The following is a 55759-nucleotide window of genomic DNA, read 5'->3' on the forward strand; positions in this document are numbered from 1 at the left end:
GACCTGCGGCAGCATGGCCTCATGGTTCGCGCGCAGCATCGGATCGGCGTGCAGGGTCGCAAGCCCGTCGTCATCGTCGAAGCCGGCCTGCGAGAACTCGGCCTGGAGCGCGTTGGCCCGCACGGCGATCGCCGGCGGATCGCCTTCCTCCGGCGTCAGCAAGAGCCCGCGCCGCTTCAGCCAGAGGCCGAGCGCGAGGTTGCCCGAGGCCCAGGAGAGCGGGATCGCCAGCAGCAGGCCGACGATCGTCGGCGACATCCAGGCGAAGAGCGAGGTCGCGATCATGAAGGCCGACAGGCCGGCGACGAGTCCGAGCAGGGTATGGGCGCGGTGCCTGCGAATGATGTCGTTGAGCGGGATCGAGCCGTCGTCGCGGCGCTGCGGATTCCAGCCGGTGTCGCGGCCGACCAGGATCTGGAAGACCGAGCCGGACTGGATCACCATCATGATCGGCGCGAAGAAGGCCGAGAACAGGATCTCCAGCAGGGCCGAAAGGACGAGCCGGATACCGCCGCCGCAGGCGCGCCTGAGCCTGCCGTCGAACAGCGTCAGCAGGAGGCCGAACAGCTTCGGCGCCAGGAGGATCGCCATGGTCAGCCCGAACAGGTTGAGCGCGCGTTCAGGGTCGAAGCGCGGCCAGACCGGGAAGAGCCGGAACTCCTCGGTGAAATATTCCGGCCTGGCGTAATTGACCTGCAGCACGATCAAAATGCCGACCACCAGCTGCATCAGCCAGAAGGGCGAGGCGAGATAGGCCATCATGCCGGTGGCGAAATGCTGGCGGGTCGAGAGCTTAAGGCCCTTGGCGCCGATGATGCGCGAATGTTGCAGATTGCCCTGGCACCAGCGCCGGTCGCGGGTGGCGATGTCGATCAGCGAAGGCGGGCTCTCCTCATAGGAGCCCGTCAGGTCGGGCAGCATGTAGACCGACCAGCCGGCGCGCCGGATCAGCGCTGCCTCGACGAAATCGTGGCTGAGGACGTGGCCGCCGAAGGGCGGCTTGCCCTTGAGATCGGGAAGACCGCAATGATCGGCGAAGGCCTTCGTCCTGATGATCGCGTTGTGGCCCCAGTAGTTGCCGTCGCGACCGGACCAGATCGCCAGGCCCGTCGCGATGACCGGGCCGTAGACCCGCGCCGCGAACTGCTGCAGGCGCGCGAAGAAGGTGTTGCGGTTGATGATCAACGGCAGCGACTGGATGATGCCCGCGTCGGGGTCGGCCTCCATCGCCGCGGCGAGGCGCACGATGCAGGTGCCGGTCATCAGGCTGTCGGCGTCGAGCACGACCATGTGGGGGTAGTGTCCGCCCCAGCGCGTGACGAAGTCGGCGATGTTGCCGGCCTTGCGGTGATGGTTCTTCGGCCGGTGGCGATAATAGATGCGCGCATCCGGTCCAAGCCGCTGGCGCAGGGCCAGGAAGGCGCGTTCCTCCGCCACCCAGATGTCGGGGTTGGTGGTGTCGGAGACGATGAAATAGTCGAAATGGGCGCCCAGTCCCGTCGCCTCGATCGACTCGCGGATTGCCGCCACGGCCGCAAAGGTCCGTGCCGTCGACTCGTTGTAGATCGGCATGACCACGACGGTCTTCTGTGTCAGCGTCTCGGCGCGGGGACTCTTCACCAGCCGGAAGAGCAGGGCGCAGAAGCCGAGGATCGCGCTGGTGAAGGCGAGCGCGATCCAGGAGAAGTTCACGGTGAAGAGGACGAGCAGCACATACTGCAGGAAGGTCGTGCGGCTGACCGACACGACATGATACATCTCCCAGGCGCCGTAGGCGGTCAGCGCCCAGGCGCCGCCGAAGACGAAAATCCGGGCGAGCCAGGGCGTCTGCCAGGCCTGCGGTACAGCCGGCTTGCGCCCCTCGGAGGCATTCCAGCTGCGGAAGGACTGCACCGGCATCTCCAGCCGGTTCTCGGGCGGCGTCGCCTCGACCGGGGCGGGATAGCCGGTCGCGACCTCGATCTCGGCCGGGCGGGCAGCTACGTCCACAGTCACCAGGTCCACCGATTGAGCAGGGTTTCCGAAACCGGCTGGCCGCCGGCGTCGAGCACGAGGCGCAGTTCCGAGAGCGTCTCGCTGCCGGGATCGACCTCGAAGGCGACGCGCATGGTGCGTCGTTCCGGATAAGGCCAGAGCCGCAGGTTCTGGATCGAGCCCGGCGTTGCCGTCACATTGGCGCGGATGGCGGCGACGAGGGCAGCATCGCCAAGCCTGTCGCCGGTGAAGTCGACGAGGAAGCGGCGTCGGCGCGCCTGCGAGCCCCGGCCTTGCCGGATGCGCGTCGCGGTGGCGAGCGGCGGACGCTCGGGCGGCTGCCAGCACCAGGCCTGCCGATAGGCGATCGTCGTCTCGCTGCCGGCGGCGATCGGCTGGCGTGGGCGCCAGTAGCTGATGATGTTGTCGTTGAGCTCGGATTCGCTGGGGATTTCGATCAACTGGACCGAGCCCGGTCCCCATTCGCCAAGCGGCTCCATCCAGACGCTCGGCCTCAGCTCGAAGCGCTGGTCGTCGTCGACGAAGGCATTGGGATCGCGCTCGCGCTGGACCAGGCCGAAGCCGCGCGGATTGGAATCCTGGAAGGACGAGACCTGCAGATTGGCCGGGTTGCTGACCGGCCGGTAGATCCATTCGCCGTTGCCGGTGAGCATCTGCACGCCGGAGACCTCGTGGACCGCCGGGCGCAGATCATCGAAGCCGCGCCGGCTCTGCGGCCCGGAGAGATAGGTGCCCATCACGCAGCCGAAGCCGACATGGTCGAGATTGGCACGGGCGAACAGGGTCATCTCGACATCGATGAAGGTCACGTCGCCCGGGCGCAGCGTCATGCGGACTGCGCCGGTGACGCTCTCGGAATCGAGCAGCGCGTGGATGATCAGCATACCGGCGGCGGCGCTCGGCCGCTCGATCCAGTAGGCGCGGAAGAAAGGGATTTCCTCGCCGCGCGTCTCGCCGGGTCGCAGGATCAGGGCGCGAGCTACGGCCCCGAAATTCTGGCCGCGCGCCAGCGAGCGGAAGAAGGTCGCGCCCTGGAACAGCGCCAGCTCATAGGGACGCTCCAGCCCTGCCGAAACGCGGAAGCCCGAGAATTGGAGGTCTGCGCCCGCAGGCGGGGGCGCCACGCGGCCATAGTTGAACTTGCTGGGATCGAAGGCGACGCGCCGGACGATCTCGTCCTCGACCGTGAACAGGCTGACCGGCGACGAGAAGACATAGCCGCGGTGCAGCGGCTCGACGGTGAAGCCGCGATTCTCGCCGGCCCAGATCATGCCCGAAGACTGCGCCCTGATGCCGACATACTGGTCGTAGGGCAGGGTGGCGTAGCCCTCCGGCAGGTCGGTGGCGACCAATGGCACCATCGGCCGGCGCGAGAGCACGCGCGCCGCTTCGACGACGAGTGCGGGATCGAAGCGTTGTCCTTCGGCGATAACCGATTGCACCAGCCCGGCCCATGCCGTCGGGGCCTGCGCCGCCGCAGTGCCGACGGCAAACCGCTGCGCGATGGCGCCGGTCGCTGCGAGGCTCAAAAATCGACGGCGATTCAAGGATTTCGACATGATATCCAACTTGGGCCGGCAAAGCTCTGCCGACTTGCGCTTCTAGAGCATTTCGCGCGGGGCTGAAAAGCGCAGTGCGAGGCCAAAGGCGAAAAAAGGAGCGCCTTGCATGCAGGAATGCCATGCTGAAAACGAAGCCGTGCCGAATGGCTCGTCAGAGGCCGGCATCTGGGCGCTTCGTCCGCTGGGCTTTGCCAAATCCGCTCGCTATCGGCTATCCACCGCCGGGCGGCATTCGCCTGCGCCCGCGACGACGGCCGGTCGTGGCCGCGCTTCCTCGTTAACGAGCATGTGACAGGACGATCATGACGGAAATGCAGCCCGCCCGGACCTGTCTTGCCATCGTGCTGGCCGCGGGCGAGGGGACCCGGATGAAATCGGCACGGCCGAAGGTGCTGCACGAGGTGGCTGGCCGCTCGCTGCTCGGCCATGTCCTGGCAGCAGTGACGACCGCCGGCGCCGATGCGCTCGCGGTGGTTATCGGGCCCGATCGTCCCGATGTGGCGGCCGAGGTCAGGAAGCATGCTCCGCACGCCGCGGTCTTCATTCAGAGCGAGCGCAAGGGCACAGCGCATGCGGTGCTGGCGGCCCGTGAGAGCCTGGCGGGCAAGCACGACGATGTGCTGGTGGCGTTTGCGGATACGCCGCTGGTGCGTCCCGAGACCTTCGCCGACCTGCGCAAGGCGTTGCATGGCGGTGTCGGCGTTGCGGCGCTGGGCTTCGAGGCGAAAGATCCAGCCGGCTATGGTCGTTTCGTCACCCAGGACGGTGCGCTGCACGCCATCGTCGAACACAAGGATGCCGACGAGGCGACGCGCAGGATCACCCTGTGCAATGCCGGGCTGATGGCGCTCAATGGCCACAAGGCGCTCGCCATCCTCGACGCGATCGGCTGCGCCAATGCGCAGAACGAATATTACCTGACCGACGCCGTTGCAGTGGCGCGAGCGCAAGGCTTGAAGACGGTCGCAAGGGTTGCGCCCGAGGCCGAGGTGCAGGGGGTCAACGATCGGGTCCAGCTCGCGGCCGTCGAGGCCGATTTCCAGCGCCGCAAGCGGCTTGAGGCGATGCTGGCCGGCGCCACGCTGATCGCGCCCGAAACCGTGTTCTTCAGCCATGACACTGTGATCGGCCGCGATGTCCTGATCGAGCCCAACGTCGTCTTCGGCCCCGGCGTCAAGGTCGCGGACAATGCCGTCATCCACGCCTTCTCGCATCTCGAGGGGGCGAGCGTCGGCTCAAGCGCCTCGATCGGCCCCTATGCGCGCCTGCGCCCGGGTGCCGAACTGGCGAAGGGCGCCAGGGTCGGCAACTTCGTCGAGATCAAGGCGGCAGCGATCGGCGAGGGCGCCAAGGTCAACCACCTGACCTATATCGGCGATGCCGAGATCGGCGCGAACGCCAATATCGGCGCCGGCACGATCACCTGCAATTATGACGGCTTCGTCAAGTCTAGGACGATCATCGGCGAGGGCGCCTTCGTCGGTTCCAACTCCGCGCTGGTCGCGCCGGTGACGATCGGGGCGGGTGCCTATGTCGGCTCGGGCTCGGTCATCACCCGCGACGTCAAGCCGGATGCGCTCGCCGTCGCGCGCGGCCGGCAGATGGAGCGCGAGGGCTGGGCTTCGGCCTTCAGGGCTGCAGCACAGGCCCGAAAGGCCCGACAATAAGCGATTTGCAAGGCATTTCGTTCACAGTTCGATATTCAACGTGATTTCGCATTTGCCGGCTCGCGGCTTATTGCGATGCGCATCGATATCAACGGATGAGGCACATCCATGTGCGGGATCGTGGGCATTCTCGGCAAACAGGCCGTCGCCGGCCAGGTCGTCGAGGCGTTGCGGCGGCTCGAATATCGCGGCTATGATTCAGCCGGCGTCGCGACCCTCGAAGGCGGCCGGCTCAGCCGCCGCCGCGCCGAGGGCAAGCTCAAGAATCTCGAAGTGCGCCTCTCCAACGAGCCGCTCGATGGCTTGATCGGCATCGGCCATACCCGCTGGGCGACGCATGGCAAGCCGACCGAGAGCAATGCCCATCCGCACGCCACGGAGAAGCTCGCGGTCGTCCACAACGGCATCATCGAGAACTTCCGCGAGCTCAAGGCCGAGCTTGAGGCCGACGGCCACGTCTTCGCCAGCGAAACCGATACAGAGGTCATCGCCCATCTCGTCACCCGCGAGCTCGATCGCGGCAAGGACCCGATCGCGGCGGTCGGAGCGTCGCTGCCGCATCTGCGTGGCGCTTTCGCGCTCGCCTTCCTGTTCGAGGGACAGGAAGACCTGCTGATCGGCGCCCGCAAGGGCTCGCCGCTCGCAGTCGGCATCGGTGACGGCGAGATGTATCTCGGCTCGGACGCGCTGGCCTTGGCGCCTTTCACCAATCTGATCGCCTATCTCGACGAGGGCGACTGGGTGGTGCTGAACCGCAAGGGCGCGACCTTCTACGACGCCGACGGCAGCCAGGTCGAGCGCCGCGCCCAGCGCGTCGCGGCCGGCGCCTTCCTAGTGGAGAAGGGCAATCACCACCACTTCATGGCCAAGGAGATCTACGAGCAGCCGGAAGTGGTCGGCCATACGCTGACGCATTATGTCGACATGGCGAATGGCGTGGCGCGGCTGCCGTTCGAGACGCCGTTCGACTGGAAGGACCTGTCGCGCCTCTCCGTCTCGGCCTGCGGCACAGCTTACTACGCCGGTCTCACCGCCAAATACTGGTTCGAGAAGCTCGCCCGCCTGCCGGTCGAGATCGATGTCGCCTCGGAGTTCCGCTATCGCGAGGCGCCGCTGCCGGCGAACGGGCTCGCGCTCTTCGTCTCGCAATCGGGCGAGACCGCCGACACGCTCGCCTGCCTGCGCTATGCCCGCCAGGAAGGCCAGCACATCATGTCGGTGGTCAACGTGCCGACCTCGACGATCGCGCGCGAGAGCGATGTCGTCGCCCCGACGCTGGCCGGCCCCGAGATCGGTGTCGCCTCGACCAAGGCCTTCACCTGCCAGCTGACGGCGCTCGCTGGCCTCGCCATCGCCGCCGCCCGCGCCCGCGGCACGCTCACGGCCGAGCAGGAAGCGGCTTACGTCCAGGAACTGATCGCGCTGCCCGGCCTGATGGCGCAGGCGCTGACGCTGGAGTCCGAGATCGAGAAGCTCGCCCGCAAGCTCTCCAGGGCGCGCGACGTGCTCTATCTCGGCCGCGGCACCGCCTTCCCGCTGGCGCTGGAAGGCGCGCTGAAGCTCAAGGAAATCAGCTATATCCACGCCGAAGGTTATCCGGCCGGCGAGCTCAAGCACGGCCCGATCGCGCTGATCGACGAGGACATGCCGGTCATCGTCATCGCCCCGCACGATGCGCTCTTCGAGAAGACGGCCTCGAACATGCAGGAGGTCGCGGCACGCGGCGGCCGGATCATCCTGATCACCGACGCCAAGGGAGCGGCCGAAGCCGGGGTCGTGCCGGAGGCGACGATCATCATGCCGGAGATGGATCCGCTGTTCGCGCCGATCGTCTATGCGGTGCCGATCCAGATGATCGCCTATCAGACGGCCGTCTTCATGGGCAAGGACGTCGACCAGCCGCGCAATCTGGCGAAGTCGGTCACCGTCGAGTGATCTCTACCCGGTTCTAGTCCGGCTCCGGCCGGCTTGCGACATAGGTGCCGGCGGCGATCAGGCCGGCGCCGCTCAGCCAGAGCGCGATCGGCGGCGCATCGGTCGCCGCCACGATGACGAAGCTCAGCAGCATCGAGCCGCAGGCGAGATATTTCGTCCTGCGGGCAATCGCGCCGGTTTCGCGCCAGCGCACGACCTGCGGGCCGAGCCGGGGGTGATTGACCAGCCAGGTTTCGAACCGCGGCGAGGAGCGCGAGAAGCACCAGGCCGCCGCGATCAGGAAGACGGTGCCGGGCATCACGGGCAGGATCAGCCCGATGATTCCGAGCAGTACGCAGAGCCAGCCGACCGCAAGATAGAGCGGCCGATGCCAGCGGCGTTGAGATCTGGACGGTTCGGACACGAGGCCTATCGACGAATCGGGGGCTAGTCAGCGGCTGGCGCTCGGCTATCGTTCGATAGTGCGGCGCAATATGGTCAGGCCGCAAGAGCGACGGAGACCCGGATCGCCTATGACTGCCCGCACGCCCGATCCGCGCCTCGTCGTCCAGCCCGATCTGCTGCGGCCAACCTTCGGGACCAGGCTCAGGCGCTATTTCCTGACCGGTCTCGTGCTGGCAGCGCCGCTCGCCATCACCGCCTCGGTGACCTGGTGGTTCATCAACCTGGTCGACGGCATGGTGAAACCGCTGGTGCCGGCCCAGTTCTGGCCCGAAAACCATCTGCCGTTCCCGCTGCCCGGCTTCGGCCTGATCATCGCCCTGATCGGCCTGACGGTGATCGGCTTTTTTGCCGCGAACCTGGTCGGGCGCACCCTGATCGGCGCCGGCGAATCGCTCCTCAACCGGATGCCGGTGGTGCGCGGCCTCTACAAGGGCGTGAAACAGATCTTCGAGACGATCTTCTCGCAGTCCGGCACCTCGTTCCGGACGGTCGGCATGGTGCAGTTTCCACAGCCGGGCATGTGGTCGATCGTCTTCATCGCCCAGGAGGCGGCGCCGGAGATCGCCGGCAAGCTGCCCGACGGCGACGAGCAGATCGGCGTCTTCCTGCCCTGCACGCCGAACCCGACGACTGGATTTTTCTTCTACCTGCCGCGGCGTGAGGTGGTGGAACTGTCGATCTCGATCGAAGACGGCGCCAAGCTGATCATGTCGGCTGGGCTGATCCAGCCTGGCGAGCCATTGTCGGACGGGGCGAAGTAACTCAGCCCTTCAGTGGCACCCAGATTTCGACGATGCCGTTGCCGCTGGCGCCGTCGAAGCGCTGGTCCATGCGTTCGAGTGTCACGCCCATCGCCGGCTCCCGGCCCGATTTCGGCAGCCAGTCGCGCCAGATCGCCTCATAGGTCTGCTTGATGCCGGTGATGTGGCCGCTGTGCTCGAACACGGCACAGAGTTGCTCCGGCACGCTCAGCCGGGCGAACTCGTCGGGCAGGTCGCTGAAGGACGAGACCTCCGCGCCGGCAATGTAATCGAAGGCGCCGACATCGTCGCAGTTATAGCTCGCGCCATAGGCGACATAGCCCTTCTGGCCGGGGATATGGCCGAAATGCGGGGCGATTCTCTGCCAGAGCAGCGGAATGCCTTGCGTGTTGTCGACCGAGAAATGACCGTTGAAGCCGGCGATCAGCAAGGGGGTACCGGTGACGATACGCGGCTCGGCGAGGGGAGTGCGGTTTGCAGCGTGCATGGACAGAGGCTCCACGAGAGCAAGAGATGACAGATCGCGCCTCGATCGCAGTTCGTCCGGCGTGATGCCGAACTGCTCGCGGAAGGCGCGGGTGAAGGCCTCGTGAGAGCCATAGCCCCAGTCGAGCGCGACCTGGAGGATGTCGGGCGCCCCATCGGCGAGCTGGCGCGCCGCTTCCGAGAGCCGGCGCTCGCGCACATAGCGCATCACCGAGCGGCCGGTCGCCACGCCGAAGGCGCGGCTCAGATGGAAGCGAGAGACGCCGCTGACCTCCGCGATCTCGTCGAGCGAGAGCTCGGAGGCGAAGCGGCTTTCGATGCACCAAAGGGCTTTCTTGATCGGGTCCATGGCTCACTCACGAAACGCCGGCACCATGGCGGAGGCGAAGCGCGTCTGCTTGATCAGGATTGCTGTCGCTCTTTCTAGCGCGCAGCCTTGGCGACATCGAGGAAGGCCCGCAGCGCCGGCGGCACGGCGCGGTGGCCGGGATAGTAGATCGCGACCCGCTCTGGGGCGGGCGTCCACGCTGCCAGAACCCGGCGAAGGCGACCCTCGGCCAGCGCCGCCTCGGCCGCCGGGCTGGCGACATAGGCGATGCCGAGGCCCGTGATCGCGGCATCCACCATCAGTTCCTCGTCGTCGAGGATGACCGGGCCGGCTGCCTCGATCGTCAGCGCCTGTCCGGCCCACTCGAACTCCCAGCGATAGAGCTTTCCGTTCGGCACGCGGTGGCCGATGCAGCGGTGTCGCGTGAGCTCGTCGGGTGTACCGGGCTCGCCGAAGCGTTCGAGATAGGCCGGCGACGCGACGCAGATGAAGCTGACTTTCGCACCGAATGGCACGGCGATCATGTCCTTCGGGATCGAGTCGACGAGGCGGACCCCGGCATCGAAACCGCCCGCGACGATGTCGATCAGCTTCCCCTCGACGACGAGGTCGACGACCACGTCGGGAAAGCGTTCGGACATCGCCGGCAGGATGTTGCGCAGGAGGATGGTTGCCCCCAGCCGCGGCGCATTGATCCGGACGGTGCCTGCGACATTGCCGCGGAAGGGGGCAACGCTGTCGAGCGCCTCGTCCAGGGTGGCGAGCGCCGGCTGAAGGCGGCCGAGCAATTCGAAGCCGGCTTCCGTCGGCGAGACGCTGCGTGTCGTGCGGTTGAGCAGGCGCACACCCATACGCTCCTCCAGCGCCCGCATCGCATGGCTCAAGGTGGAGGGCGCCGTGCCGAGCTCGTTTGCCGCGCGCCGGAAGCTGCGACGGGTCGCGACAGTGACGAAGGCGGTCAGGTCGTTCAGCGAAGGGCGAGTCATTGCTGGTGATTTTGCATCAGCCTGTACCAACTTCAACGGCTAATCCGAACAATAGTCGCCCGCTATCTCCTGTCGACTAAAGCGAACCACGCGGAGAGGCCGCTGCGTTCGCAGTCCATGAAAGGAACCGACATGACCAAACGCGACGCGATTTTTCCTGCCGACCGGCACGCCCTCTACGACGTCCATCAATATTCGGCCGCGATCCGGCATGGCGACCTGCTCTTCATCTCGGGGCAGGTCGGCAGCCGCGAGGATGGTTCGCCCGAACCCGTGTTCGAGGACCAGGTCCGGCGCGCCTTCGCCAATCTACGCGCCGTGCTGGCGGCGGCGGGGGCGAGTTTCGATGACGTCATCGACGTCATCTCGTTCCACACCGATCCGCAGACGCAATTCGAGAAGATGATGGCGATCCGCGCCGAAGAGATCGGCGAACCGCCCTATCCGACCTGGACCGCCGTCGGCGTGACCTGGCTCGCCGGCTTCGATTTCGAGCTCAAGGTCGTGGCGCGGATTCCGTCCAAGGCCGCCGACAGCGCTTCGGTCGCGTAGGCCAAGGCCGACTCAGCCTGCCCGCAGCAAGCGGATCGCGACATCGCGCTCGAACAGATAGAGCAGCGTCCGAATTGCCTGGCCGCGCGGGGTCTCCAGCTGGGGATCGCGCTCGATCAGCAGGCGGGCATCGTCGCGCGCCGCCGCCAAGAGATCGCCGTCGATCTCCGGCCGGGCGATGCGCCAGTCGGGCGAACCGGACTGGCGGGTGCCGAGCACCTCGCCTTCGCCGCGCAAGCGCAGGTCTTCCTCTGCGATGCGGAAGCCGTCCTCGCTCTCGCGCATGATGGTGAGGCGCGCTTCCGCCACCTGGCCGAGCGGACCCTTGTAGAGCAGCAGGCAGGTCGAGGCAGCGCTGCCTCGGCCGATCCGCCCGCGCAACTGGTGGAGCTGGGCCAGGCCGAAGCGCTCGGCATGCTCGATCACCATCACCGAGGCATTGGGCACGTCGACGCCGACCTCGATCACCGTGGTCGAAACCAGCACCCGCGTCTGGCCACGGGAGAAGGCGGCCATGGCGGCATCCTTGTCGCGTCCCGGCATCTGGCCGTGCAGCAGGCCGACCTTGTCGCCAAAGATGGCCTGCAGCGCCTCGAAGCGTTCCTGCGCCGCGGCGACATCGAGCGTGTCGGATTCCTGCACCAGCGGGCAGACCCAGTAGACCTGCGCACCGGCGTCGAGTGCGCGCCCGACCGCGCCGACGACTTCGTCATAGCGCTCAAGCGAGATCGCCCGCGTGGTGATCGGCTTCCGGCCGGCCGGTTTCTCCGAGAGGATCGAGACGTCCATGTCGCCGAACCAGGTCAGCGCCAGCGTGCGCGGGATCGGCGTCGCTGTCATGACGAGAATGTCGACCGCTTCGCCCTTGGCGCCGAGCAGCAGGCGCTGGTGCACGCCGAAGCGGTGCTGCTCGTCGACGACGGCGAGCGCAAGGTCGTGAAAGGCAACGCCCTCCTGGAACAGCGCATGGGTGCCGACGACAATGTCGATCTCGCCATTCGCCAGGCCTTCCAGCACCTGCCGGCGGCCGGCGCCCTTCTCGCGGCCGGTGAGCAGAGCGAGCTTGAGGCCGGCCTTGTCGGCGAGAGGCGCCAGGCGCTCGGCATGCTGGCGGGCGAGGATCTCGGTCGGCGCCATCAGCACCGATTGTCTTCTGGCTTCGGCTGCGGCCGCCATCGCCATCAGCGCGACCACGGTCTTGCCCGAGCCGACATCGCCCTGGAGCAGGCGCAGCATGCGCTCGGGTTTCTCCATGTCGTCATGGATGTCGGCGATCGCCTTGCGCTGGCCGTCGGTCAGCGTGAAGGGCAGGGCGGTTTCGATGGCGTGGCGCAAGGCGCCGTCGCCGGCGGTGGCGCGGCCGGCCGCCTTCTTCTGCTGGCGGCGCACCAAAGCGAGCGCGATCTGGCTCGCCAGCAATTCGTCAAAGGCGATGCGCCGGCGGGCGACCGTTTCCCCTGTCGCGGCCTTGAGATCGACCGGGTGATGCAGAGCGTGGATGGCGTCGCGGAAGGGCACGAAATCGTGCCGTGTCAGGAAGGCCGGATCCTGCCATTCCGGCAGCTCGGGACAGCGCTCGGCCGCTCCGGCGGCGATGCGGGCCATGACGCGCCCGCCTATGCCTTCGGTGAGCCCGTAGACCGGCTCGACCGAGGGCAGGGTGGCGGCGAGCTTGGGATCGAGGATGCGGTCGGGATGCACCATCTGACGCATGCCGTCCCAGAGTTCGAGCTTGCCCGAGATGATGCGATAAGCGCCGATCGGCAGGGTCTGCAGGAGATGGCGGACATCGGCATGGAAGAATACCAGCGTGACGTCGCCGGTTTCGTCCTCGACGATGACGCGATAGGGCGCCTTCGCCTTGGTCGGTGGGGCCGGGCGATGCTCGGTCACTTGCGCCGAGAAGGTCGCGACCTCGCCGATCGGCGCCTCGGCGATGCTCTCGCTCGGCCGTCGGTCGATCGCGCCGGTCGGCAGATGGAACAGCAAATCGGTGACGCGAGCGGCATGCGTCTCGTCGCCCAGCAGCCGGTCGAGCGCCTTGGCGAGCTTGGGGCCGACGCCGGAGAGGGCTGTGGCCGGTGCGAAGAGCGGATCGAGGACGGATGGACGCAATGGCTTCACGGCATGTCAGGAGTGCGAGCCCGGCGGCATTCCTGCCGCTGACTTCGCGAGATGGCATCGCTATATAGCTCGCGACGGCAGGCTCCGCGACGGGGCCGGCCCTATTTCCATTTCGCGAGGCCGAAGATGAGTGGCTCGACCCGTAGCAGCGCCGATCTCGACCCGCGACGGCGCAAGATCCTGTTCCGCGCCTGGCATCGCGGCATGCGCGAAATGGACCTGATCATGGGCCGCTTCGCCGATGCGCAGATCGGCAATCTGACCGATGCGGAGCTCGACGAATTCGAGCGGCTGATCGAAGTACTCGACCGCGACCTTTTGAGCTGGGTGACAGGGGAGGCACAGGTGCCGGAGAACTACGATACCGACGTCTTCCGGCGGCTGAAGGCCTTCCACCAGCACGACAAGCCGATCCATGTGTGAACCGCCGTCATGGTCGGGCTTGACCCGACCATCTCGGAAACCATTGGGCTCTGGTCCTGAGATTCTCGGGACAAGCCCGAGAATGACGCCTGAGAAAACTGCCCGATGAGCATTCCGCCTCCTACCCAGATCGCCAAGCCGCAGCTCGAGCGCGTCCTCGATGCGCTGAACCGCGGCGACAAGCCGACGCTCTCCGGCGTGCCCGATGGTTTCGACGCCGTCGTGCTCGCCGATCTGACGCGGGCCCGGGCGAAGAAATCGGAAGGGCCGGCGCTGATCGTCTTCATCGCCCGCGACGGTCAGCGCCTGCAGGTTCTGGAGAATGCGCTGCAGTTCGTCGCGCCCGATCTCGAGGTGATGAGCTTTCCGGCCTGGGACTGCCAGCCCTATGACCGCGTCTCGCCGGCGCCCTCGATCGTGGCGCACCGGATGACGACGCTGTCGCGCCTCGCCAGGACCAAGTCCGGCGATCGGCCGCGCCTGCTGCTGACCACCGTCAACGCCGCGCTCCAGCGCGTGCCGGCCTTCGGCAAGGTCGCCTCCGAGAGCTTCTCGGCAGCGCCGGGCAACATGGTCGATACGGAGGAACTGGCGCGCTGGCTCGACGTCAACGGCTACCTGCGGACCTCGACGGTGCGCGAGACCGGCGAGTTCGCCGTGCGCGGCGGCATCGTCGACCTCTTCCCGCCGGGCATGCCGGCGCCGATCCGGCTCGACTTCTTCGGCGACACGCTGGAATCGATCCGGACCTTCGATCCGGAGACGCAGCGCACCACCGGGCAATTGCGCGGGCTCGACCTCGTGCCGATGTCCGAGGCACAGATGACGAGCGACTCGATCCGTCGCTTTCGCCAATCCTATATCGCGACCTTCGGCACGCCCGGCCGCGACGACACGCTCTATGAGGCGGTGAGCGAAGGCAGGCGTCCGGCCGGTCTCGAGCACTGGCTGCCGCTGCTGGCCGAGAAGCTCGACACGCTCTTCACCTATCTGCCCGATGTCCCGATCGTCCTCGACCATCACGCCGATGATGCGGTGGCCGAGCGCATCAGCCTCATCAAGGACTATTACGAGGCCCGCAAGAGCGCGCTCGATCAGCCGTCGCCGGGCTCGATACCCTATAAGCCGCTGCCGCCGGAGGCGCTCTATCTCTCGCCGGCCGATTGGCGCGGCATCATCGGCGAGGCCGGTGTCGCCTCGCTGACGCCGTTCCAGCTGCCGGAGAGCGAAGGCAAGCTCGTCGTCGATCTCGGCGGCAAGCAGGGGCGCAACTTCGCGGCGGAACGCGCCGACAATTCCGGCAGCGTCTTCGACGCGGCCGTCGCGCATGTGAAGGCCCTGGAGGCAGACGGGCGACGCGTCATCCTCGCCGCCTGGTCGGAGGGCTCGCGCGAGCGCCTCGCCCATGTGCTGGCAGATCACGGCCTGAAGGCCGTGCAGATGACCGGTAGCCTGCGGGCGGCCTTCGACCTCAAGCCCGGCACCACCGCGCTCGCCGTCTGGGGGTTCGAGACCGGCTTCGAGGCCGGCAGGCTCGCCGTCATCGGCGAACAGGACATCCTGGGCGACCGGCTGGTACGGCCGCGCAAGAAGACGCGCCGGCCGCAGGACTTCATCAACGAGCTGTCCTCGCTGACACCCGGCGACATCGTCGTCCATGTCGATCACGGCATCGGCCGCTTCGTCGGCCTGCAGACGATCACGGCGGCCGGCGCGCCGCATGACTGCCTCGAAATCCACTACGCCGGCGACGCCAAGCTGTTCCTGCCGGCCGAGAATATCGAGCTGCTCTCGCGCTACGGCTCGGAGGACACCGAGGTTGTGCTCGATCGGCTCGGTGGCGGCGGCTGGCAGGCGCGCAAGGCCAAGCTGAAGCAGCGCATCCGCGAGATGGCTGGCAAGCTGATCCAGATCGCGGCTGCCCGCGCGCTCAAGGAAGCGCCCCGCCTGATCCCGCAGGACGGGCTCTACGACGAGTTCTGCGCCCGCTTCCCTTATGAGGAGACCGAGGACCAGCAGAACACGATCGATGCCGTGCTCGAGGATCTCGCGGCTGGCCGTCCGATGGACCGGCTGGTCTGCGGCGATGTCGGTTTCGGCAAGACCGAGGTGGCGTTGCGCGCCGCCTTCACCGCCGCGCTCGCCGGCAAGCAGGTCGCGGTCGTGGTGCCGACGACGCTGCTGGCGTGCCAGCACTACCGCAATTTCGCCGAGCGCTTCGCCGGCCTGCCGGTCAAGGTCGGCCAGGCCTCGCGCTTCGTCTCGGCGCCCGATCTGAAGGCGGTCAAGCAGGGTATTGCCGACGGGACAATGGACATCACCGTCGGCACACATGCGCTGCTTGGCAAGGGCATCGACTTCAAGGATCTCGGCCTCGTCATCGTCGACGAGGAGCAGCATTTCGGCGTCGCCCATAAGGAGCGACTGAAGGAAATGCGCGCCGAGGTCCACATGCTGACGCTGACGGCGACGCCGATCCCGCGCACGCTCCAGCTCGCCATGACCGGCGTGCGCGAGCTCTCGATCATCGCGACGCCGCCGGTCGACCGCCTGGCGGTGCGCACCTTCGTCACACCCTTCGATCCGCTGATCGTGCGCGAGGCGCTGCTGCGCGAGCGCTATCGCGGCGGGCGGTCCTTCTATGTAGTGCCGCGCATCGAGGACATCGCCGAGGTCAAGGACTTCCTCGACAAGCAGGTGCCGGAGTGCAAGGTCGGCATTGCCCATGGCCAGATGGCGGCTGGCACGCTGGAAGACGTGATGACGGCCTTTTATGAGGGCCAGTACGACATCCTGCTCTCGACCACGATCGTCGAATCCGGGCTCGACATTCCCACCGCAAACACCCTGATCATCCATCGCGCCGACATGTTCGGCCTGGCGCAGCTCTATCAGCTCAGGGGGCGCGTCGGCCGCTCGAAGGTGCGCGCCTATGCGCTCTTCACCGTGCCGGCCAACCGCAAGCTGACCGAGCAGGCCGATCGGCGTCTGAAAGTTCTGCAATCGCTCGATACGCTGGGCGCCGGCTTCCAGCTCGCCAGCCACGACCTCGACATCCGCGGCGCCGGCAACCTGCTCGGCGACGAGCAGTCCGGCCATATCAAGGAGGTCGGCTACGAGCTTTACCAGCAGATGCTGGAGGAGGCGGTGGCGGCGCTCAAGGCTGGCGTCGAGATCGAAAGCGATGCGCAGTGGTCGCCGAGCATCCAGATCGGCGCGCCGGTGATGATCCCCGAGCACTATATCGGCGATCTGACGCTCAGGCTGACGCTCTACAAGCGCCTCTCGACGATGGACGACGACGGCGACCTGCAGTCGTTCGGCGCCGAGCTGATCGACCGCTTCGGCCCGCTGCCGGAGGAGGTCAACCAGCTGCTGGAGATCGTCGCGATCAAGGCGCTCTGCAAGCGCGCCAATGTCGAGAAGGTCGAGGCCGGGCCGAAGGGCATCATCGTCGCCTTCCGCGACAACGAGTTCGCCAATCCGGAGGGGCTCGTCTCGTATGTCGCGAAGATCGGGACGCTGGCCAAGGTTCGCCCCGACATGCGCGTCGTCTTCATCGACGATTTCGAGACGGCCGAGCAACGCCTGACCGGCACGCGCCGGCTGCTGACCGATCTCGCGCGCATCGCCGAGCGGAAGAAGGCGGCGTAGGGCCTCATCCGTCATTCTCGGGGAACGCGCAGCGGCGACCCGAGAATCTCATGAAGGGAAGGCGCGGGTTGGAGTCTCCTCCGGCCTGAGATGCTCGGGTCAAGCCCGAGCATGACGGCCTTCTGGCTTTAGCCCGGATTGCGCCGCCTGATCTCGACGCGCTCGGGCGCGTGCGTGATCACGTCGACGATGGCGAGGTCGGGTCGGTCGAGGCGCGGCAAACCGTCGTCCTCGCCGGCGCGGCGGGTGACGACCAGGCTGGTCAGCGACTTGTGGCCGCCGAGCCGCGAGCGCGCGAGCGCCGGCTCCAGCGCGGCGGGGATGACGAGATGGACCATGCGCCCGCCTTCCAGGCAGGCACGCAGGTCGTCGAGCACGAACAGTCCGAGCGGCAGGAGCTCGACGCCAGTGAGCAGCGCGATGCCGGGCCCGGTCGCGAGCGCAGCGAGATCGCCGCCGACCAGCGTGGTGACGATGCGCGAGGACGCCAGCGGCTTCAGCACGCGCGAGATCTCGAGCGCTTTGGCGAGCACCTCCTTCTCACTGACCGTGAAGGGACCGGCGAGGCTGTGTCCGTCGACGACGCGGATCGGCGCCCGGTTCGCTGCAGGCGGCAATGCCGATGGCGTAGCGCCGTGGCCGAGCAGCGGCTCCAGCGCCGCGACGCCGTCGGGTACGCGCGCTCCGAAGCCGCCGATGAAGCGCATGCCGAAGGAGCGGGCGGCGACGTCGCGGAGCAGGTGAAGCGGCTGCAGCTCGCCGATCCGTGGCACGCCGAGCGCCATCACCGCGCCGGAGCGCTCGATGATCGGCAAGAGCTCCGCTTCCTTGGCATGGGCCGGCAGGAGCATCGGCGACAGGCCGGCCCGCAGGCTGGCGAGGATCGAGACCAGGGCCTCAGGGCCGAGCGGGGCCAGGATCGCGACGCAGGCGCCAGCTTGCGGCTTGGCGAGGAGGAGAAGGTTGGCAAGCCGGTCGACGCGGCCGTCGAGCTCGGCGAAGCCGAAGGCATTGGGGGAAAAATCGCTCCAGTCGCGCCGGCCGGGCGGGTCGCGGAAGGCCGGCTCATAGCCGCGGCGGGCGGCGAGTGCCTTCAGCAGGCTGTCGAAATCGAGCCCTTCGACCAGCGCGCCGATGGAGATTTCGTCGGAGCCCATCCGCATCGCCGGTCCTAGATCACGATGGTTTCAGATCGGGTCGATCCAAAACCATAAAGCGTGATCGGTTCTGAGAGTTCAGAGCAGGCTTCCTGCGAAAAATCGGTTCCCACTTTCTCGCGTCCTGCTCTAGTTGGCGGGCGCGGGCGGGGAGGGCGACCGCGCCAGCGTCTCATTTGAGAAGAAGAATTTCGGTCGCCGCTCGGGCAGGGTGATCTCGCGCGCCCGCGCCAGCCAAGTCTCCGGCAGATAGTAGAGCGGCACGACATAGAAGCCGGACAGCAGCAAACGATCGAGCGTGCGCACGGTCGCCACGAAATCCTCGCGCGAACGTGCCGCCAGCAGTGCCTGCAATGTTGCGTCGATGGCAGGCGAGCGCACGCCGGCATAGTTGAGCGCGCCCTTGCGCTCGGCATTGGCCGAACCCCAGCGGCCGATCTGCTCATTGCCGGGCGAGGCGGAAGCCGGCCAGGTCCACTGGATCATGTCGAAGTCGAAGGTCGAGAGCCGGCGCCAGTACTGGACGTCGTCGATCAACCGGACCGAGACGGTGATGCCCAGGCGTGCGAGCGAGGTCGCATAGTTCAGCGCCAGGCGCTCCTGCGGGCGGTTGGTGACGGTGATCTCGAAGCCGAAAGCCTCGCTCTGGCCGTCCTTGCGCAGCTGTCCGTCGTTCAGCCGGTAGCCGGCGGCTTCCAGCAAAGCGAGCGCGCGGCGAGCCTGGTCACGGTCGCGGCCGGAGCCGTCGGTCGTGGCCGGGGCCCAGGTTCCGGCGAGGATGTCGTCGCGCACGGCGCCGGGAAAGGCGGCGAGCAACGCCTTCTCGTGCTGATCGGCCGGCACGCCGAGCGCCGAGAGCTCGCTGTCGGCGAAGAAGCTGCCGGCGCGTCGGTAGACGCCGTGGAACAGGTTGCGATTGGCCCATTCGAAGTCGAACAGCATCGCCAGCGCCTCGCGGACGCGGATATCGGCGAATTGCGGGCGGCGTGTGTTGAAGACCAGTCCGGTCATGCCCTTGGGCGTCTGGAATCGGAAGGTGTCGCGGACGATCCGACCCTCGCGCACGGCGGGGACGTCATAGCCGGTCATCCAGCGCGTCGGGTCGCTTTCAAGACGAACATCGTAAAGTCCTGCCTTGAAGGCTTCGAACAAAGCATTGGAATCACGGTAGAAATCGTAGCGGATCTCGTCGGCGTTGAAGAGGCCGCGGGTGAGGGCATGATCCTCGGCCCAGAAATCCTTGCGGCGCTTCAGCCGGAGCATCTCGCCCGGCTTGACCTCCTCGACGAGGTAGGGGCCGGAGCCGAGCGCCGGCTTGAAGCTGGTGTCGCCGAATTTCTCGGCGTCGGTGGCGTGCCTGGCGAAGATCGGCATGGCGCCGATCACCAGCGGCAATTCGCGGTTGGAGCCGTCGCCGAGCTCGAAGACGACGCGATCGGGAGAGGGGGCTTCGACCTTGGTCACGCGACCCAGGCTCGAGCGGTGGAACGGCTTGCCCTTGGTCTTCAGCATCTCGAAGGTGAAGATCACATCGTCCGCCGTCACCGGCTTGCCATCGGAGAAGCGGGCGCGCGGATCGATCTGGAAGGCGAGACGGGTTCGTTCCGAGTTGAGCTCGACCTTGCTGGCCAGCAGGCCATAAGCGGTGAAAGGCTCGTCGGCGGAGCGGAACAGAAGGCTCTGCTGGACATAGCGCGGGACGGCGTCGGGGGCGACACCCAACACCACCAGAGGATTGAGGCTGTCGAAGGTGCCCTGCTGGCCGTAAATGATTCGCCCGCCCTTCGGCGCCCGCGGATCGGCATAGGGCAGGTGAGCGAAACCCTTGGCCAGCTCCGGCTCGCCATGCATGGCGATGGCGGCATCGTTCTCGGCCGCAGCTGCGCGCGGGTTCCCGATCGGCCCGAAAGCCGCCAAGCCCGCCAGGACGAGCCAGAGACACCACGCGTAACGCGCCGCTGCGCTGAAAGGTCGATGCATGCTCGAAACTGATTCCCTGCCGCAGAATAACATGCGATCAAACTTGTCGCGCCGGGCTCTTCGGGGCTGGAAACCTGCGACAGAACTCGCTAAACGCAGGCCGGGCGTCATCCAAACGCCGCAATCGCGCTTGATGTGCTCACGCCGCCACCGGCTCCGGCACCTTGCTGGGTTGAGCCTTGGGTGATGCATGCCGCCGAATCCGGCGGCCGAACCAGTTTCATGGTCAAGGAAACGCAGATGTCAGCTTCGACCCGCCTGTCCCGGAGCCAGGGCGCCACCGCGAAGAGCACGGTCCGCGGCCTCGCGCTCATCCTCGGCGCCGCCGTCGCTCTAGCCCCGATCGCCGCGAGCGCGCAGCAGGCTCAGCCGCAGCGCCCGGCGAATCGCCCGGCCGCGCCGGCGCAGCAGCCCGCTCCCGCCCAGCAGCCGGCCCAGGGCCAGGCTGCCCAGACCGGTCCCACCGTCGTCCAGGTCAAGCCCGAGCCGTCCCAGACGAGCTGGACCAAGGTCTGCGGCAAGGATCAGGCGGCCAACAAGGAAATCTGCTACACCACCCGCGACTTCGTCTCTGACCAGGGCCAGCCGGTGCTTGCCGCCGCGGTCTACGACGTCAAGGGCGACGCCAACAAGATCGTGCGCTTCCTGATGCCGCTCGGCCTGCTGCTGCAGCCGGGCATCCGCTTCGGCGTCGATAACGCCCAGCCGACGCCCGGCCGCTATGCGATCTGCTTCCCGAACGGCTGCTTTGCCGAGGCGCAGGTCAAGGACGACCTCATCAACGCGATGAAGAAGGGCACCACCCTCAACATCAGCGTGCAGAACCAGGGCGCGCGCGAGGTCACCTTCGCCATCCCGCTGGCTGATTTCGCCAAGGCCTTCGACGGCGCGCCGATCGACCCGAAGGTTCTGGAAGAGCAGCAGAAGGCGCTGCAGGACGAACTCGCCAAGCGCCAGGAGGAGCTGCGCAAGCGCCTCGGCGGCGCCGAGGCGACCCCTGGCGCGGCGCCGGCCCCCGGTACGCCGGCCGCCCCGGCTCCGGGCGCGACGCCTGCGCCGGCTCCGAAGCCCTGATCGATCGAACAGGTAGAATGCATATCGACGCCGGGCCTCGTGCCCGGCGTTTTCATGTGTTCAAGGTGCGGCGCGCTCAGTGCGCTTGACCTGCTGCCAGAGCTCCTCGAGCTCCTCCAGGGTGGCCTCCCGCGGCTCGCGCCCCTGGCGCTCCAACGCCGCCTCGATGCCGGCAAAGCGCCGTTCGAATTTTGCGTTGGCAGCAGTGAGGCAGGCCTCGGGATCGGCATCGACATGGCGGGCGAGATTGGCCACCACGAAGAGCAGGTCGCCGATCTCCTCCTGGATCGCGGCCTTGTCGCCGCCGGCGAGCGCTTCCTCGATCTCGGCGGTCTCCTCGCGCACCTTGTCGAGCACCAATCGGGCATCGTTCCAGTCGAAGCCGACGGTCGAGGCCTTGGCCTGCAGCTTCCAGGCGCGGGTCAGCGCGGGCAGGGTGGTCGGCACGCCGGCGAGCACGCCCTTGGCCTCTGCAGGCTCCGGCAGCCCGGCCTCGGCTCTGGCGCGTGCCTTGTCGGCCTTCTCCTGCGCCTTGATCTGCCCCCAGAGCGCCTTGACCTCAGCGGGCGACAGATCGCGCGCATCGCCGAAGACATGCGGATGCCGGCGGATCAGCTTGGTGGTGATCGCCTCGACGACGTCGGGGAAGGCGAAGCTGCCCTGCTCCTGCGCCATTCGGGCGTGGAACACGACCTGCAGCAAGAGGTCGCCGAGCTCGTCCTTGAGATCGACGAGATCGCCGCGGGCGATCGCGTCGGCGACCTCGTGGGCCTCCTCGATCGTGTAGGGCGCAATCGAGGCGAAGTCCTGCTCGAGATCCCAGGGGCAGCCCGTCCCGGGCGTACGCAGCGCGGCCATGATCTCGATCAGGCGCTCGATGTCGCGAGACGGCTTCATCGCTGCAATTCTCCCTGTGTTGGGGTAGCGTCCTCCCATGATTCAAGTGACCCCGTCCATCGCGATCGACGACAGCGAGATCGAGGAGAGCTTCGTGCGCGCCTCCGGTCCGGGCGGGCAGAACGTCAACAAGGTCTCGACTGCGGTCGAGCTGCGCTTTGACGCCCGCCGCTCGGCCTCGCTGCCCAATGATGTCGCGCTCCGGCTGATGAAGCTGGCCGGCAGCCGGCTGACGCAGGATGGCGTGATCGTCATCACGGCGCAGGAGCATCGCAGCCAGAGCCGCAACCGCGAGGAGGCGCTGGCGCGGCTGGTCGAGCTGATCAGGCAGGCGGAGGTGCGACCTAAGGTCCGGCGGGCGACCAAGCCGACCAAGGCCTCGAAGGAGCGGCGCCTAGCTTCGAAGGTAAAGCGTTCCTCGGTTAAATCGACCCGCGGCAAGCCGAGGTTCGACTAGCTTGGCGTCAGGGCGGGGCAAAGAGGCGGCACCAGGAGAGCGGCCGGCGCCCAAGCGGATCACGGCCGACTATCTGCGGCGGGCCGCGCTGCATTATCTCGAACGCTATTCAGTCCCGGCGGTGCAATTGCAGCGCGTCCTGCTGCGCAAGGTCGAGCGCAGCTGCCGGCATCACGGGCAAGACCCCCAGGCATTCCGCACGGCGGTCGAGGAGATTGTCAGGTCTTGCGTTGTCTCGGGCCTCGTCGACGACCGCCGCTTCGCCGAGGCGAGGGCGCAGAGCCTGCGCCGCAAGGGGCGCTCGGCGCGGGCCGTGGCAGCGGGCCTTGCGACCAAGGGCGTCGAGCGCGGCCTCGTCGCCGAGGTCGTGGCGACCGACGAGGAGACCGAGCTGGATGCCGCGCGCATCGCTGCCCGCCGCAAGCGCCTCGGACCATGGAGCCGCGGTGATCGCGTCGCGCAGCGGCAAAAGCATATCGCGGCGCTGGCACGCGCCGGCTTCAGCCTGGCGATCGCCCGCGCCGTGATCGACGACGCGGGCGAGGGCGGGTGACCGCTGGACCGGTCAATCGGGCTTGACGTTGGCCTCGGCCACGACCTTGCCCCAGCGCGCGACCTCGACCTTGACGAAGTCGCCGAAGGCGGGGCCGTAGAGGTTCGGGATCTCCGAGCCGTTCTTCTTCCAGGCTTCGGTCACCATCGGCGTGGCCAGTGCCTTCTGCAACTCGGCCGTCATCTTTGCTACGATCTCCGGCGGCGTGTTCTTCGGCGCCCACATCGCATACCAGGTCGAGACCTCGTAGCCCGGCACGCCTGCTTCCGCGGTGGTCGGAACATCGGGGAAGGCGCTGGCGCGTTTGGGCGCCGCGACGGCGAGGGCCCGCAGCGTGCCGCTGGAGATCTGCGCGGCGGAGGAACCAAGCCCGTCGAAGGCGAGATCGACCTGACCGGCGACGAGATCCTGCATCAGCGGGCCTGCGCCACGATAGGGCACATGGGTCAGGTTCACCTTGGTGGTGAGCTTGAACAGTTCGCCGGCGAGATGGTGCGTGGTGCCGTTGCCGGCCGAGCCATAGTTCAGCTTGTCGGGATTCTTCTTGGCGAAGTCGATCAGCTCCACCAGCGTCTTGGCCTGGACCTTGCCGGGATGGACGACCACGACCTGCGGCGGCTGGGCGATGACGCCGATCGGGATGAAATCGGTCTGGATGTTGTAGTCGAGCTTCGGATAGAGGGCCGGCGCGATGGCGTGGTGCGCGGCGCCGATGAAGAAGGTGTAGCCGTCGGGCGCGGCCTTCGAGGCGGCCGACGCGCCGACCGTCCCGCCGGCGCCGCCGCGGTTGTCGATCAGGATGCGCTGGCCGAGCTGCTGCTCGAGCTGGGCGGCAAGGGGGCGGGCAAAGGCGTCGGTGCCGCCGCCGGCCGGGAACGGCACGATGAAGCTGACGGGCTTCTGCGGCCAGGATTGAGCCGTCGCCGGCGCTGCCGGGACGAGCTGGATGAGGGTGGCGAGCGCGAGTGCGCCGAGCCAGCCGGATTTCGACATCGATTTGATCTCCCTTGGATATCCGGACTCTTGAAGGTCCTTGCAATCGCTTCCGGCAGAATGCCGGGCGTTATGTCAGATTAGCGCATTGCGATATCGGAATGGCAACCCGACCAAAGCAGGGTCTCCCCGGCAGCCGGCCGAACTGGCTGTCAGGATCGCCGCAACCGAAATCGGCCGGGAAATCCGGGCGTTTTGCATGACGTTGAAGCCAACGGGTTGGCAGGAGTGTTGGCTGCGGAGATTGACATTCGTCGGCCTAGTACGTTGATATCAACATAAATAGACCGTTCGGCCTGACAGCAGAACGGCCGGCCTGAACCGTGCTCGACAGCGTGCGTTTGGCGATGAGCAGGAGCCGCATGGGTAAAGTCGCCGGTTGGCGAACACGTCATGCGCCGCTGCTGGACAATGACGGCTACGACGAGGGTGTGGGCTGGATCACCGCCTAACCGGCTGCGTTTCGGTCGGTCGATGCCGCCAGATTCGCGCGGATCTCAGACGAAAAAAGGGAGACGACCATGAAGATCGTGACCAGCCTGAGCTTTCAGGGGCAGTGCCGCGAGGCTTTCGAGTTCTATGCCAAAGTGCTGGGCGGCAAGATCACGGCCGCCATGCCCTATGGCGATGCGCCGCCCGGCATGGGCATGCCGGACACCGACGGCAAGTATAAGAACTGGCTGATGCATTGCTGGCTCGAGGTCGGCGATCAGGCGCTGATGGGCGCCGACATGGATACCGCCTGGGCCCACAACATCGACAAACCCAAGAACGGCTTCGACGTCACCCTGCACACCAACGACAAGGCCCAGGGCCAGCGCTGGTTCGAGCAGTTGGCCGAAGGGGGCAGGGCCGTGATGCCGTTCAGCGAGACCTTCTGGTCGCCCGGCTTCGGCTCCCTCGTCGACAAGTTCGGAATCCCGTGGATGGTCAACACCATCCCGTCGGCCGACTGGAAGCCGTCGCAGGGCTGAGGCGGCCCGATCCCGATAAAAAGCTGCGGCGGGATGTCGGCTTCGCCAAGGCCGATCCGTCCTTGGGGCATTGAGCGCACCCGCGGGGCCAGTCCGGCTGACCGGGGCGCTCCTCGAACGTCCCGGAGAAGGTGATGAGCCAGTCCTATCGTTGGGTGATCGTCGCCGCAGGCGGCCTGCTCGGCTGCGTCGCGGTCGGCGCCATGTTCTCGTTGCCGGTCTTCCTGCGGCCGATGTCGCAGGATACCGGCTGGTCCGTCACCGGGATCTCGACGGCGATGACGATCGGTTTCCTCGCCATGGCGGCAGCCAGCATGGTCTGGGGCAATCTCTCCGATCGCTATGGGCCGCGCCCGGTGGTGCTGACCGGATCGATCGTCCTGGCTGCGAGCCTGGCGCTCGCGAGCAGGGCGGATTCCCTGATCGAATTCCAGCTGCTCTTCGGCCTTCTGGTCGGTGCGGCGACCGCGGCTGTCTTCGCGCCGATGATGGCCTGCGTCACCGGCTGGTTCGACACCCAGCGCGGCCTTGCGGTCTCGCTCGTCTCGGCCGGCATGGGGATGGCGCCGATGACCATGGCGCCGCTCGCAGCCTGGCTGGTCACCATCCATGACTGGCGCGCCTCGATGCAGATCATCGCCGCCATCGCGGCGGTGCTGATGATCCCTGCGGCGCTCCTGGTGCGCCGGCCGCCAGCGTTGGAGGCAGCTGCTGCCAAGACCGAGGCGACCGAAGTCACGCAAGGAGAGATGAGCGTCGGCCAGGCGGTGCGTTCGCCCCAGTTCATCACGCTCATGCTGGCGAATTTCTTCTGCTGCGCCACGCATTCCGGGCCGATCTTCCACACGGTGAGCTATGCCGTGAGCTGTGGCATCCCGATGCTCGCGGCCGTGTCGATCTACAGCGTCGAGGGATTGGCCGGCATGTTCGGCCGTCTCGGCTTCGGTGTCGCGGGGGACCGGTTCGGCGCGCAGCGGGTCCTGATCCTCGGGCTGCTGGCCCAGGCTTTCGGCGTGCTGGCCTATGCCTTCGTCGGCGAGCTCGCCGGCTTCTATGCGGTCGCTGTGATCGTCGGCTTCATCTACGCCGGCACCATGCCGCTCTATGCCGTGATCATCCGCGAGAATTTCCCTCTGAAGATGATGGGTACGATCATCGGCGGCACGGCGATGGCCGGAAGCTTGGGCATGTCGACCGGCCCGCTGCTCGGCGGCCTGATCTACGACCGGTTCGGTAGCTACGCGCCGATGTATGTCGGCTCCTGGGTCCTCGGCCTGGCGGCGATGCTGGTCCTGTGGAGCTTCCGGCCGTTTCCCGAGAAGCGGGCGGAGCTGGCGGTGGCGTGAAGGGCTTGCGCGTCGCGATGGCGGGGAGACTCAACGCGATCGGCTCATTGCTTCAACGCCTGGTGTGGTTGCGCCAGGCGTTGGAAGACGGAGCGGAGGGGTTGGAGAGAAGCGATCCGCAGGCCCAGATCCGATTCGCATAAGACATATTATGGAACTTAAATTGATGCCCGGAAATGCCCCCGTGAGGCCGGCCTAGCTCTCGACCGTCAGCTTCATGCCATCGAACGCCGGTTCAATGTGGGCCGGCAAGCGCTTGGCCAAGCTGGCATAATCGAGATCGACATGGAGGTTGGTCAGGATCGCGCGACGCGGCTTGAGCTCCGCGATCGCGTCGAGCGACTGCTCCAGATTGAAGTGGCTGGGATGCGGCGATTCACGCAGGCAGTCGAGGACGAGCAGGTCGAGCCCGCTCATCGCCGCCATCGCTTCTGGCGGGATCGCGCTGACATCGGGCGCATAAGCAAAATCGCCGAAGCGGAAGCCGAGCGCGTCATAGTTCGGGCCGTGCTCGAGCCGGAACGGCAATGTCTCGATCGGTCCGCCAGCGCCGTCGATCACGAGTGGTTCGCCGGCTGCGAGCGGCTTCAGATCGAGGATCGGCGGATACAAGCTGCCGGGCGGCGTCTCGAACAGATAGCCGAAGCGCTGGCGCAGCGTCACGGCCGTTACAGCATCGGCGTGGACCGGGATGCGCTTGCGCATATGCAGCACCAGCGCGCGCAGATCGTCGATGCCATGGGTGTGGTCGGCATGGTCGTGGCTGAACAGGGTCACGTCGAGCCGGTTGATCTCAGCCGACAGGAGCTGCTCGCGCAGGTCCGGCGTGGTGTCGATCAGCACGCTCGTCGCGCCGTTCAGGCCGCGGCGCTCGACCAGGATCGAGCAGCGCCGCCGCCGGTTCTTCGGATCGTTGGGATCGCAGGCGCCCCAGCCGGAGCCTGGCCGCGGGACACCGCCGGATGAGCCGCAGCCGAGGATGGTGACGGTCAGGCTCATGCGGCGGCGCCAGCCTCAGGCAACCCGCGCCACAGGCGCCCCATGGTCCATCTTCCAGTAGCAGCGCCTGGCGTTCTCCGTCGTGATCCGGGCGATCTCGTCGAAGGAGACGCCTTTGACCTCGGCGAGAACCTTCGCAGTTTCAACGACATAGGACGGTTCGTTGCGCTTGCCGCGGTAAGGCGTGGGGGCGAGGTAGGGCGCGTCGGTTTCGACCAGCAGGCGCTCCATCGGGATGTCGCGGGCGATATCGCGCAGCGCCTGCGAGGTCTTGAAAGTCAGGATTCCGGAAAAAGAGACGTAGAGCCCGAGCTCGACGCCGGTGCGGGCCAGCATCTCGCCGGCGGTGAAGCAGTGCAGGATGGCAGGGAAGGCGCCCTTCCCCATTTCCTCGCGCAGGATCGCCGCCATGTCCTCGTCGGCTTCGCGCGAATGGATCACCAGCGGCAGCTGGGTCTCGCGGGCCGCAGCGATATGGGTGCGCAGGCCCTGCTCCTGCGCTTCGCGCGGGCTCTTGTCGTAGTGATAGTCGAGCCCGGCCTCGCCGATCGCGACGCAGCGCGGATGACGCGACAGTGCGACCAGCTGCCCGGCGGTGACGTCGAGCTCTTCATGCGCGCCATGCGGATGCGTGCCGACCGTGCACCAGACCGAGGGAAAACGCTCGGCCAGCGCCGCATAGGTGGCAAAGCGGGCGACGCGGGTCGAGATCGTCACCATCCGGCCGACGCCGGCCGCTTCGGCGCGGTCGACATAGGATCCGATATCCTCGGCGAAATCGGGGAAATCGAGATGGCAATGCGTATCGATCAGCATCAGGCCGCCTCGCCGCCTTCCGGCTCGACATAGCGCGGGAAGACCGCGCTCGGCGCCGGCAGCACCGTGCCCGCGGAGAGGCGGCCGGTCTCGCCGAGCGATGCGAAGTCGCGCGCCTCCGCCGGGACCGCGAGCAGATCGAGCAGCTTGGCCATCGCTTGCGGCATCACCGGCTGGGTCATGATCGCGACCTGCCGGATCGTCTCGATCGTGACGTAGAGCACCGTATCGCGGCGGACCGGGTCGCTCTTGGAGAGCTTCCACGGTTCGTTGTTGGCGAAATAGCGGTTGGCCTCGGCGACCACGGCCCAGATGTCCGCCAGCACGACGTGCAGGGCGAAATCCTGCATGGCCGTGCGCGTCTTCGCCAGCAGCCCATCGGCCTGCGCCAGCATGGCGCGATCGCCTTCCGTCAGCGCACCGGCCGGCGGCACCCTGCCCTCGCAGTTCTTGGCGATCATCGACAGCGAGCGCTGCGCGAGATTGCCGAGATCATTGGCGAGGTCGGCATTGATGCGTCCGACGATCGCCTCGTGGCTGTAGTTGCCATCCTGGCCGAAGGAGACCTCGCGCAGGAAGAAATAGCGCAGCTGGTCGACGCCGTAGATATCGGCGAGCGCGAACGGGTCGACGACGTTGCCGACCGATTTCGACATCTTGGCGCCCTTGTTCAGCAGGAAGCCATGACCGAAGACACGCTTCGGCAGCGGCAGCCCCGCCGACATCAGGAAGGCCGGCCAGTAGACCGTATGGAATCGCACGATGTCCTTGCCGATGATGTGGACATCGGCCGGCCAGTAGTGCCAGCGCGGATCGCTCTCGTCGGGGAAGCCACAGCCGGTAACGTAGTTGTTGAGCGCGTCGACCCAGACATACATCACATGCTTGGGATCGCCCGGGACCGGCAGCCCCCAGTCGAAGGTGGTGCGGCTAATCGAGAGATCCTCGAGCCCGCTTTGGACAAAGGACACGATCTCGTTGCGGCGCGTTTCCGGCGAGACGAAGTCCGGCACGTCGCGATAAAGCGCGAGTAGCTTGTCCTGATAGGCCTTCAGACGGAAGAAATAGCTCTCCTCCTCGACCCATTCGACCGGCGTGCCCTGCCCGCCCAGGCGCGTGCCGTCAGGTTGGAGGGTCGTCTCCTCCTCGCCATAGAAGGCTTCGTCCCGGACCGAGTACCAGCCGGAATATTTGGCGAGGTAGATGTCGCCATTGGCCTCCATCCTGCGCCAGAGTTCCTGCGTCGAGGGCAGGTGGTCGGTGTCGGTGGTGCGGATGAAGCGGTCGAACGAGCAGCCCAGCCGCTGCTCCATCTCCTCGAAGCGCGCGGCGATGCCGTCGACGAAATCCTTGGGCGAGAGCCCGTTCTGCGCAGCAGTGCGCTGCACCTTCTGGCCGTGTTCGTCGGTGCCGGTCATGGCGAAGACGTCATAGCCATCGAGGCGCTTGAAGCGGGCGATCGCATCCGCCGACACCATCTCATAGGCGTGGCCGATATGCGGCGGGCCGTTGGTGTAGTGGATCGCAGTCGTCAGATAGAACTTCGGGGCCGAGGCCATTGGTCTGTCCGGTCGTCAAAGAGTGAGAGCAGGACTTGCGCGAAAACCGGTTTCCACTTTTCGCATCCTGCTCCTGGTTTCAGGCCGCGCGCGAACGGGAAACCGCCTCCGACAGATCGTGAAACAGCGACATGACGAGGGGGCGGCGATCGAGATTGTAGGTTTCGACCTCGTTCGCGGCGCGTGCAAGTCTCTCCCACACCTCCGCGAGGGGCGCAAGCCGGGCCGGGCCGGCGGCGGCATGCGCATGAAGGTGCGCGCCGAGCCAGCCCTGCACGGTCTCGATCATGACCGCGAAATCGGCCTCGCCCGCCCTGCCCGCGACATCCTCGCCCAGCGCCAGCAGGGCCGAGAGATCGATCGAGGGCAGCGCGTCGAGCCGCGCCCTCACCGCTTCGACCAGCGCCAGCGTTTCGGGGTCGACATAGGTCAGCGCCCGTTTGACCGAGCCTTCGGACAGAGTGGCAGCGCGGTGGAGCGCCGAGGCGTCATAGGGCAGGCGCATGCGCTCCAGTGCGATCGCGCCGGCCTGCGCGACATCGGCCTCGCCGAGTGGCTCGAAGGAGAGCAGCCGGCAGCGCGAGCGGATGGTCGGCAGGACCCGGCCGGGCGCATGGGCGACGATCAGGAAGAGGCAGCGCGGCGGCGGCTCCTCGAGCAGTTTCAGCAGGGCGTTGGCGCCTGGCCGGTCGAGGTCCTCGGCTGAATCGACGATCGCGACGCGCCAGCCGCCCTCGCCCGCGCTGGAGCCGAAGCGGTCGATGATCCGGCGTACGAGATCGACCGGGATGTTGCTGGTGAAGCTCTTGCCGTCCGGCTTGGCGATGCGCCGCAGCAGATGCAGGTCGGGATGCGACTGCGCCGCGATCTTGCGGGTGGCTCCCTCCGTTTCGGGCACGGCGAGATCGCGGGAATCTTCCGCGCGGCGCAGCGGATCGCCCTCGGCCAGCATGAAGCGAGCGGCGCGATAGGCGAAGCTCGCCTTGCCGACGCCCTCCGGGCCGCCGAGCAGCCAGGCATGGTGCACGCGGCCTGAGCGTAAAGCCGTCAGGAGGGCTTCCTCCTGGCGCTGGTGACCGACAAGGGCCAGCGTCTCGCGTGGATGCGGCGCGTTCGGCAGGCGGTCGGGTTCGTTGCTCGATTCGATCATGCCGGCGCAATCTGCGGCAAGGGCAGCCGGCTGGAAAGCGCTTCCCAGGCGGTATCCGCGAGCACCTCCGGCGGGAGGCTGGCGTCGAGCACGACGCAGCGCTGCGGCTCGGCGGAAGCGATGTCGAGAAAGCCCTGGCGCAGGCGGCGATGGAAGCTGATCGTTTCGCTCTCGAAACGGTCTGTCGCCTCGCCCGGCTGGCGACGACGGGCGGCGCGGGCGAGGCCCGTCTCGGGCGCGAGGTCGAGGATGAAGGTCAGCTCTGGCATCAGGCCGGCGATGGCGACGGTCTCCAGGGCAGAGAGCTTGTCTCCGGCGATCTCGCCGAGCGTGCCCTGGTAGACGCGCGTCGAATCGATGAAGCGGTCGCAGATCACCCAGGCGCCGCGCTTGAGCGCCGGCCTGATCCGGCTGTCGACATGGTCGATGCGGGCTGCCTGGAACATCAGCGCTTCGGCGAAGGCACCATAGGGCTTGATCCGCCCAGCGAGCAGCGCCTCGCGGATGCGCTCGGCCTTGGGTGAGCCGCCGGGTTCGCGTGTCAGCTCGACGGTAAGCCCTTGCGCCTCCAGCCGCGCCGCGAGCGCCTTGGCGAGGGTCGACTTGCCGGCCCCCTCCCCGCCTTCGAGCGTGATGAAATGACCGGTCGCAGGCTGCACCTTAGCTTTGGCCAAGCTCAACTCCGCTTCAGGGCCTTGCGGACCCAGCCGGTCGCGGCCTCCATCAGCGCATCGAACGCCCGCTGCTGCAGGGTTCCGGCCGCGATCGACTCGGCCGCATAGAGCGGGATCTCCAGTGTCTTGATCTCGCCGCGCGTGACCAGCAGGCGGCCGACTTCCGTCCCCTCCGCCACCGGCGCCTGCAGGGGCCCCCGATAGACGATTCGGGCAGCGAGGCGCTCGCTGCTGCCGCGCGGCACCAGCAGATTGACCGGCCCTTTCGCCTTCAGCGCGATGCGCCCTTTCTCGCCACCGAAGACGCTGGCCTCGCCGACGGTCTCGCCCTCGGCGAAGACCTGCCGCTGCTCGAAGGAGCGGAAGCCCCATTCGAGCAGCTTGCGGGCCTCGCTGGCGCGATCGCGCGCATTCTTCAGCCCGTTGACCACGACGATCAGACGCTGGCCCTTCTGCACGGCCGAGCCGACGAGGCCGTAGCCGGTCTCGTCGATATTGCCTGTCTTGAGGCCGTCGGCGCCGATATCCATGGCGAGCAGCGGGTTGCGGTTGCTCTGCTTGATCTTGTTCCAGGTGAAGTCGCGCTGGCCGAAGATCCGGTAGAGCTCCGGATAGGTCTTGACGATATGGTCGGCCAGGAAGGCGAGCTCGCGCGCGGTCACCTTCTGCTGCGGATCGGCCATGCCGGTCGCGTTGCGGAACTGCGATTTGGTCAGACCGAGCGCGTGGACACGCTCGGTCATGATCCTGGCGAAGCTCGCCTCATCGCCCGCCACGGCCTCGGCCAGCGCGATCGCGGCATCGTTGCCGGAGTGCACGATCAGGCCCTGAAGGATGTCGCCGAGCTTCACCCGGCTGTTGACGATGGCGAACATGGTCGAGCCGCCCGAGACGCCGCCCCCCTTGCGCCAGGCGTTCTCCGAGATCGAGATCTCGGTCTCCAGCGTCATCTTGCCGGCGGCGATCTCCTGGAAGGCGACGAGGGCGGTGGCGAGCTTGGCGAGGCTCGCCGGCACCATCAGCTCGTCGGCGGCCTTCTCGTAGAGCACGGCGCCGCTGGCGGAATCGAGCAGGATCGCGTAGGGCGCGGCTGATTGGAACGCCTGCGCGCGAGCAAGCCCCGGAGCCAGCGCAAGCAGCATGGCCAGCACTGCGAGAATTCCGCCGGAGGCTGGCAAATAGCGGGCGCGCGCCATCCCTGATCGACCTTGCGTCATATCGAGATCAGATGATGTGCCAGTCCGGGCGGTCAAGCCCGCAACAGGATCAATTCCGCGCCAGCGGCTGCTGCTTCGTGCCGGTGGACAGCGGCGAGCCCTTGGCAAGACGCAGGGCCGGCGCCTTCTCGGTGGCGGCAGGGAGGCTGGCGGTGCGCGGCACCGGCAGCGTCGTCGTCACACTCGGACGCAAGCCCGGAACCGGCTTGCCGGCATGGGCGGCGGCGCCGAGATCGAAGGGCCGGGACGGCGGCAGGCGGACTCCGCTGATCGGGACGCCCGCCGCAGACGGCGACGCCGCGACGCTGGCGACGATCGGGCTCTGAACGGCGATCGTCCGCGGCTGCTCGGGAGCGTAGGCCTGGACGACGGGCTGCGCTTCGACCGGCGCAGGTTCAGTGCGAACAGGCGTCGGAGCGGGAGCGGGCCTGGCGGCTTCGTCGTCGAGATCCGGCCCCGCGGAGCGGCCGAGATCGACCTGAGACGCGGCGCTCGCGATCATCGTCCGGCTGCTCTGGCCCGGGATCGAGGCCGGCGAGCCGTCGGTGCGCAGCGAGGCGAGCAGCATCTGGTCGTCCGAGCCGGCGAGCGAGGCCTGGCCGAGATACTCGATCTTGACGCGCGCCGTGCCGAGATGCCGGAAGGCGAGCGCATCGGCGGTCTTCTGCGAGACGTCCATGACACGGCCGCCATGGAACGGGCCACGATCGTTGACGCGCACGATGATCGAGCGGCTGTTGGTGACGTTGGTGACGCGGGCATAGGCCGGCAGCGGCATGGTCGGATGCGCGGCGCTGATGCTCATACGATCATAGACTTCGCCGTTGGCGGTGCGCCGGCCATGGAAGGCCTCGCCGTACCAGGAGGCGGTGCCGACGGCCGTGTAGCCGACCGGCTTCTCGTAAGGGGTGTAGCGCTTGCCGGCGACGGTGTAGCTGCGGCCGATCAGCTCGCGGCCGCCGCCCTTGGGCACCGGCTGCCCTTCTTCGACGACGCGGGCGCTGGCCGGACCGTATTTCGAGGACGGGAAGGCGCCGATCTCTTTCGATTTCCCGCGGCGGGCGACCTGGTTGTTGGCGCAGTTGGCGAGGAACAGGCCGGCCAGCACGACGCAGCCGAGGCGGGTCGCCGTGGACAGGGAGGACGATGAGCTACGAGGGGCGTCGCCGGACTCGGCCACAGAGGAGGTCTCCGCCGCTGCGCTCGTGCCTCGCATCATGCCGCATTCCTGTTCGTCGCGCCGAAAACGCTGCGCCGCCCAAGCCACTATCGTGGCAAGGGCGCAGTTTTCGACCAATTCCATTAAGGGATCGTTAAGCGGCGGCAGCGCGAACGCATGACCGTCAACGGAAACCCAGCACCGCCCTTGGGCGGGCATAAAGGTGTCGGAAATGCGGCGGCTGTCAATCCGCCACCATTCCGTTGCCATTTTTCGGTGGAGCGTGACCCCGCCGCAACGCCCGAACCGGCTTCACGGTGCGGCTTGACGAGATGCGCGGAGCATTGCCGCAAGCTCTTGAAAATGCGCGTATTCTCCGGAGTATGGGCAAAGATTGCCACGATCGCTCCGCATGCGGCTTGCAAAAATCGACAGGGAACGGCAATGACGGGGCGCCGGAAGGGTGGCCGAGTGGTTTAAGGCAGCGGTCTTGAAAACCGCCGTGGGTGCAAGCCCACCGTGGGTTCGAATCCCACCCCTTCCGCCATTTATCCTTAGAGCCCGACGCGCCGATCTCGGGCTTTGCCGCTGGAGGCGGGAAACGCGAAGCGCGAGTCTGAAGCCAGCAGAGATCGCGGTCTGGCTATCTGAGGTGCAGTCCTGTCTGCACAATGCAAAGGCGGCGCTTCGGCGCCGCCTTGTTCGTCTAGTCGGGTGGTTTTGATGCTGGATGAGCGAGGGCCGCCGCTCAGCAGGCCCGGCATTCGAACGGCTGAACCTGCGCCCGGCCCTGCAGGATGACGATCCGCTCGGCTGCGCCGCCAGGCCTGACCCGGATCACCCCCTCATCCTCGCATTCGTCGAGGAAATAGGCGGGGAGTCCGGCACGCAGGGCCTTTTCGACCGATTGCTTGCGGAATTGCTTCAGCTTCTCTTGGTTCATTGCGAGCTCCGCTTCACAGGAGGCGATGGCACCCTTTCATCGGGATTTGGGGTGGGGTTCGCTTTCTTCAAGCATGCGCATGGCGCACACCCGCGCGGAACAAGCGTCAGCCCTGTCTCACGACGGAAGCGCAAGATGCGCTCGGCTCTACGATGTCGCCCGAGGCTGGCGCGTACCGGCCCCTCTGCCTAACAATCGTGGCCGGTCGATCACCGGGCCGATCTCACGACGGAGGGCAGTGCCATGCTGGACTGGACCACTTATCGCACCGAGCTGAAGGGCCGCGTCGGTGATTTCGGAACGGCTGCCCCCGACGCGCTTCGCGGCTATGTCGCGCTGGCCGGCGGGGCGGCGAAGACCAGGCATCTCGACGCCCGCACGCGCGAATTGATCTCGCTCGCCGTCGCCGTCACCACGCGCTGCGACGGCTGCATCACCACCCATGTCGATGCGGCGATCAAGGCCGGGGTCAGCCGCGAGGAGATCGCCGAGGCGCTCGGCGTCGCGATCGCGATGAATGCGGGCGCAGCGCTGGTCTATTCCGCGCGTACGCTCGACTGCTTCGAGCAGATGACGACCCCTGTCCCGGCGGCGGCGGCCGAATAACGCCGGCTTCGCCCGAAGGAACCGTCACCTGCCTCCGAAATGGCTCATGCGAGCGCCATATTGCCGTGGCAAGGTAGCCTTGGAAGCGCGGAACGCCCCATGGCGTTCCATCGTTTCCTTATCGACCGCAACGGAACCAGGAGGACGAGATGAGTCATACTGGCAAGGCCGAGCGCGAGATCCGCAAGATCGCCTATGCGCTCTGGATGGAAGAAGGGCAGCCGGACGGCCGCGATCACGAGCACTGGGAAGCGGCCAAGGCGATCTGGACCTTCCGCAACCGCAGCGAAGAGACTGTCGATCGCGGTGCTGAGGACGAGCTCAAGGCCGAGCGCGCCCGCCGCCGCGAGCAGGAATTGCTGTCCTGACCCAAGCCCTGCGGGGCTGGGGTTCGTCCGCAGCCCTGCCATTCGCTTTCCGCATGATCGCACCGACGACAAGCGGTCGCGACGCACCCACATTGGTGTGGAAGGTATTCGCGGAGGCGAGGCATGACGCAGGATTTGGAGGCTGACCGGGCCGAGGTCGTCGAACGGTCCGAGACGGGGCGTTTCGAGCTTGATTTTCCCGGCGGACAGGCTTTCGCGGTCTATCGTAGCGAAGGCGACCGGATCGTCGTGACGCATACGGAGGTGCCGCCGGCGTTCAACGGGCGCGGAATCGGCTCGCAACTGGCCGAGGGCATCTTCAGGATCGCCCGCGCCAGCGGACGGCGCGTGGTGCCGCGCTGCTCTTTCGTCGTCGCCTGGGCGCATCGTCATCCTGACTACCGCGACGTGCTCGCTTGAGGCGCCCCCGCCCCTCTGAGCTTGCCTCGCGCCGGCCGATCGCGTTTGAAGGCTCCGTCACGAAACGGGGCCTGCCATGCCGGACGATCTCGCCATCACCGATTTTCCGCTGCGGGCGCGAGACAAGCTCCGCTATGGCGACACCGACCGCCAGGGCCACGTCAACAACGCGGTGTTCTCGACCTTTCTGGAAACCGGACGGGTCGAGCTGATCTATGGCCAGGCCGGTCGGCTGGCCGAGCCGGGAACGGCCTTCGTTCTCGCGCGACTTGAGCTGGATTTCCGGGCGGAGCTGCTGTGGCCCGGCGAGGTCGAGATCGGCACGCGCGTCGCGTCCGTCGGCCGCAGCTCGGTCCGGCTCCAGCAGGCGATCTTCCAGGGCGAGCGCTGCGTCGCCAGCGGGCTTTCCGTGATCGTCCAGATGGACGAAGCGACGCGCAAGGCGCGGCCGTTCTCGGATGCTGTGCGAGAGCAGCTGGAGCGACTGGCCGCGCCTGCTGCCTGACCGGCGTCACTCTTTCGGCCAGCCGACCAGCTTGGTCGGCGTCCAGCGCGCTATTCTACGCTCGCGCCGTCCCTCCAGCGCTTCGCCGCTGAAATCGCGTGGCTCGGCAGGTCGGGTGAAGCGGGCGCGTTCGTCGAGCGCATCGATGTTGATCGTGCTCCAGGCCTTGCCGGCCTCGGTCATCAGCATGGCGACGTAGACGCCGCAGCGGCGGCAGAGGACGACCTCCGAGGCTTCGAGCCCAAAGCGATAGCGTTGCAGCTCGGCCGGTTCGTGCACGACGAGGCGGGCCTGTGCCCTAGGGTCGGAGACCGTCCGAGCGTTGTGCTTGCGGCAGAAGGAGCACTGGCAGGCGCCGACAACTTCCTCCTCGGGCGGGCGCGGCAGCGTCAATTCGAGCCCGATCGCGCCGCAATGACAGGCGCCGTTCAAGCAATGCGTCATGGGCCCGCTCCTTGTTGCGCACCGTCATATCACAGCAATCATAGGCTGCGATAAAACCCATCAAAACTACTGATTTGATACCGCATCAAATCGGGGGAACGGAATCGCTCCCGCCGCGTTTGAAGCCAAAATGCGGGAGGACATCATGAACAGCCTTGTTGCGGCGTCGGCGCTGTTCCTGGCCGGCGGCCTGTCTGTAGTGACCATGGGGGCCGCGCCCCTACAGGGCGTTCTCAACGATTTCTTCTGGGCGGGCCTGGCGCTATCGGGCTTTCTCGCCATCGTGGGGCTGGAAGCGGCCAGCTGAGGCCCGCTCGCCCCGACTTCTCACATTCCACGTCTGACTTTATCGCCTAGCGAGCGACGCCTCTCGCGCGCCTAGTCTCGCGCCGGGATCCTATCGTTACTCGCCACGGTTCCGTCGGGCATCTTTACGCGGCCCTTATGCCCCCGCCTGCCCTTCCCGCTCGACCGCTTAGCAGGGGTGGCACCACATCTCCGGTCTGAAAACCAAGGCTGGAGATGCGTCATGGCCGATATCGTCTTTCTCGCGCTCGGAGCCGGGGCCTTCGCGCTCTTCGGCTGGTACGCAGCGCTGCTGCGCAAGGTCTGATGCCATGGGCCTGACCTTGCTCTATGCCGCCGCGGCCCTCGGGCTCGCGGTCTACATGGTCGCCGCGCTGCTGCGCCCCGACCGCTTCTGAACAACACAAAAAAGGAGACCTCGCATGGACTGGCGGGGCTGGGCTGAGATCGTCTTCACGATCGCGCTGACGGTAGCCGTGGGCTGGCCGCTCGGCATCTATATGGCGCGCGTCTGGGCGCGCGAGCGTACGCCGCTCGACCTGGTGCTGCAGCCGGTCGAGGCAAGCTTCTACGCCGCACTCGGCATCGACAAGAACAGGGAGCAGAACTGGCTCAGCTATGCCGGTGCCGTGCTCGCCTTCAGCGTGACCGGCTTCGTGCTGCTCTATGGCCTCCTGCGACTGCAGGGCTTCCTGCCGTTGAACCCGCAGGGCTTCGACGGCCTGTCACCGCATCTCGCCTTCAACACCGCGGTCAGCTTCGTCACCAACACGAACTGGCAGTCCTATGGCGGCGAGACGACGATGAGCAGCCTCAGCCAGATGGCCGGCCTGACGGTGCAGAACTTCGTCTCGGCCGCCGCCGGCCTCGCCGTCGCAGCGGCCGTGGCGCGCGCCTTCGCCGCGGACCGCGGCGAAACGCTCGGTAATTTCTGGGTCGATCTGACCCGCAACACCTTTTATGTGCTGCTGCCGCTCTCGATCGTCACTGCGCTGGCGCTCGTCGCTGCCGGCGTGCCGCAGAGCCTGCTCGCCAATGTCACGGCCAAGACGCTGGAAGGCGCCGACCAGATCATCGCCCTTTTCCCGGTCGCCAGCCAGGAAGCGATCAAGCAGTGGGGCACCAATGGCGGTGGCCTGTTCAACGTCAACTCGGCCCATCCGCTCGAGAACCCCACGCCGCTGACCAACCTGATCGAGGTCGTCTCGCTGAACGCGCTCGCTTTCGGCACGGTCGTCGCGTTCGGACGTGTCGCCGGCGCCCGCAAGGAAGCGCGTGCCCTGCTCTCGGCGATGGTGATCCTGGTCGGCCTCGGCGCCGCTGCGATCTACTCCTCCGAGACGCTGACGCCGCAGCCTGCGATGATCGCTGCCGGCATCACCGATGCGCCTGCCAACATGGAAGGCAAGGAGGTTCGCTTCGGCGCCGCCGCCTCGTCGATCTGGGCGGCGCAGACCACCGGCGCCTCGAACGGCTCGGTCAACGCCATGCACGGCTCGTTCATGCCGCTCGGCGGCGGCGTCGCCATGTTCCTGATCCAGCTCGGCGAGATCCTGCCCGGCGGCGTCGGCTCCGGCCTCTACGGCATGGTGGTGATGGCGCTGCTCGCCGTCTTCGTCGCTGGCCTGATGGTCGGGCGCACGCCGGAATATCTCGGCAAGAAGGTCGAGGCCCGCGAAATCAAGTTCGCCATGCTGGCGGTGCTGATCCTGCCGCTCGCGATCCTCGGCTTCTCGGCCGTCGCAGCGGTGCTGCCGGTCGCGCTCGAGGGGCTGCTGAACAAGGGACCACGCGGGCTCACCGAGATCCTCTACGCCTATTCCTCGGCGGCGGGGAACAACGGCTCGGCCTTCGCGGGGCTCACCGCCAACGCGCCCTGGTGGAACACCACGCTCGGCATCGCAATGCTGCTCGGCCGCTTCGCCTACATGGTTCCGGTGATCGCCATGGCCGGCGCCATCGCCGCCAAGCCGAAGCTCGCGCCGACCGCCGGCACGCTGCCGAGCGACAGCCCGCTCTTCGTCGGCCTGCTGATCGGCATCATCCTGATCCTGGGCGGCCTGCAATTCTTCCCCGCGCTCGCGCTTGGGCCGATCGTCGAGCACTTTCAGGTGCTTGCGGCCACTCGTTGAGCCGACAAAGGAACTCCGTCAAATGAGTGTCTCACTCGCCAAATCCAGCGCCTTCAGCCAGGCCATCGTGCTGACCGCGCTGAAGAGTGCCGTCATCAAGCTCGACCCGCGCCGGCTGACCGGCAATCCGGTCATCCTCGCCACCGAGGTCGTCGCCGCGCTCGCGACCGTGTCGGCGGTCGTCGCCATCGCCAATGGCCAGCCCGCCGCCTTCCCGCTCCAGATCGCGATCTGGCTCTGGCTCACCGTCGTCTTTGCCAACTTCGCCGAGGCTATCGCCGAAGGGCGCGGCAAGGCGGCCGCGGACTCGCTGCGTGCCACCCGCGTCACCACCAAGGCCAAGCTGATCATCGACGCCGAGCGCAATGCGATGATCCCGACGCCGGCTCACGAACTCGCGCCTGATGACATCGTCCTGGTCGAGGCCGGCGACGTCATCCCTGCCGATGGCGAGATCATCGAGGGCGTAGCCTCGGTCAACGAAGCCGCGATCACCGGCGAATCCGCCCCGGTGATCCGCGAGAGCGGCGGCGACCGCTCGGCCGTCACCGGCGGCACCACCGTCGTCTCCGACTGGATCAAGGTCCGCGTGACCTCGCGGCCGGGCTCCTCCTTCCTCGATCGGATGATCGCGATGGTCGAGGGCGCCGACCGGCGCAAGACCCCGAACGAGCTGGCGCTCGCCGTGCTGCTCGCCGGGCTGACGCTGGTCTTCCTGATCGCGGTCGTCACCCTGACAGGGCTTGGCGCCTTCTCGGGGGTCTCGCTCGATCCGATGGTCCTGGGCGCGCTCTTCATCACGCTGATCCCGACCACGATCGGCGGCCTGCTCAGCGCCGTCGGCATCGCCGGGATGGATCGGCTTCTGAAAGTGAATGTCCTGGCGACCTCAGGCAGGGCCGTCGAGGCAGCCGGCGACGTCGATACGCTGCTGCTCGACAAGACCGGCACCATCACCTTCGGCAACCGCATGGCGGTCGAGGTCATCCCGGTTCCCGGCGTGCGTCCGGACGCGGCGCTGCGCGCTGCGCTGATGGCTTCGCTCGCCGACGAGACGCCGGAAGGCCGCTCCATCGTCGAACTCGCGCGCAATCAGGGCGTCACCGCTGACGTCCCGGCGGGGGCGACCACGATCCCGTTCAGCGCCACCACCCGCCAGTCGGGCCTCGACCTCGACGGCAAATCCTGGCGCAAGGGCGCGGTCGACGCGGTGATCAAGACGCTCGACCTGACTGAGAGCCAGGTCCCGGCGGAACTGCGCCAGGCGGTCGACGGCATCGCCCGCTCGGGCGGCACGCCGCTCGCCGTCAGCGAGAACGGCGCGCTGGTCGGCGTCATCCATCTCAAGGACGTGGTCAAGCCCGGCGTGAAGGAACGCTTCGCCGATCTCCGCCGCATGGGTGTGCGCACGGTGATGATCACCGGCGACAACCCGGTCACCGCCGCGGCGATCGCCTCCGAGGCCGGTGTCGACGACTTCCTCGCCGAGGCGACGCCGGAGGACAAGCTGCGGATCATCCGCACCGAGCAGGCCAAGGGCCGCCTCGTCGCCATGTGCGGCGACGGCGCCAACGACGCCCCTGCCCTTGCCCAGGCCGATGTCGGCGTCGCCATGCAGACCGGCGCGCAGGCGGCGCGCGAGGCCGGCAACATGGTCGATCTCGACAGCGACCCGACCAAGGTCCTGGAGATCGTCGAGGTCGGCAAGCAGTTGCTAATCACGCGCGGCGCGCTCACCACCTTCTCGATCGCCAACGACGTCGCGAAATACTTCGCCATCATCCCGGCGCTGTTCGTCGTCTCGCTGCCGGCTCTGGGCGCGCTCAACATCATGGGCCTTGCGAGCCCGCAGAGCGCCATCCTCTCGGCGGTGATCTTCAATGCTCTCGTCATCGTCGCGCTGATTCCGCTCGCCCTGCGCGGCGTGCGCTACCGGGCGATCGGCGCGGCCAAGCTGCTCTCGCGCAACCTCACCCTCTACGGCGTCGGCGGGCTGATCGCGCCGTTCGTCGGCATCAAGCTGATCGATCTCATCGTCGCCGCCTTCGGGCTCGCGTGATGGTCAGAACAGGACACAGGTCATGATCGCCAATCTTCGCCCCGCCATCGTCTCGATGGTCCTCTTCACGGCCCTGCTCGGCTTTGCCTACCCGCTGGGCGTCACCGGGCTGGCGCAGGCGCTGTTCCCGGCGCAGGCCGGCGGCTCGCTGATCCGCAACGCGTCCGGCGAGATCGTCGGCTCGCGCTGGATCGGGCAGAACTTCAAGGACGAGGCCTATCTGCGGCCCCGCCCCTCGGCTGCCGGCAAGGACGGCTATGATGCCTCGGGCTCGTCTGGCTCCAATCTCGGGCCGCTGAACGAGGACCTTGCCGCCCGCATCAAGGCCGATGCCGAAACGCTGCGCGCCGAGAGCAAGGCGCCGATCCCGGTCGACGCCGTCACCAGCTCGGCCTCCGGCCTCGACCCGCATGTCTCGCCGGCCAATGCGGCCCGGCAGGTCCCGCGTATCGCCGCGGCCCGCAAGGCTCCGGCAGCGGAGGTCCAGGCCGTGATCACGGCCAACACCGAAGGCTCAACCTTCGGCCTGCTCGGCGAGCCGCGCGTCAATGTGCTCGCCGTCAATTTGGCACTCGACGCGCGCTGGCCGCGCGCTCAACGTTAGGTTCGATGGCAACAGACGAATCCCAGTTCCGTGAGGCAGGGCGGCCCGACCCCGACGCCCTGCTGGCTTCAGCCGGCCGCGGCAAGCGTGGCCGGCTGAAGATTTTTCTCGGCATGGCGCCGGGCGTCGGCAAGACCTACGAGATGCTGACGCAAGGTCGGCGCGCCCAGAAGGAGCATGGCGAGGTGCTCGTCGGCGTGGTCGAGACGCATGGTCGCCGCGAGACGGAGGAGCTGCTCGACGGGCTCGAGGTCATGGCGCGCCGGCCGCTCGAGCATCGCGGCCGGCTGATGATGGAGTTCGACCTCGATGCGGCTCTCGCGCTGAAGCCGAGGCTGCTGCTGGTCGACGAGTATGCGCATTCCAACGCGCCGGGCAGCCGCCATCCCAAGCGCTGGCAGGACGTCGAGGAACTGCTGCAGGCCGGCATCGACGTCTGGACGACCCTGAACGTCCAGCATCTCGAAAGCCTGGTCGACGTGATCTGGAAGATCACCGGCGTGCGCCAGCGCGAGACGGTGCCGGACAGCGCCCTCAGCCGTGCCGACGAGATCGAGCTGATCGACATCACGCCGACCGAGCTTCGCCAGCGCATGGAAGAGGGCAAGGTCTACGTCCCCGAGACGGCGCGGCTTGCCGCCGGCAATTTCTTCAAGCTGGAGAACCTGACGGCGCTGCGCGAATTGGCGCTGCGGCGGGCGGCCCAGACGGTCGACGACCATCTCAACCAGGCGATGAAGCGCGCCGGCGTCGAGGGCCCCTGGGCTGCGGGCGAGCGCATCCTCGTGCTGATCGGACCCGACGCCATGGCCGGCTCGCTGGTGCGGGCCGGACGACGCCTCTCCGACATGATGATGGATGCGCCCTGGACGGTCGCCCATGTCGAGCGGCCCGGCGGGGCGGAGCCCGATTCCGGCCGCGGCGCCCATCTGGCTGAAGCGCTCAAGCTCGCCGAACAGCTCGGCGGCGCCAGCGTCGTGCTGAATGGCGACGATCTCGTCGGCGCCGTGCTCGACTATGCGCGCCGCAACAACGTCACCCAGATCGTCGTCGGCAAATCGCATCGCAAGGGCTGGCGCGGCTGGTTCCATCGCTCGCTCGCGCCGGAATTGCTGAAGGCGCAGAACGGTGCGGCGCTACACATCATCACCGAGGTGACGAGCGGCCCGGTTCAGCCTGCGAGCCCGAACACGTCGCCCGCCAGATTCAGCTGGCTCGCCCATCTCGGCGCGATCGCCATGGTCGGGCTCGTGATCGGCCTCGCCGAGCTGATCGACAAGCGGGTCGAGAACGTCAACCTCGCCATGCTGTTTCTGGTCAGCGTGCTCGGTGCCGGTCTCGCCTTCGGCTTGTGGCCGGCGGTGACGGCGGCGGCGCTCGCGGCCTTCGCCTACAACTTCTTCTTTCTGGAGCCGCGGCTGTCCTTCTGGATCGGCCACCCGGCGGATGTCCTGACCTTCCTCGTCTTCTTCGCAGTGGCGCTGACGACGGGCGGCCTGACCGGGCGCATCCGCGACCAGGCCAAGGCGACGGCGCGGCGCGCTTCGGCGATCACCGCCCTGCTCGCGGCCAGCCGCCGGCTCTCGGCCGCGGCGCGGCGCGAGGACGCCGCCGCTATCCTGGCCGAGCAGGTCTCGGCTGCGACCTCCGGCAAGGTCGTGGTGCTGCTTCCTGTCAATGGCGAGATCGCTCCCGCCGCCGGTGCCCCTGAGCTCGAAGCGCTTTCGACCGCCGACATGACCGCGGCGCGCTGGACCTGGAGCCGCGGCGAGCCGGCCGGGGCCGGTACCGGGACCTTGCCCAATGCGGCCTGGACGTTCCGGCCGTTGCAGGGCGTGCGGGCCCGTTCCGGCGTCGTCGGGTTCGAGCCGAAGGCGCTGGCGACGGCCGAGAACGCGCGCTTCGCAATGGCGCTGCTCGACCAGGGCGCGATTGCGATCGAGCGGGCCGAGCTCGCCGCTGCGGCTGTCGATGCCGAGGCGCTGCGCCGCAGCGACCGGCTCCGCTCCGCCCTGCTCAACTCGGTGAGCCACGACCTGCGCACGCCGCTCGCCACCGTGCTCGGCTCGGCGACGACGCTGATCGACTATGGCGAGGGTATGAAGGCGGCCGTGCGCGACGACCTCCTGCTCTCGATCCGCGAGGAGGCCGAGCGCCTGAACCGCTATGTCGGCGACCTGCTCGACATGACCAGGCTCGAAGGCGGGGCGCTGGTGGCGCGGCGTGACTGGATCGACGTCCGCGACGTGATCGCATCGGCGCTATCGCGCATTTCGCGCCGGCTCGGCCAACGCCGGGTCCAGCGCGACTTCCCAGCCGAACTCTCGCTCGTCAGGGCCGATGCCGGGCTGCTGGAGCAGGTGCTGGTCAACATCCTCGAGAACGCCATCGCCTATAGTGAGGATGGTGCCCTGATCGAGGCGGCCGCCTATGAGGATCGCGGCAATGTCGTGATCTCGATCGAGGATGAGGGTCGCGGCATCCCGACCGCCGAGCTGGAGCGCGTCTTCGAGAAGTTCCGGCGGCTGGAGGAATCGATCGATCGCGGTGGCGAGCGCGGCAAGGGTGCTGGCCTAGGCCTCGCCATCGCCAAGGGCTTCGTCGAAGCCATGGGCGGGCGCATCGCCGCCGCCAGCCCGATCCATGACCGCCCGGACGGCAGCAAGGGCGGCACCCGCATCCTGATCAGCCTGCGCAAGGACGCCGCGGGTGGAGAAACCAAGTCATGACCGCCTTTCGCCCGCGCATTCTCGTCATCGACGACGAGCCGCAGATCCACCGTTTCCTCGGGCCGGCGCTCGACGCCGCCGGCTACGAGCCGATCCGCGCCGACGACGCCACGACTGGCCTGCGCGAGATCGCCCGCAAGCCGCCGGACGCCGTCGTGCTCGATCTCGGCCTGCCCGACATGGACGGCAAGGAGGCGCTCGCCAAAGCACGTGCCTTCTATGACGGGCCGGTGATCATCCTCTCGGCCCGCGACCGCGAGACCGAGAAGATCGACGCGCTCGACGCCGGCGCCGACGACTATGTAGAAAAGCCCTTTGGCGTCGGCGAGTTGCTGGCGCGCCTGCGCGTCGCGCTGCGCCATCGCCTCGAACGCCAGGGCTCGGAGCCGGCGCTGCAGGTCGGCAATGTCGAGATCGACCTGGTCAACCGCCGGATCAGCAAGGGCGGTGCGGCCGTGAAGCTTTCGCCCAAGGAATACGACCTCTTCGCCTGCCTGGCGCAGGGCAATGGCCGCGTGCTGACCCACAAGCAGATCCTCACCGCGGTCTGGGGCCCGGCCCATGAGCATGACGTGCAGTATCTGCGCGTCTTCGTCGGCCAGCTCCGGCAGAAGCTCGAGGACGATCCGGCCGAGCCGAAGCTGATCGAGACCGAGCCGGGGGTGGGGTATCGGCTCGGCGGGCTGGTGTGAGGCTTCGTAAATCCACGCATCAATCTGGCTGTCATCCCGGACAAGCGGTGAAGCCGCGCCGATCCGGGATCCATTCCGGAGCTTGTCCGAAAGAGGTTCCGGAATGGGTCCCGGGTCTCCCTGCGGTCGCCCGGGACGACACGCGCAATATGGATCACGACAGTATGATTTTTTCCGCTCGGCCCGTTGTCGGGACAGCCCGAAGAGAGATTTCCTCTTTTTGAACGGGAATAAGAAAAATCACACTACCGCGCGTGAATTGATGCTCCAAGGCCAGTGCCTTATGTAAAACGTTCGGAATAGCGAACGTAGCGAGCATTATTCATGGCTGCCGCCAAGCGCCCTGCCCTGCCGGTTATCCTGCTGGCCAACGACCTGCTCGATGGCGATGTCGTCTTCGCGGCGGGCGATGCGACTGGCCTGCACTGGTCGCGTGATCCTGGTGCCGCGCTGGTCGGCGATGACGATGCGACCGCCGACCGGCTCGATGCCTTCGCCGCCGCCGAACTCGGCAACCAGCATGTCGTCGATGCCTATCTGGTCGATGTCGCGATCGAGGACGGCGTGCCGGTGCCGCGCCACTACCGCGAGCGGATGAAGACGACCGGCCCCAGCATCCGGCGCGATCTCGGCAAGCAGGCCGAACTGCCGCTCGCCCCAGCTTTCCTGAGAGCCTGACGCATGTATCGCTACGATGAATTCGACGAACGCTTTGTCCGCGAGCGCGTCGCGCAGTTCCGCGATCAGGTCGGCCGCCGGCTGAACGGTTCGCTGACCGAGGACGAATTCAAGCCGCTTCGCCTGAAGAACGGCGTCTATCTGCAACTGCATGCCTATATGCTGCGGATCGCGGTTCCATACGGCACGCTGTCGTCGAAGCAGATGCGCCAGCTCGCGCTGATCGGCGAGCGCTATGACCGCGGTTACGGCCATTTCACCACACGCACCAATCTACAGTTCAACTGGCCCAAGCTGCGCGACATCCCGGATATTCTCGACCTGCTCGCCGATGTCGAGATGCATGCGATCCAGACCTCGGGCAATTGCATCCGCAACGTCACGGCCGACCATTTCGCCGGCGTTGCCCAGGACGAGGTCGAGGACCCGCGCCCGACCGCCGAGCTGATCCGGCAATGGTCGAGCCTGCATCCCGAATTCGATTACCTGCCGCGCAAGTTCAAGATCGCGGTCACCGGTGCCGAGCACGACCGCGCCGTGATCAAGGCGCACGATATCGGCCTGCGCATCCTGCGCCATCCCGACACGCATGAGATCGGCTATGAGGTCATCGTTGGCGGCGGCCTCGGCCGCACCCCGATGATCGGCAAGGTCGTGCGCGAGTTCCTGCCCAAGGCCGACCTGCTCGCGTATCTCGAGGCGGTCATGCGGGTCTACAATCTCGAAGGCCGGCGCGACAACAAGTACAAGGCCAGGGTCAAGATCCTCGTCCACGAGATCGGCACGGAGGAGTTTTCCCGCCGCGTCGAGGAGGAGTTCGCCAGGCTCGACGGCCCCTCGGTCAATGCCGATCCGGCCGAGGTCGCGCGCATCGCCGCCTACTTCGCGCCGCCCGCCTACGAGACGCTGCCGGCGACCAGCGGTGCCTTCGAGGCGGCCAGGGCCGGCAATCCCGATTTCGCCCGCTGGGTCGAGACCAACCTCACGCCGCATCGCCAGCCGGGCTATGCCGCGCTGACGATCTCGCTGAAGCCGATCGGCGCGCCCCCCGGCGATGCCACCAGCGAGCAGATGCGCGTCGTCGCCGACCTTGCGGATGAGTTCTCGCTCTCCGAGATCCGCGTCACCCACGCGCAGAACCTCGTCCTGCCGCATGTGAAGCTGTCGGATCTGTTCGCGGTCTGGCAGCGCCTCGGCGCGGCCGAACTCGCGACGGCCAATGCCGGGCTGATCACCGACATCATCGCCTGCCCCGGCCTCGACTATTGCGCGCTGGCGACGGCTCGCTCGATCCCGATCGCGCAGGCCTTGGCGCAGCGCTTCGCCGATCCCGTCAGGCAGAAGGAGATCGGTGTGCTCAACATCAAGATCTCCGGCTGCATCAATGCCTGCGGCCATCACCATGTCGGCCATATCGGGATTCTCGGGCTCGAGAAGCGCGGCATCGAATCCTACCAGATCACCCTCGGCGGCGACGCGACCGAGAACGCCGCGATCGGCGAGATCCTCGGCCCGGGCCTCGCCGCCGAGGAGGTGCCGGATGCGATCGAGCGCATCGTCTCGGTCTACCTGGCGCAGCGCCAGGCCGGCGAAAGCTTCATCGACAATGTTCGCCGCCTCGGCCTCGCGCCGTTCAAGGCGGCTTTCCAGGACACCAACCGGGAGGTCAGCCATGCCGTTGCTTGATCGTCACGGCGCCAAGACCGAAATCTGGACGCGCAGCGAAGGCGCAGCGATCGACAACATCTCGCACGCGCTGGTCGATTGGGCGGCGCTGCCGGAAGCGCTGGCGCAGAAGACGCGCGACCAGCGCATCGGCGTCGTCATCCCCAACACCGTGCGCATTCCCCAGCTGAAGCTCCTGATGCGCCAGCTCTCGCTGATCGCGATCAGCTTTCCCTCCTTCGGCGACGGGCGCGGCTTCAGCCTGGCGCGGCTGATCCGCAATCACGGCTTCACGGGCACCCTGCGCGCCAGCGGCCCACTGATCGCCGACCAGTTCGCCTATGCCATCGCCTGCGGCTTCGACGAGGTCGAGCTGCCCGAGGCGAGCGCGGCGCGCCAGCCCGTCGAGCAATGGGTCAATGCGCTCGGCCAGATCAGCCATGGCTATCAGCGCGGCTATGGCGACAGCGGCAACATCCTCGACCGGCGCCGTTCGGCCCGGCTGAAACATGTCGCGGCGGGCTGAGACGATGCACGGTTCGGTCCAATCGAGCCTGCGCCGGCCCGCCGACCGCCATAGCGACGATGAATGGGAGGAGGCCATGCTGAGCGATATCGACCGTGCCATCGGCCAGTCTGTTTCCGCACCGCGCGAGCGCTGGTTCGATCTTTGCTTCCGGCTTATCATCCTGGTCCTTGCCGGCCTGTGGCTGTTCGTGCCACCTGCGGGCGACAGCCGATTGCCCCCCGATGTGAAGGCCGCAGCGACGCAACGATGAGCGCAAGACGCCCGGAGACAACCACCGCGCGCCGGATCGACCGGCTCGCCACCCTGCCGCTGTTCCACAAGCTGGAAGGGCGCAAGGTCGTGCTCGCGGGCGCGAGCGAAGGGGCGCTCTGGAAGGCTGAACTGCTCGCCGCCGCCGGCTCCGAGCTGCTGATCCTCTCCGGCGATCAGCCTGGAGCCTTCGGTGGCCTCGCTGCCGACCCGCCGGCCGGCTCGGTGACGGTGTTGCCGCGCGCCTGGCAGGCGGATGATCTCGACGGCGCCGCGCTCGCCATCGCCGATATCGACTCGCTCGAGGAAGCCAAGGCCTTCGTCGCCGCAGCCCGGCAAAACGGCGTCCCGGTCAATGTCGTCGACAAGCCCGAGTTCTGCGATTTTGCCTTCGGCTCGCTGGTCAACCGCTCGCCGCTCGTCATCGCGATCTCGACCGACGGCGCCGCTCCCGTCTTCGGCCAGGCGATCCGCGCCAAGATCGAGGCGTTGCTGCCGGCGGGCCTCAAGGCCTGGGCGCAGGCCGCACATGACTGGCGCCCGATGGTCAAAGCGCGCGAGCTCGCCTTTCCACTGCGCCGCGATTTCTGGGAACGCTTCACCAGCCGGGCTCTGGCCGAGCCGCAGCGCCAGCCCGAAGAGAACGATCGCCGCGATCTCGCGAGGGTGCTCGACGAGATCGAGCGCGGCGGTACGCCGAACGGGCGGGTCACGCTGGTCGGTGCCGGTCCCGGCGATCCGGAGCTGCTGACGCTGAAGGCGATCCGGGCGCTGCAGAGCGCCGACATCATCCTCTATGACGACCTCGTCTCGGCAGGCGTGCTCGAGCTTGCCAGGCGCGAGGCCAAGCGCATGCTGGTCGGCAAGCAGGGCTACGGCCCGGCGGTGAAGCAGGATGACATCAATGCGATGCTCGTCTCGCTCGCCGGCCAGGGCAAGCATGTCGTCCGCTTGAAGGGTGGTGACCCCGGCATTTTCGGCCGTGCCGGCGAGGAGATCGAAGCCTGCCACCGTGCCGGCATCCCGGTCACGATCGTGCCCGGCATCTCGGCGGCGCAGGGCGCGGCCGCCTCGCTTGGTCTCTCGCTCACCCATCGCGATCATGCCCGTCGGCTGCAGTTCGTTACGGGTCATGCCCGCGACGGCAAGCTGCCGCAGGATCTCGACTGGAAGGCGCTTGCCGACCCCGCCGCGACCACGGTGCTCTACATGGCGCGCGCTACGCTGCCGCTGTTCCGCGAGAAGGCGCTCGCGGCGGGGCTCGACCCGGCTACGCCCGCTGTTGCCGTGCTCGGCGCAACCACCCCGACTGAAATGCGGATCGCGAGCACGATCGCGCACCTGCCGGAGAGGCTGGGCGAGCTTCCGAGCAAGGGGCCTGTCCTCGTGCTGATCGGCCACGCCATGGGCGCTGCGCTGCCGGCTGCATCGAGCGGCAACCTGGCGCACGGCTGACGTGAACCAAACCGCCGGAGATGCGTTTTCTCTCTGGCGCGAAAAGTTTGGAAGGGCTCTACTGCCTCCGCTAGTTGAGCGATGACCGCCAATTCAGTACGTTCTGTTTGTTTTTCAGAACAGTTTTTTGAGCCGTTCACGCGGTTTTCTGAACTGTCCGACACGGAGCACTGAGATGACGCGACAGAGACTTCACCGCTTGCTGCAAGCCGGTCTGGCGCTCGGGGCCTTTGCCGTTTGCTTCGGCGTGATCGGCGGTGCGCGCGCGCAGACCGAGCTGCTCAACGTCTCCTATGATCCGACCCGCGAGCTCTATCGGGAGATCAACGCGGCCTTCATCGCCGACTGGAACGGCAAGAACGCCAAGAAGATCGGCACGATTCGGCAGTCGCATGGCGGCTCGGGTGCGCAGGCCCGCACCGTCATCGACGGCCTCAATGCCGACGTGCTGACGCTGGCGCTCGCCGGCGACATCGACGCCGTCGCCGAGCGCTCGAAGAAGCTGCCGCTCGACTGGCAGAAGCGGCTGCCGCAGAACTCCTCACCCTACACCTCGACCATTGTCTTCCTCGTCCGCAAGGGCAATCCGAAGGCGATCAAGGACTGGGGTGACCTGGTGAAGCCCGGCGTTCAGATCATCACGCCGAACCCGAAGACCTCGGGCGGGGCGCGCTGGAACTATCTCGCCGCCTGGGCCTATGCCGAGAAAGCCTTCAACAAGGACGAGGCCAAGGTCCGCGACTATATCGGGAAGCTGCTCAGCAACGTCCCGGTGCTCGACACCGGCGCGCGCGGGGCGACCACGACCTTCACCCAGCGTGGCATCGGCGACGTCTTCCTGTCCTGGGAGAACGAGGCCTTCCTGGCGCTGAAGGAGTTCGGCGAGGACAAGTTCGACATCATCGTGCCCTCGCTCTCGATCCTGGCCGAGCCGCCGGTTGCGATCGTCGACGGCAACGTCGATACCAAGGGCACCCGTGCCGAGGCGCAAGCCTATCTCGAATTCCTCTACACGCCGAAGGGCCAGGCTATCATCGCCAAGCACTACTACCGCCCCCGCAATCCGGAAGCTGCCGACCCCAAAGACATCGCCCGCTTCCCGAAGGTCGAGCTCGTCACCATCGACGAGAGCTTCGGCGGCTGGGCCAAGGCGCAGCCCACCCATTTCGGTGACGGCGGCACGTTCGACCAGCTCTACAAGCCGGCGCGCTGAGCATGACGGCGGCAGTCTCCCGCTGGCGCGAGCCCAGCATCCTGCCAGGCTTCGGCCTGGCGCTGGGTATTACCGTAACGGCCCTGTCGCTGATCGTGCTGATTCCTCTGGCCGCGCTCTTCATCAAGGCGGCGAGCGCCGGCCCGGCCGACATCTGGGCCGTGGCGACCTCGCCGCGGACGCTGGCCGCGTTGAAGCTCTCCTTTTTCGGAGCCTTCTTCGCCGCGGCAGTGAATGCCGTCTTCGGGCTGATCCTGGCCTGGGTGCTCGTCCGCTATGATTTTCCGGGCAGGCGCCTGATCGATGCGGCGGTCGACCTGCCCTTCGCCCTGCCGACGGCCGTCGCCGGTATCGCGCTCGCGGCGATCTATGCACCCAATGGCTGGGTCGGCAGCCTGCTAGCCCCCTATAATATCAAGGTCGCCTATACGCCGCTCGGCGTGATGGTGGCGCTGATCTTCATCGGGCTGCCCTTCGTCGTCCGCACCATCCAGCCGGTCTTGGAGGAGTTGCCTGCCGATATCGAGGAGGCGGCGGCGCTGCTTGGAGCCAGCCGCTGGCGCACCGTTTTCTCCGTGCTGCTGCCGCCGGTGCTGCCGGCCCTGCTGACCGGCTTCGTCCTCGCCTTCGCGCGTGCCGTCGGCGAATACGGCTCGGTCATCTTCATCGCCGGCAATGTGCCGATGGTCTCCGAGATCGCACCATTGCTGATCGTGATCCGGCTGGAGCAGTTCGACTATGCCGGGGCGGCCGTGGTCGCGACGATCATGCTCCTGCTCTCGTTTTCGCTGATCCTGCTCGTCAACCTGATCCAGGCACGCGCCCGCCGGAGGTTCGGCGATGTCTGACGCCAGCCTGCCCTATCAGATCGAGGACCTCGCGCCCGCCCGCGCCGCACGGCGCGTCAAGGGCGAGTCCCGCATCGTCCAGTTCGTGCTGGTTGCGATTTCGCTCCTCTTCCTTTGCCTCTTCCTGTTCCTGCCGCTGATCTCGGTCTTCGTCGAGGCCGGGGCGCGTGGCTGGCACGCCTACCGTGAGGCGATCCTCGAGCCCGATGCCTTGGCGGCGATCCGGTTGACCCTGCTCATCGCGGCAATCGCGGTGCCGTTCAACGTGATCATCGGCCTGGCGGCCGCCTGGGCGATCGCCAAGTTCGAATTCCGCGGCAAGAGCCTGCTGATCAGCTTCATCGACCTGCCCTTCTCGGTCTCGCCGGTGATCTCGGGTCTGGTGTTCGTGCTGCTCTTCGGCGCGCAGGGCTATTTCGGCCCCTGGCTCGCGGCCAACGACCTCAAGATCATCTTCGCCGTGCCGGGCATCCTGCTGGCGACGATCTTCGTGACCTTCCCCTTCGTCGCGCGCGAACTGATCCCGCACATGCAGTCGCTCGGCTCGGCCGACGAGGAGACGGCGCTGACCTTGGGCGCCTCGCCCTGGCGCACCTTCTTCACGGTGACGCTGCCGAATGTGAAATGGAGCCTGTTCTACGGCGTGCTGCTCTGCAATGCCCGCGCCATGGGCGAGTTCGGCGCGGTCGCCGTCGTCTCGGGCAAGATCCGCGGCGTGACCACGACCATGCCGCTGCATGTCGAGATTCTCTACAACGAGTACATGGGCGCCGCCGCCTTCGCCGTCGCCTCGCTGCTAGCGGGCCTTGCCCTCGTCACGCTCGTCCTAAAAAGCGTCCTGGAGTGGCATTTCGCCGACGCGATCGCCGCCAGCCGCCGTCACTGAGTGGAACAGCCCATGTCGGTCGCCGTCACCATCGAAAGCGTCGAGAAGCGCTTCCAGAACTTCCCCGCCCTGCGCGGCGTCTCGCTCGACATCCAGCCGGGCGAACTCGTCGCGCTGCTCGGTCCCTCCGGCTCGGGCAAGACGACATTGCTGCGCGTCATCGCCGGGCTGGAACAGGCCGAGCGCGGCCGCGTGCTCTTCGGCGAGACCGATACCCGCGAGCTGTCGCTGCGCGAGCGCCGGATCGGCTTCGTCTTCCAGCACTATGCGCTGTTCAAGACGATGAGCGTCGCCGAGAACATCGCCTTCGGCTTGAAGTCGCGTCCGCGCGCCGAACGGCCGAGTTCGGCCGAGATCAAGAAGCGCGTCTCCGATCTCCTGGAACTCATCCAGCTGCCGGGCCTCGAAAAGCGCTATCCGAACCAACTCTCGGGCGGCCAGCGTCAGCGCATCGCGCTCGCCCGGGCGCTGGCAATCGAGCCGCGCGTGCTGCTGCTCGACGAGCCTTTCGGAGCCTTGGACGCCAAGGTCCGCAAGGATTTGCGCGCCTGGCTGCGCGAGTTGCACCGGCACACCGGCCATACCACCGTCTTCGTCACGCACGACCAGGAGGAGGCGTTGGAGCTCGCCGACCGGGTCGCGATCCTGCATGATGGCCGGCTCGAGCAGGTCGGTTCGCCCGACGATGTCTACGACCATCCGGCGACGCCCTTCGTCTGCCAGTTCCTGGGCGACGCCAACCATCTGCCGGTCAAGGTCGTCGGCAGCCAAGCCTTCTTCCAGGACCGGCCCGTGCTGGGCGGTCTGCGCCAGAATCAGGGCGGGCCGGCCTCGCTCTATGTCCGGCCGCAGCATTTGCGCATCGTCGATGATGCGCCGCTCGCTCTGCCCGGTGTCGTCGAGCATCTGCGCCGGAACGGGCCACTGCGCCGCGCCGAAGTCGCCGTCGAAGGGCTGCCAAGGCGGCTCGACGTCGACCTCGCCAGCCAGGTCGCGCCGGCGATCGGCGAGCGGATCCGGCTGCGCATCACGCATGGCAACCTCTTCGCCGCGGCCTGATGCCGCCCTCGCCTTTCGCGCACCGGGCGGGTTATCCCTGTCGCCTGACATGTTCTGACGACAGGAGATGGCCATGAAGGCGCGAGCGAAGTGGGTCGAGGGCATGGCCTTCCTGGGGGAAGCCGGCAGCGGCCATGCAGTGGTCATGGACGGTGCGCCTGAATATGGCGGCCGCAATATCGGCATTCGGCCGATGGAGATGCTGCTGATCGGGCTCGCCGGCTGCACTGGCTTCGACGTCGTGCAGATCCTGAAGAAGGGCCGCGAGGCGGTGACCGGCTGCGAGGTCGAGGTCGAGGCGGAGCGCGCGACCGAGGACCCCAAGGTCTTCACCAAGATCCACCTCGCCTATCGCATCAGCGGCCGCGGCCTGTCGCAGGCCAAGGCCGAGCGCGCCGTCACATTGTCGAAGGAAAAGTACTGTTCCGCTTCGATCATGCTGGGGGCGACCGCGCAGATGAGCACCTCGCTCGTGATCATCGAGGAACTGCAACAGGAGGCCGCCGAATGACGGACATCCCGACCTCGGGGCTGGTATCGCCCAACGTCCTGGCCGGAGCGCTGGGTTCGCCCGATCTCGTCATCATCGATATTCGTGCCGCCGCCGAGGGCGGGCGCCAGGCCTTCGAGGCCGGTCATATCCCCGGTGCCGTGCACAGCGACTACGCCGCCGACGGCTGGCGCGCCAAAGTCGGCAATGCGCCCGGCATGCTGCCGCCGCTCGACCATCTCGCCGAACTGGTGGGGCGGCTCGGCGTCACTCCCCCGAGCAAGGTGGTGATCGTCCCCGCCGGGCTCAGCGCCAGTGATCTTGCCGCCGCGACGCGCGTCTACTGGACGCTGAAGCTGATCGGCCACGGCCAGCAGGCCATCCTCGACGGCGGCTTCGACGGCTGGCGAACTGCGCCCGGCCTGCGGATCGAGACCGGTCCGTCCAAGCCGGTGCCGGCCTCGCCTTACCCGGTGGTCGTGCAGCAGAAGCTGCGCAGTACCGCCGACGCCACGCTCGTTGCTTCGCGCAGCAAGCTGGCGACGCTCGTCGATGCTCGTTCGGCCAGCTATTTCGAGGGACAGGAAAAGGCGGCGGAAGCTGCGCGCGCCGGGCGCATCCCCGGCGCCGTCTCGCGCGACTATTCGGCGGCCTTCGACCCTTCGACCGGGCGGTTCAAGCCTGCCGGAGAGCTCGGCACGTTGTTCGGCCCGGTGCCGAACGGCCCGGTGATTTCCTATTGCAACACCGGCCACACTGCGTCGCTGAACTGGTTCGTGATGTCGGAGCTGCTCGAGCGCGAGGAGGTCTCGCTCTACGATGGCTCGATGACCGACTGGACACAGGACCCGGAGCGGCCAGTCGCGATCGGAGGCGGCTGAGCGCCCCGCGGCTCAGTGCTGGGGTGGTGTGGCGTACCAGTCGCCCGGCAGAGCTTGGCGGAGAGCCTGCTTCAAG

53 protein-coding genes and 1 tRNA gene (2 of these 54 only partly in view) are annotated in these 55759 nt (G+C 67.2%); 34 read left to right on the forward strand and 20 right to left on the reverse strand.

Going from position 1 to position 55759, the window contains the following annotated elements; translation table 11 throughout:
- A protein-coding gene (gene mdoH / locus BMZ21_RS01065) for a glucans biosynthesis glucosyltransferase MdoH (RefSeq protein ID WP_244543704.1) crosses the window boundary here: on the reverse strand, positions 1-1899 show its 5' portion. It extends 204 nt beyond the left edge of the window; 1899 of the gene's 2103 nt are visible here — the first part of the coding sequence; it begins with the start codon at positions 1897-1899; the stop codon falls past the left edge of the window.
- Positions 1900-1991: 92 nt separating this feature from the next.
- Positions 1992-3554: an OpgD/OpgG family glucan biosynthesis protein gene (locus BMZ21_RS30715; RefSeq protein WP_244543647.1), complete on the reverse strand. Its 1563-nt coding sequence runs from the start codon at positions 3552-3554 to the stop codon at positions 1992-1994.
- Positions 3555-3868: 314 nt separating this feature from the next.
- On the opposite strand from BMZ21_RS30715, the gene glmU reads away from it, so the two are divergent.
- Together glmU and glmS are read left to right on the forward strand one after the other, a co-directional pair.
- Positions 3869-5224 (forward strand): bifunctional UDP-N-acetylglucosamine diphosphorylase/glucosamine-1-phosphate N-acetyltransferase GlmU, encoded by a 1356-nt coding sequence (glmU, locus tag BMZ21_RS01070; RefSeq protein WP_091828805.1) that lies wholly within the window; start codon positions 3869-3871, stop codon positions 5222-5224.
- A gap of 108 nt (positions 5225-5332) precedes the next feature.
- A complete protein-coding gene (glmS, locus tag BMZ21_RS01075; protein WP_091828807.1) occupies positions 5333-7159 on the forward strand; it encodes a glutamine--fructose-6-phosphate transaminase (isomerizing) in 1827 nt (608 codons plus the stop codon).
- A gap of 13 nt (positions 7160-7172) precedes the next feature.
- Here the strand turns inward: glmS and BMZ21_RS01080 are convergent, their stop codons facing one another.
- The gene (locus tag BMZ21_RS01080; RefSeq protein WP_091828809.1) at positions 7173-7562 is read right to left on the reverse strand and encodes a YbaN family protein; all 390 of its coding nucleotides are present in this window, start codon (positions 7560-7562) and stop codon (positions 7173-7175) included.
- Positions 7563-7671: 109 nt separating this feature from the next.
- Between BMZ21_RS01080 and BMZ21_RS01085 the strand changes: the two genes are divergently transcribed.
- A complete protein-coding gene (locus tag BMZ21_RS01085; protein WP_091828811.1) occupies positions 7672-8364 on the forward strand; it encodes a DUF502 domain-containing protein in 693 nt (230 codons plus the stop codon).
- A gap of 1 nt (position 8365) precedes the next feature.
- Here the strand turns inward: BMZ21_RS01085 and BMZ21_RS01090 are convergent, their stop codons facing one another.
- Positions 8366-9199 carry an AraC family transcriptional regulator gene (locus tag BMZ21_RS01090; RefSeq protein WP_091828813.1) on the reverse strand — a complete coding sequence of 278 codons (834 nt, stop codon included), beginning with the start codon at positions 9197-9199 and terminating at the stop codon, positions 8366-8368.
- 74 nt (positions 9200-9273) lie between these two features.
- A complete protein-coding gene (locus tag BMZ21_RS01095; protein ID WP_091828824.1) occupies positions 9274-10164 on the reverse strand; it encodes a LysR family transcriptional regulator in 891 nt (296 codons plus the stop codon).
- 132 nt (positions 10165-10296) lie between these two features.
- On the opposite strand from BMZ21_RS01095, the gene BMZ21_RS01100 reads away from it, so the two are divergent.
- Entirely contained in the window at positions 10297-10716 is a 420-nt protein-coding gene (locus tag BMZ21_RS01100; protein ID WP_091828825.1) for a RidA family protein, read from the forward strand.
- A 12-nt stretch (positions 10717-10728) separates the two neighbouring features.
- Here BMZ21_RS01100 and recG read toward each other — a convergent pair whose 3' ends face one another.
- On the reverse strand, positions 10729-12831 hold the full coding sequence (recG, locus tag BMZ21_RS01105; RefSeq protein WP_091830460.1) for an ATP-dependent DNA helicase RecG: 2103 nt from the start codon (positions 12829-12831) through the stop codon (positions 10729-10731).
- 135 nt (positions 12832-12966) lie between these two features.
- On the opposite strand from recG, the gene BMZ21_RS01110 reads away from it, so the two are divergent.
- Both BMZ21_RS01110 and mfd read left to right on the forward strand, forming a co-directional pair.
- Complete coding sequence (locus BMZ21_RS01110) at positions 12967-13263, forward strand: FAD assembly factor SdhE (RefSeq protein ID WP_091828826.1); 297 nt, start codon at positions 12967-12969, stop codon at positions 13261-13263.
- A 105-nt stretch (positions 13264-13368) separates the two neighbouring features.
- Positions 13369-16917, forward strand: a complete 3549-nt coding sequence (gene mfd / locus BMZ21_RS01115; RefSeq protein ID WP_091828827.1) for a transcription-repair coupling factor — start codon at positions 13369-13371, stop codon at positions 16915-16917.
- Positions 16918-17045: 128 nt separating this feature from the next.
- Here the strand turns inward: mfd and BMZ21_RS01120 are convergent, their stop codons facing one another.
- Positions 17046-18080 carry an AMP-binding protein gene (locus tag BMZ21_RS01120; protein ID WP_091828828.1) on the reverse strand — a complete coding sequence of 345 codons (1035 nt, stop codon included), beginning with the start codon at positions 18078-18080 and terminating at the stop codon, positions 17046-17048.
- Positions 18081-18203: 123 nt separating this feature from the next.
- Positions 18204-20054, reverse strand: a complete 1851-nt coding sequence (locus BMZ21_RS01125) for an extracellular solute-binding protein (protein ID WP_091828829.1) — start codon at positions 20052-20054, stop codon at positions 18204-18206.
- 240 nt (positions 20055-20294) lie between these two features.
- On the opposite strand from BMZ21_RS01125, the gene BMZ21_RS01130 reads away from it, so the two are divergent.
- Positions 20295-21128: an invasion associated locus B family protein gene (locus tag BMZ21_RS01130; RefSeq protein WP_091830462.1), complete on the forward strand. Its 834-nt coding sequence runs from the start codon at positions 20295-20297 to the stop codon at positions 21126-21128.
- A gap of 60 nt (positions 21129-21188) precedes the next feature.
- Here the strand turns inward: BMZ21_RS01130 and mazG are convergent, their stop codons facing one another.
- Positions 21189-22025 (reverse strand): nucleoside triphosphate pyrophosphohydrolase, encoded by an 837-nt coding sequence (gene mazG / locus BMZ21_RS01135; RefSeq protein WP_091828877.1) that lies wholly within the window; start codon positions 22023-22025, stop codon positions 21189-21191.
- Positions 22026-22062: 37 nt separating this feature from the next.
- On the opposite strand from mazG, the gene arfB reads away from it, so the two are divergent.
- Entirely contained in the window at positions 22063-22482 is a 420-nt protein-coding gene (arfB, locus tag BMZ21_RS01140) for an alternative ribosome rescue aminoacyl-tRNA hydrolase ArfB (RefSeq protein WP_091828879.1), read from the forward strand.
- Between the two features lies 1 nt (position 22483).
- A complete protein-coding gene (locus BMZ21_RS01145; protein WP_091828881.1) occupies positions 22484-23035 on the forward strand; it encodes a regulatory protein RecX in 552 nt (183 codons plus the stop codon).
- Positions 23036-23047: 12 nt separating this feature from the next.
- Here BMZ21_RS01145 and BMZ21_RS01150 read toward each other — a convergent pair whose 3' ends face one another.
- Positions 23048-24028, reverse strand: a complete 981-nt coding sequence (locus BMZ21_RS01150; RefSeq protein ID WP_091828883.1) for a Bug family tripartite tricarboxylate transporter substrate binding protein — start codon at positions 24026-24028, stop codon at positions 23048-23050.
- A 521-nt stretch (positions 24029-24549) separates the two neighbouring features.
- Between BMZ21_RS01150 and BMZ21_RS01155 the strand changes: the two genes are divergently transcribed.
- Positions 24550-25002: a VOC family protein gene (locus BMZ21_RS01155; RefSeq protein ID WP_091828885.1), complete on the forward strand. Its 453-nt coding sequence runs from the start codon at positions 24550-24552 to the stop codon at positions 25000-25002.
- Positions 25003-25136: 134 nt separating this feature from the next.
- Positions 25137-26348 carry an MFS transporter gene (locus tag BMZ21_RS01160; protein ID WP_091828887.1) on the forward strand — a complete coding sequence of 404 codons (1212 nt, stop codon included), beginning with the start codon at positions 25137-25139 and terminating at the stop codon, positions 26346-26348.
- A gap of 195 nt (positions 26349-26543) precedes the next feature.
- Here the strand turns inward: BMZ21_RS01160 and BMZ21_RS01165 are convergent, their stop codons facing one another.
- From BMZ21_RS01165 to BMZ21_RS30940, 7 genes are all read right to left on the reverse strand, one after another.
- Positions 26544-27347, reverse strand: a complete 804-nt coding sequence (locus tag BMZ21_RS01165; protein WP_091828889.1) for an MBL fold metallo-hydrolase — start codon at positions 27345-27347, stop codon at positions 26544-26546.
- Between the two features lie 15 nt (positions 27348-27362).
- Positions 27363-28163, reverse strand: coding sequence for a TatD family hydrolase (locus BMZ21_RS01170; RefSeq protein ID WP_091828896.1), 801 nt, complete (start codon positions 28161-28163; stop codon positions 27363-27365).
- Entirely contained in the window at positions 28163-29722 is a 1560-nt protein-coding gene (metG, locus tag BMZ21_RS01175; protein WP_091828905.1) for a methionine--tRNA ligase, read from the reverse strand. The genes BMZ21_RS01170 and metG overlap by 1 nt, the downstream gene beginning before the upstream one ends.
- 79 nt (positions 29723-29801) lie before the next feature.
- Positions 29802-30872, reverse strand: a complete 1071-nt coding sequence (locus tag BMZ21_RS01180; RefSeq protein WP_091828907.1) for a DNA polymerase III subunit delta' — start codon at positions 30870-30872, stop codon at positions 29802-29804.
- Positions 30869-31546, reverse strand: a complete 678-nt coding sequence (gene tmk / locus BMZ21_RS01185) for a dTMP kinase (RefSeq protein WP_091828909.1) — start codon at positions 31544-31546, stop codon at positions 30869-30871. Before tmk ends, BMZ21_RS01180 begins: the two co-directional genes overlap by 4 nt.
- Before the next feature lie 2 nt (positions 31547-31548).
- Entirely contained in the window at positions 31549-32742 is a 1194-nt protein-coding gene (locus BMZ21_RS01190) for a D-alanyl-D-alanine carboxypeptidase family protein (RefSeq protein WP_244543649.1), read from the reverse strand.
- Between the two features lie 70 nt (positions 32743-32812).
- Positions 32813-33982 carry a septal ring lytic transglycosylase RlpA family protein gene (locus tag BMZ21_RS30940; RefSeq protein ID WP_280141461.1) on the reverse strand — a complete coding sequence of 390 codons (1170 nt, stop codon included), beginning with the start codon at positions 33980-33982 and terminating at the stop codon, positions 32813-32815.
- A 397-nt stretch (positions 33983-34379) separates the two neighbouring features.
- Here BMZ21_RS30940 and BMZ21_RS01200 point away from each other — a divergent pair.
- A tRNA-Ser gene (locus tag BMZ21_RS01200) sits at positions 34380-34469 on the forward strand.
- A 201-nt stretch (positions 34470-34670) separates the two neighbouring features.
- Here BMZ21_RS01200 and BMZ21_RS01205 read toward each other — a convergent pair.
- On the reverse strand, positions 34671-34865 hold the full coding sequence (locus tag BMZ21_RS01205; protein ID WP_091828920.1) for a hypothetical protein: 195 nt from the start codon (positions 34863-34865) through the stop codon (positions 34671-34673).
- 243 nt (positions 34866-35108) lie between these two features.
- On the opposite strand from BMZ21_RS01205, the gene BMZ21_RS01210 reads away from it, so the two are divergent.
- The 4 genes from BMZ21_RS01210 (at position 35109) to BMZ21_RS01225 (ending at position 36764) form a co-directional block, all read left to right on the forward strand.
- Entirely contained in the window at positions 35109-35471 is a 363-nt protein-coding gene (locus BMZ21_RS01210) for a carboxymuconolactone decarboxylase family protein (RefSeq protein ID WP_091828925.1), read from the forward strand.
- A gap of 149 nt (positions 35472-35620) precedes the next feature.
- Entirely contained in the window at positions 35621-35839 is a 219-nt protein-coding gene (locus BMZ21_RS01215) for a DUF2934 domain-containing protein (RefSeq protein ID WP_091828927.1), read from the forward strand.
- 123 nt (positions 35840-35962) lie between these two features.
- Positions 35963-36259: a GNAT family N-acetyltransferase gene (locus BMZ21_RS01220; RefSeq protein WP_091828931.1), complete on the forward strand. Its 297-nt coding sequence runs from the start codon at positions 35963-35965 to the stop codon at positions 36257-36259.
- A gap of 76 nt (positions 36260-36335) precedes the next feature.
- Positions 36336-36764 carry an acyl-CoA thioesterase gene (locus BMZ21_RS01225; protein WP_091828933.1) on the forward strand — a complete coding sequence of 143 codons (429 nt, stop codon included), beginning with the start codon at positions 36336-36338 and terminating at the stop codon, positions 36762-36764.
- Positions 36765-36770: 6 nt separating this feature from the next.
- Here the strand turns inward: BMZ21_RS01225 and BMZ21_RS01230 are convergent, their stop codons facing one another.
- On the reverse strand, positions 36771-37208 hold the full coding sequence (locus tag BMZ21_RS01230; RefSeq protein ID WP_091828936.1) for a GFA family protein: 438 nt from the start codon (positions 37206-37208) through the stop codon (positions 36771-36773).
- Between the two features lie 145 nt (positions 37209-37353).
- Here BMZ21_RS01230 and BMZ21_RS30170 point away from each other — a divergent pair, with 145 nt between their 5' ends.
- From BMZ21_RS30170 to BMZ21_RS01315, 18 genes are all read left to right on the forward strand, one after another.
- The gene (locus tag BMZ21_RS30170) at positions 37354-37515 is read left to right on the forward strand and encodes a hypothetical protein (RefSeq protein ID WP_158673321.1); all 162 of its coding nucleotides are present in this window, start codon (positions 37354-37356) and stop codon (positions 37513-37515) included.
- Positions 37516-37825: 310 nt separating this feature from the next.
- Positions 37826-37912: a K(+)-transporting ATPase subunit F gene (gene kdpF, locus BMZ21_RS31100; protein ID WP_091828939.1), complete on the forward strand. Its 87-nt coding sequence runs from the start codon at positions 37826-37828 to the stop codon at positions 37910-37912.
- A 24-nt stretch (positions 37913-37936) separates the two neighbouring features.
- Positions 37937-39646, forward strand: a complete 1710-nt coding sequence (kdpA, locus tag BMZ21_RS01240) for a potassium-transporting ATPase subunit KdpA (protein ID WP_091828941.1) — start codon at positions 37937-37939, stop codon at positions 39644-39646.
- A gap of 22 nt (positions 39647-39668) precedes the next feature.
- Entirely contained in the window at positions 39669-41705 is a 2037-nt protein-coding gene (gene kdpB, locus BMZ21_RS01245; protein ID WP_091828943.1) for a potassium-transporting ATPase subunit KdpB, read from the forward strand.
- Between the two features lie 22 nt (positions 41706-41727).
- Entirely contained in the window at positions 41728-42309 is a 582-nt protein-coding gene (gene kdpC, locus BMZ21_RS01250) for a potassium-transporting ATPase subunit KdpC (protein ID WP_091828946.1), read from the forward strand.
- A 5-nt stretch (positions 42310-42314) separates the two neighbouring features.
- Entirely contained in the window at positions 42315-45038 is a 2724-nt protein-coding gene (locus BMZ21_RS01255) for a sensor histidine kinase (protein ID WP_091828948.1), read from the forward strand.
- Entirely contained in the window at positions 45035-45730 is a 696-nt protein-coding gene (locus tag BMZ21_RS01260; RefSeq protein WP_091828950.1) for a winged helix-turn-helix domain-containing protein, read from the forward strand. Before BMZ21_RS01255 ends, BMZ21_RS01260 begins: the two co-directional genes overlap by 4 nt.
- 324 nt (positions 45731-46054) lie before the next feature.
- On the forward strand, positions 46055-46408 hold the full coding sequence (locus BMZ21_RS01265; protein WP_091828952.1) for a DUF2849 domain-containing protein: 354 nt from the start codon (positions 46055-46057) through the stop codon (positions 46406-46408).
- Between the two features lie 3 nt (positions 46409-46411).
- Positions 46412-48094 carry a nitrite/sulfite reductase gene (locus BMZ21_RS01270; protein WP_091828954.1) on the forward strand — a complete coding sequence of 561 codons (1683 nt, stop codon included), beginning with the start codon at positions 46412-46414 and terminating at the stop codon, positions 48092-48094.
- Positions 48081-48599, forward strand: a complete 519-nt coding sequence (locus tag BMZ21_RS01275; protein ID WP_091828956.1) for a DUF934 domain-containing protein — start codon at positions 48081-48083, stop codon at positions 48597-48599. The genes BMZ21_RS01270 and BMZ21_RS01275 overlap by 14 nt, the downstream gene beginning before the upstream one ends.
- Before the next feature lie 4 nt (positions 48600-48603).
- Entirely contained in the window at positions 48604-48852 is a 249-nt protein-coding gene (locus BMZ21_RS01280) for a hypothetical protein (protein ID WP_143079622.1), read from the forward strand.
- Complete coding sequence (gene cysG, locus BMZ21_RS01285) at positions 48849-50306, forward strand: siroheme synthase CysG (RefSeq protein WP_091828962.1); 1458 nt, start codon at positions 48849-48851, stop codon at positions 50304-50306. The genes BMZ21_RS01280 and cysG overlap by 4 nt, the downstream gene beginning before the upstream one ends.
- Positions 50307-50481: 175 nt before the next feature.
- The gene (locus BMZ21_RS01290) at positions 50482-51519 is read left to right on the forward strand and encodes a sulfate ABC transporter substrate-binding protein (protein WP_091828965.1); all 1038 of its coding nucleotides are present in this window, start codon (positions 50482-50484) and stop codon (positions 51517-51519) included.
- Positions 51520-51521: 2 nt separating this feature from the next.
- Positions 51522-52367 carry a sulfate ABC transporter permease subunit CysT gene (gene cysT / locus BMZ21_RS01295; protein ID WP_091828968.1) on the forward strand — a complete coding sequence of 282 codons (846 nt, stop codon included), beginning with the start codon at positions 51522-51524 and terminating at the stop codon, positions 52365-52367.
- Positions 52360-53253, forward strand: coding sequence for a sulfate ABC transporter permease subunit CysW (gene cysW / locus BMZ21_RS01300; RefSeq protein WP_091828970.1), 894 nt, complete (start codon positions 52360-52362; stop codon positions 53251-53253). The genes cysT and cysW overlap by 8 nt, the downstream gene beginning before the upstream one ends.
- A 12-nt stretch (positions 53254-53265) precedes the next feature.
- Positions 53266-54312, forward strand: coding sequence for a sulfate/molybdate ABC transporter ATP-binding protein (locus BMZ21_RS01305; RefSeq protein WP_091828973.1), 1047 nt, complete (start codon positions 53266-53268; stop codon positions 54310-54312).
- 73 nt (positions 54313-54385) lie between these two features.
- A complete protein-coding gene (locus BMZ21_RS01310; protein WP_091828976.1) occupies positions 54386-54823 on the forward strand; it encodes an OsmC family protein in 438 nt (145 codons plus the stop codon).
- Positions 54820-55683, forward strand: coding sequence for a sulfurtransferase (locus BMZ21_RS01315; RefSeq protein WP_091828979.1), 864 nt, complete (start codon positions 54820-54822; stop codon positions 55681-55683). Before BMZ21_RS01310 ends, BMZ21_RS01315 begins: the two co-directional genes overlap by 4 nt.
- A 12-nt stretch (positions 55684-55695) precedes the next feature.
- On the opposite strand, the gene BMZ21_RS01320 is transcribed toward BMZ21_RS01315, so the two are convergent.
- On the reverse strand, positions 55696-55759 hold the final stretch of the coding sequence (locus BMZ21_RS01320) for a LysR substrate-binding domain-containing protein (protein WP_091828982.1). Its footprint extends 845 nt past the window's final position; the window shows 64 of its 909 coding nt (coding positions 846-909); its start codon lies off the right edge, out of view — the gene reads right to left on this strand; the stop codon is at positions 55696-55698.

This window comes from Allobosea lupini (assembly GCF_900109525.1).
Taxonomy (GTDB): Bacteria; Pseudomonadota; Alphaproteobacteria; order Rhizobiales; family Beijerinckiaceae; genus Allobosea; species Allobosea lupini.

Excerpts from the sequence above, each read along its gene's own strand:
- BMZ21_RS01215 (WP_091828927.1), top strand. The coding sequence starts at position 35,621 with ATGAGTCATACTGGCAAGGCCGAGCGCGAGATCCGCAAGATCGCCTAT.
- glmS (WP_091828807.1), top strand. The coding sequence starts at position 5,333 with ATGTGCGGGATCGTGGGCATTCTCGGCAAACAGGCCGTCGCCGGCCAG.
- BMZ21_RS01155 (WP_091828885.1), top strand. The coding sequence starts at position 24,550 with ATGAAGATCGTGACCAGCCTGAGCTTTCAGGGGCAGTGCCGCGAGGCT.
- BMZ21_RS01150 (WP_091828883.1), bottom strand. The coding sequence starts at position 24,028 with ATGTCGAAATCCGGCTGGCTCGGCGCACTCGCGCTCGCCACCCTCATC.
- BMZ21_RS01315 (WP_091828979.1), top strand. The coding sequence starts at position 54,820 with ATGACGGACATCCCGACCTCGGGGCTGGTATCGCCCAACGTCCTGGCC.
- BMZ21_RS01255 (WP_091828948.1), top strand. The coding sequence starts at position 42,315 with ATGGCAACAGACGAATCCCAGTTCCGTGAGGCAGGGCGGCCCGACCCC.
- BMZ21_RS01160 (WP_091828887.1), top strand. The coding sequence starts at position 25,137 with ATGAGCCAGTCCTATCGTTGGGTGATCGTCGCCGCAGGCGGCCTGCTC.
- BMZ21_RS01305 (WP_091828973.1), top strand. The coding sequence starts at position 53,266 with ATGTCGGTCGCCGTCACCATCGAAAGCGTCGAGAAGCGCTTCCAGAAC.
- BMZ21_RS01125 (WP_091828829.1), bottom strand. The coding sequence starts at position 20,054 with ATGCATCGACCTTTCAGCGCAGCGGCGCGTTACGCGTGGTGTCTCTGG.
- BMZ21_RS01130 (WP_091830462.1), top strand. The coding sequence starts at position 20,295 with ATGTCAGCTTCGACCCGCCTGTCCCGGAGCCAGGGCGCCACCGCGAAG.
- BMZ21_RS01310 (WP_091828976.1), top strand. The coding sequence starts at position 54,386 with ATGAAGGCGCGAGCGAAGTGGGTCGAGGGCATGGCCTTCCTGGGGGAA.
- kdpA (WP_091828941.1), top strand. The coding sequence starts at position 37,937 with ATGGACTGGCGGGGCTGGGCTGAGATCGTCTTCACGATCGCGCTGACG.
- BMZ21_RS01290 (WP_091828965.1), top strand. The coding sequence starts at position 50,482 with ATGACGCGACAGAGACTTCACCGCTTGCTGCAAGCCGGTCTGGCGCTC.
- kdpB (WP_091828943.1), top strand. The coding sequence starts at position 39,669 with ATGAGTGTCTCACTCGCCAAATCCAGCGCCTTCAGCCAGGCCATCGTG.
- BMZ21_RS01210 (WP_091828925.1), top strand. The coding sequence starts at position 35,109 with ATGCTGGACTGGACCACTTATCGCACCGAGCTGAAGGGCCGCGTCGGT.
- kdpF (WP_091828939.1), top strand. The coding sequence starts at position 37,826 with ATGGGCCTGACCTTGCTCTATGCCGCCGCGGCCCTCGGGCTCGCGGTC.
- BMZ21_RS01260 (WP_091828950.1), top strand. The coding sequence starts at position 45,035 with ATGACCGCCTTTCGCCCGCGCATTCTCGTCATCGACGACGAGCCGCAG.
- BMZ21_RS01230 (WP_091828936.1), bottom strand. The coding sequence starts at position 37,208 with ATGACGCATTGCTTGAACGGCGCCTGTCATTGCGGCGCGATCGGGCTC.
- BMZ21_RS01090 (WP_091828813.1), bottom strand. The coding sequence starts at position 9,199 with ATGGACCCGATCAAGAAAGCCCTTTGGTGCATCGAAAGCCGCTTCGCC.
- BMZ21_RS01110 (WP_091828826.1), top strand. The coding sequence starts at position 12,967 with ATGAGTGGCTCGACCCGTAGCAGCGCCGATCTCGACCCGCGACGGCGC.
- BMZ21_RS30940 (WP_280141461.1), bottom strand. The coding sequence starts at position 33,982 with ATGATGCGAGGCACGAGCGCAGCGGCGGAGACCTCCTCTGTGGCCGAG.
- mazG (WP_091828877.1), bottom strand. The coding sequence starts at position 22,025 with ATGAAGCCGTCTCGCGACATCGAGCGCCTGATCGAGATCATGGCCGCG.
- BMZ21_RS01120 (WP_091828828.1), bottom strand. The coding sequence starts at position 18,080 with ATGCGGATGGGCTCCGACGAAATCTCCATCGGCGCGCTGGTCGAAGGG.
- BMZ21_RS01190 (WP_244543649.1), bottom strand. The coding sequence starts at position 32,742 with ATGGCGCGCGCCCGCTATTTGCCAGCCTCCGGCGGAATTCTCGCAGTG.
- BMZ21_RS01095 (WP_091828824.1), bottom strand. The coding sequence starts at position 10,164 with ATGACTCGCCCTTCGCTGAACGACCTGACCGCCTTCGTCACTGTCGCG.
- arfB (WP_091828879.1), top strand. The coding sequence starts at position 22,063 with ATGATTCAAGTGACCCCGTCCATCGCGATCGACGACAGCGAGATCGAG.
- metG (WP_091828905.1), bottom strand. The coding sequence starts at position 29,722 with ATGGCCTCGGCCCCGAAGTTCTATCTGACGACTGCGATCCACTACACC.
- cysG (WP_091828962.1), top strand. The coding sequence starts at position 48,849 with ATGAGCGCAAGACGCCCGGAGACAACCACCGCGCGCCGGATCGACCGG.
- BMZ21_RS01220 (WP_091828931.1), top strand. The coding sequence starts at position 35,963 with ATGACGCAGGATTTGGAGGCTGACCGGGCCGAGGTCGTCGAACGGTCC.
- BMZ21_RS01225 (WP_091828933.1), top strand. The coding sequence starts at position 36,336 with ATGCCGGACGATCTCGCCATCACCGATTTTCCGCTGCGGGCGCGAGAC.
- BMZ21_RS01270 (WP_091828954.1), top strand. The coding sequence starts at position 46,412 with ATGTATCGCTACGATGAATTCGACGAACGCTTTGTCCGCGAGCGCGTC.
- BMZ21_RS30170 (WP_158673321.1), top strand. The coding sequence starts at position 37,354 with ATGAACAGCCTTGTTGCGGCGTCGGCGCTGTTCCTGGCCGGCGGCCTG.
- BMZ21_RS30715 (WP_244543647.1), bottom strand. The coding sequence starts at position 3,554 with ATGTCGAAATCCTTGAATCGCCGTCGATTTTTGAGCCTCGCAGCGACC.
- BMZ21_RS01265 (WP_091828952.1), top strand. The coding sequence starts at position 46,055 with ATGGCTGCCGCCAAGCGCCCTGCCCTGCCGGTTATCCTGCTGGCCAAC.
- cysW (WP_091828970.1), top strand. The coding sequence starts at position 52,360 with ATGTCTGACGCCAGCCTGCCCTATCAGATCGAGGACCTCGCGCCCGCC.
- BMZ21_RS01100 (WP_091828825.1), top strand. The coding sequence starts at position 10,297 with ATGACCAAACGCGACGCGATTTTTCCTGCCGACCGGCACGCCCTCTAC.
- BMZ21_RS01180 (WP_091828907.1), bottom strand. The coding sequence starts at position 30,872 with ATGATCGAATCGAGCAACGAACCCGACCGCCTGCCGAACGCGCCGCAT.
- BMZ21_RS01165 (WP_091828889.1), bottom strand. The coding sequence starts at position 27,347 with ATGAGCCTGACCGTCACCATCCTCGGCTGCGGCTCATCCGGCGGTGTC.
- BMZ21_RS01205 (WP_091828920.1), bottom strand. The coding sequence starts at position 34,865 with ATGAACCAAGAGAAGCTGAAGCAATTCCGCAAGCAATCGGTCGAAAAG.
- glmU (WP_091828805.1), top strand. The coding sequence starts at position 3,869 with ATGCAGCCCGCCCGGACCTGTCTTGCCATCGTGCTGGCCGCGGGCGAG.
- BMZ21_RS01085 (WP_091828811.1), top strand. The coding sequence starts at position 7,672 with ATGACTGCCCGCACGCCCGATCCGCGCCTCGTCGTCCAGCCCGATCTG.
- BMZ21_RS01280 (WP_143079622.1), top strand. The coding sequence starts at position 48,604 with ATGCACGGTTCGGTCCAATCGAGCCTGCGCCGGCCCGCCGACCGCCAT.
- kdpC (WP_091828946.1), top strand. The coding sequence starts at position 41,728 with ATGATCGCCAATCTTCGCCCCGCCATCGTCTCGATGGTCCTCTTCACG.
- BMZ21_RS01170 (WP_091828896.1), bottom strand. The coding sequence starts at position 28,163 with ATGCTGATCGATACGCATTGCCATCTCGATTTCCCCGATTTCGCCGAG.
- mfd (WP_091828827.1), top strand. The coding sequence starts at position 13,369 with ATGAGCATTCCGCCTCCTACCCAGATCGCCAAGCCGCAGCTCGAGCGC.
- BMZ21_RS01275 (WP_091828956.1), top strand. The coding sequence starts at position 48,081 with ATGCCGTTGCTTGATCGTCACGGCGCCAAGACCGAAATCTGGACGCGC.
- cysT (WP_091828968.1), top strand. The coding sequence starts at position 51,522 with ATGACGGCGGCAGTCTCCCGCTGGCGCGAGCCCAGCATCCTGCCAGGC.